This window comes from Reyranella sp., from assembly GCF_036558665.1.
Lineage (GTDB): Bacteria > Pseudomonadota > Alphaproteobacteria > Reyranellales > Reyranellaceae > Reyranella.
In genome coordinates, this window is record NZ_DATBFE010000124.1 from 1 (window position 1) to 57,671 (window position 57,671).

A 57,671-nucleotide genomic window follows, 5' to 3' on the forward strand; every position below is an offset into this window, starting at 1 on the left:
GGCGCAGGCTTATCTCGGCAAGGGCATGGGCGCTGCATCGGCGCTGGCCAAGACGTTTTTCCTGCTCTCGATGCTCGGTTTTTTGATCAAGGTGCCGGCCGTGCCGTTCCACACCTGGCTGCCGGACGCGCACGTCGAAGCGCCCACGCCGATCAGCATGATCCTGGCGGCCATCCTGCTGAAGATGGGCGGCTACGGCTTCATTCGCTTCTCGGTGCCGCTGATGCCCGAGGCGACGCAGTATTTTGCACCGCTGATTTTCGGATTGAGCATCGTGGCCATCATCTACACCTCGCTGGTCGCGCTGGTGCAGGAGGACATGAAGAAGCTGATCGCCTATTCATCGGTCGCCCATATGGGCTTCGTGACGATCGGCATCTATGTCATGAACATGCAGGCCGTGCAGGGTTCGATCTTCCAGATGCTGAGCCACGGCATCGTTTCGGCCGCGCTCTTCCTTTGCGTCGGCGTTGTCTACGACCGCATGCATACTCGCGAAATCGCTGCCTATGGCGGTCTGGTGCATCGCATGCCGCGCTATGCCTTCGTGTTCATGTTCTTCACTTTGGCGAGTGTCGGCCTGCCGGGGCTCTCGGGCTTCGTCGGCGAGTTTCTGGTCCTGGTCGGCACCTTCAAGGCCAATACCTGGGTCGCCTTTCTGGCGGCGACCGCCCTGATCACGGGCGCAGCCTATGCGCTTTGGCTGTATCGCAAGATCATCTTCGGCGAGCTTACCAAGGAGTCGCTGAAGGCCATCCTGGACATGAATCGCCGGGAGATCGTGGTGTTCCTGCCGCTGGTCCTGATCACCCTGTGGATGGGCGTCTATCCCGCCTCGTTCCTCGATCCCATGGCGCCCGCCGTCGACAAGCTGATCGGCGACTACAACGCGGCCATCAAGCTCGCGCACACGGCCTCGGCGAAGCCGTGAGCGGCGGGGAGTAGAGAATATGCCCATCGGTCTCGAATCCTGGACGCTGGCCCGGCCGGAGATTTTTTTGGCGGCCGTGACGTCGCTGCTGCTGCTCTATGGCGTGCTGCGCGGCGAAGGCTCGGTGCGGTTCATCGCGGCGGCCACCTCGGTCGCGCTGCTGGTGACAGCCATCCTGATCTTCGTGCCCTACCGCGAAGGCACGGCTTTTGCCTCCCTGTTCGTGGTCGATCGGCTGACCGGGACCATGAAGGTGCTGATGCTTGTGGGATCGGCGATAGCCATTCCCATGTCGCGCGCCTACTTCGAGCGCGTGAAGGTCTGGCGCTTCGAATATCCGCTGCTTGTGGCGCTGTCGGCGCTCGGCATGATGCTGATGATCTCCGCCAACGACTTGATGTCGCTCTATGTTGGCCTGGAACTGCAGTCCCTGGCGCTCTACGTGATCGCCGCCTTCCAGCGTGACAGCCTGCGCTCGACCGAGGCGGGCGTTAAGTACTTCGTCCTCGGTTCCGTCGCCTCGGGGATGCTGCTGTTTGGGGCGTCGCTGATCTACGGCTTCTGCGGCGGCACGGCATTCGTCCAGATCTCGCGCGCTCTGCTCGACGGCAAGGCGGGCGAGCTCGGGACGGTGATCGGCCTCGTTTTCGTGGTGGCGGGCCTTGCTTTCAAGATTGCTGCGGTGCCCTTCCATATGTGGACTCCGGACGTATACGAGGGATCGCCGACGCCGGTGACGGCGTTCTTCTCGGTCTCGCCCAAGATCGCCGCAATCTCGCTCACGGTCTCGGTGTTGATGGGGCCGTTCAAGCCACTGTTCGCCGAGTGGCAGCAGATCATCGTCGTCGTGTCCGTTCTGTCCATGGCGCTCGGGGCATTTGCGGCCATCCGCCAGCCCAATATCAAGCGCCTGATGGCCTATTCGTCGATCAGCAATGTCGGCTACATTTTGCTGGGTGTGGCCAGCGGCACGGAGAAGGGCATCCAGGCGATGGTCTTCTACCTCGCCATCTATCTCGTCATGACGCTCGGCGCATTCGCGGTCATCCTGCTGATGAAGCGTCGCGACGTCATGGTCGAGGACGTCTCCGATCTTGCCGGCCTCGGTCGCACCCAGCCGCTGCTGGCCTTCACGATGCTGCTCTTCATGTTTTCGCTGGCAGGCATCCCGCCGCTGGCGGGCTTCTGGGCCAAGCTCTACGTCTTCATGGCGGCGGTCGAGGCCCAACTCTTCTGGCCGGCCGTGCTGGGTGTGCTGGCCTCGGTCGTGGCGTCCTACTACTACCTGCGCATCGTCAAGGTGATGTATTTCGACGAGCCGGCCGAAGCGCTCGATCGGACGGCCTTTGGCATCAATCGCGCCGTGGCCCTCGCGGCAGCGTTTCTTGTCGCCGTCTTCTCGCTAGCCCCCCAGCCACTCAGTGTGGTCGCCGCGGCGGCGGCCAAGGGCCTGTTCCCGTGACCTCGGCGCCCGTCCTGCCGGACGGGTGGACGCTGGTCGCGCTGCAGAGCGTCGGCAGCACGAACGACGAGGCGGCGCGCCTCGCTGCCGACGGTGCGGCCGAAGGCACGGTGGTCTGGGCACGCGAGCAAACCGGGGGGCGGGGTCGCCGTGGACGACACTGGGCATCGCCGGCGGGAAATCTCTATAGCTCTACCGTGCTGAGGCCCGATTGCATGGCGCCGCGCGCCGCCGAACTCGGCTTCGTTGCCGCGCTCGCCGTGGCCGACATTGTCTCGCCCGCGCGCTTCGTGCGGGTCAAGTGGCCAAACGACGTCCTCGTCGACGGCGGCAAGATCGCCGGGATCCTGCCTGAAAGCGCCATTGGCCTGAACGGTAAGGTCGAGCACGTCGTCATGGGTATCGGCGTCAATGTGGGCTCCACGCCGCAGCTGCCCGAGATGCGCTATCGCGCCGCCATGCTGGGCGGTACGGTCGAGTCCGCGCTGGAGAAACTCGCCGCGGCGCTGGCGGCACGTCTCGGGCAATGGCGGTGCGACGGCTTTGGCGCGGTTCGGGCGGCCTGGCTCGCGAAGGCAGGTCCGATCGGCCTCGACGTGGATGTGAAGCTCGGCGAGGAGCTGGTACGCGGCCGCTTTGCCGGCATCGGCGAGGATGGGGCGCTGTTGCTGGATACTCCAGCCGGATTCCGCAGGATCGTCGCCGGCGAACTGTTGGGCCGTGCGACCTGAAGGGGACAATCGACATGCTGCTGGCCATCAATGCCAACAACACCAACGTCAAGTTCGGCATCGTCGACGGTGACAAGATCGTCGGCGAATGGCGTCAGCACACGTCGGCGATGCGCACCGCCGACGAGCACGCCGTGTGGCTGTTCCAGCTCCTGGCGATGGAAGGTATCGAACCGGACTCGATCACCGATGCCATCATCGCCAGCGTGGTGCCGCAGGCCACCTTCAACCTGCGCCGTCTGTGCACACGCTATTTCGAGTGCACGCCTCTGGTGCTCGGAGAACCCGGCATCGCGTACGGCGTGGAAATCAAGGGGCAGGGCGCGGGAGCGGATCGCATCTGCAATACGGTCGGAGCCGCCGTGCTGTTTCCCCGGACGCCGATGATCATCGTCGACTTCGGCACCGCCACGACCTTCGACGTCGTCGACGAGGAGGGCAGCTACTGCGGCGGCGTCATTGCGCCCGGGATCAATCTCAGCATCGAAGCGCTGGTCAATGCGACCGCGCTCTTGCCGCGCATCGTGGTGGAGAAGCCGGGGCACGTCATCGGCACCAATACGGTGGCGTGCATGCATTCCGGCGTGTTCTGGGGCTATGTCGGGCTGATCGAGGGTATCGTCGGACGTATCCGGGCCGAGTTCGGCAGGCCGATGCGGGTGATCTCCACCGGCGGTCTTGCCCCGGTGTTCGACGGTTCCACGGCCGTGATCGAACAGATCGTGCCCGACATCACAGTCCGAGGTCTGATCGAAATCCATCGGCGCAACAGCAAATGACCGTTCCGGCCGCCGACGAACTTCTTTTTCTTCCCTTGGGCGGAGCAGGCGAGATCGGCATGAACCTCAACCTCTACGGCCATGCCGGCAAGTGGTTGATGGTCGACCTCGGCATCGCCTTCGGCGACGACAGCACGCCCGGGATTGAGGTCGTGATGCCCGATCCCGCCTTCATCGAGGAGCGGCGCGACGATCTTGTCGGCATCGTCTTGACGCACGCGCATGAGGATCATCTTGGTGCCGTGCCCGATCTCTGGCCCCGCCTGCGCGCGCCGGTCTACGCCTCGCCCTTTGCCGCCTCGGTATTGCGCCGCAAGCTTGCCGAGGCCGGCCTGACGGACGCAGTGCCTATAACCGAGATCGCGCTCGGGGCCAGGTTCACGGTGGCGCCGTTCGAGCTCGAGATGATCACCATGACGCACTCGATCCCGGAGCCGAACGCACTCGCCATTCGTACCAAGTTCGGGACGGTGTTCCACACAGGCGACTGGAAGATCGATCCCGAGCCTCTCCTGGGCGAGGTCACGGACGAGGCGACGTTGAAGCGTATCGGCGAGGAAGGTGCTCTCGCCATGGTGTGCGACAGCACCAATGTCTTCGTCGAGGGCGAAGCGGGATCGGAGGCGATGGTGCGCGCCAACCTCGAGAAGCTGGTGAAGCCCCGCAAATGCCGCGTTGCCGTGACTTGCTTTGCATCGAACCTGGCGCGTGTCGAGAGTATCGCGAAGGCCGCCGTTGCCGCCGGGCGGCATCCGGTTCTGGCGGGACGTGCGGTGCAGCGCATGGTCGAGGCGGCTCAGGAATGCGGCTACCTGCTCGATTTTCCCGAATGTGTGGCGGAACGCGAGGCGGGCTATCTGCCGCGTGACAAGGTCCTCTACATCTGCACCGGAAGCCAGGGCGAGCCGCGTGCGGCGATGGCCAAGATCGCGAGCGGCGAGCATCGCGACGTCGTGCTGGAGTCGGGCGATACGGCCATTTTTTCCTCACGTGTCATCCCGGGCAATGAAAGGTCGGTCGGACGCCTGCAGAACGAGCTTCTGGCGCGCGGGATCGAGGTGATCACGGACCGCGACGTCGAGATCCATGTTTCGGGCCATCCTGCGCGCGACGAATTGGTGCGGGTATACCAATGGGTACGGCCGAAGATCGCCGTCCCCGTGCATGGCGAGATCCGCCACATGATGGAGCACGCGGCCCTGGCACGCGGCTGTCAGGTGCCGGAGACCGTCCTCGCGCCCAATGGCGTGCTGGTGCGTCTGGCGCCCGGCCCGGCCACGATCGTGGATCATGTTCATGCCGGCCGGCTGGCGCGGGATGGTGATATCGTGGCCCCGGTCCAGGGGGAGGCCTTGCGGGAGCGACGAAAGCTCCTGTGGAACGGCTCGGCCTCGGCGACGCTGGTTATCGACGACCAAGGCCAGCCGCTTGCACCGCCGCGGGTCTCGCTGCATGGCATCGCGGATACCGAGGGCGAGATCGTCCAGGCTGCGATGGCGGCACTCGACGAGATGCTGGCCGACTTGAGCGCAGCCGAGCGCCACGACAATAGCCGGATCGAGGAGGCGGCCCGTCAGGCGGTGCGCCGCGTCGTGCGCGCGCATCTCGGCAAGAAGCCGTTGACGGACGTCCACGTCGTCCGCATCTAGGCTTGGCGACGACCCGGAGAGCGAAATGATCGGACGCCTCAACCATATCGCCATTGCCGTGCCCGATCTCGACAAGGCGGCGGAAATCTACCGGACGGTGATGGGGGCGAAGGTGAGTGCGCCCAAACCTCAGCCGGCGCACGGCGTCACCGTCGTGTTCGTCGAGTTGCCCAACACGAAGATCGAGCTCTTGCATCCGCTCGGCGAAAAATCGCCGATCGCCAACTTTCTGGCGCGGAACGCCGATGGCGGCATCCACCATGTCTGCTACGAGGTCGAGGACATTTACGCCGCGCGCGACAGGCTCAAGGCCGGCGGCGCGAGGGTGCTGGGCGACGGCGAGCCCAGGATCGGCGCCCACGACAAGCCGGTTCTGTTCCTTCATCCAAAGGATTTCACGGGAACGCTGATCGAACTCGAGCAGGTTTGAAAAGCCGCCATGGACTGGGCCACCGGCATCATGGTCTACCTGGTCATCTGGTGGATCATGCTGTTCGCGGTCCTGCCGCTTGGCGTAAGCCGGGTCGAAAATCCGGGGCCCGGACAGGATCGCGGGGCGCCCGAGAAACCGCAGATCCTGCGCAAGGTTGTCATTACGTCTCTGGTCGCGGCGGTCGTGTGGATCGGCTTCTACATCTTGCATCAGGCGGACATCTTCAACTTCCGCCAGTGGGCCGGCAAATATTGAGCCGATCTCCTGGAAGCCGGCACCAAGTTGCTGAAAACGAAAAACGGCGGGCTCGTGCCCGCCGTTTCTCAACCCCGAAACTCGTAGTCCGGCGGCTTAAGCCGCTCTCCTCCCTAAACTCGGACCGTGCCAAGTGGCAGGCTCTTTAGCCTGTCATCTTTGCTTTGCCAAGACCTTTTCTTTCGAGTGCAGGGGCTTGACGGTTTGATTGTTATGAGACCGGCGGAGATGAAAACAAGCAAATGACCAAGGGCGTCATCTGACTAGCCAATGACCAGATACTTGATCACGAACAGCACAGCCAGGACGGCGACGGCGGGATGGACGTCCCTGAATTTGCCTGCGGCAATCTTGATGCCTGCGTAGGAGATGAAGCCGAATGCGATACCCTCTGCGATCGAGAACGTGAAGGGCATGGCAATCGCCGTGATAACCGCCGGCGCCGCTTCGGTGACGTCGGCCCATTCGATTTCCGTCAACCCGCGCGCCATGAGACAGGCGACATAGAGCAGCGCCGGCGCCGTGGCGTAAGGCGGGATCGAGCCCGCAAGCGGCGCGACGAAGAGCGCCAGCAGAAAGAGCACGCCCACGGTCATCGCGGTGAGCCCGGTGCGGCCGCCGGCATTGATGCCCGAGGCGCTCTCGATATAGCTGGTCGTGGTCGAGGTGCCGACCGCGGCGCCGATCATGGCGGCGGCGCTGTCGGACATCAGCGCGCGATTGAGCCGCGGGACGGTGCCGTCTGGCCGCATGAAGCCGCCGCGATGGGCGAGTGCGATCAGCGTCCCGGTATTGTCGAACAGGTCGACGAACAGGAAGGCGAAGACCACCGTCACCAGGCCGACCTTGAAGGCACCGGCGAGGTCCATCTGCAGCAGGACCGGCGCGATGGAAGGCGGGACATCGAAGAAGCCGCCGAACTTCTGCTGGCCCGCGAGCATCGATACCGCCGTCACCGCCAGGATACCGATGATCACGCCGCCCAGCACGCGACGATGCTCCAGGGCGACGATCAGTGCGAAGCCCAGCGTAGCCATCAGGACAGGCCAACTCGCGAGCTTGCCGTGGGTGACGAGGGTCGCCTCGTTGCCGACGACGATGCCGGCGTTCTTGAGCGCGATCAGCGCCAGGAACAGCCCGATGCCGGCCGCAATGGCCATTTTCAGCGACTTCGGGATGGCGTTGACGATCCATTCCCGGATCGGCAGCACACTGATGATGAAGAAGATGACGCCGGAGATGAACACGCAGCCAAGGGCCACCTGCCAGCTGTAGCCCATGCCGCCGACCACACCGAACGCGAAGTAGGCGTTGAGCCCCATGCCGGGCGCCAGCGCGATCGGGTAGTTGGCCACGAAGGCCATCAGAAAGCAGCCGATAGCGGCGGCGACACAGGTCGATACGAACACCGCATCGGCCGGCATCTTGGCCAGCCCAAGGATCTGCGGATTGACGAAAATGATATAGGCCATCGTCAAAAACGTCGTGATCCCGGCCACGATCTCGGTCCGCGTATTGGTATTGTTTTCGCGCAACCTGAAGAACTGTTCGAGCATGGATGCACCTCCCCCGGAGACGATGGCAGTGTGCGGGCATCAGCCTGTGCAAAACCAGTCGCGGGCGCGCGGTTTGCCTTTGGAAGGCGCGTTCCCTACAGTCCGCGGCCATTCCGGGCAGCACGAGCGAGGATCGACCAAGCATGCGCATGAGCCAGTATTTCCTGCCGACCCTGAAGGAGAATCCGGCGGAAGCGCAGGTCGTCTCGCACCGGTTGATGCTGCGCGCGGGACTGATCCGCCAGACCAGCGCCGGCATCTATGCCTGGCTGCCGCTCGGCTTTCGGGTGCTGAAGAACATCGAGCGCATCGTCCGCGAGGAGCAGGACGCTTCGGGGGCCCAGGAAGTGCTGATGCCGACCATCCAGTCGGCCGACCTGTGGCGCGAAAGCGGGCGCTATGATGCGTATGGCCCCGAGATGCTGCGCATCAAGGATCGTCACGATCGGGAGATGCTGTTCGGTCCAACCAACGAGGAGATGATCACGGTCCTGTTCCGCGACGGTGCGAAAAGCTACCGGGACCTGCCGAAAAACCTCTATCATATCCAGTGGAAGTTCCGTGACGAGGTGCGGCCGCGCTTCGGCGTCATGCGCGGACGCGAGTTCCTGATGAAGGACAACTACTCGTTCGACACCGACAAGGCGGGCGCGGTCCGCTCCTACAACAAGATGTTCGTCGCCTATCTTCGCACCTTCGCGCGGATGGGCCTGAAGGCGATCCCCATGCGGGCCGATACCGGGCCGATCGGCGGCGATCTCAGCCACGAATTCATCGTGCTGGCCGACACCGGCGAAAGCGCGGTGTTCTGCCACAAGGGCCTGGTCGACAAGGACATCCTAAGTCGAAAGGTCGACTATAGCGGGGACCTGCAGCCGATCGTGAACGAGTGGACGTCACTCTATGCCGCCACCGACGAGATGCATGACAAGACGGCTTTCGAGAAGATCCCGGAGGGCGACCGGTTGGCTGCCCGCGGAATCGAAGTCGGCCATATTTTCTACTTCGGCACCAAGTATTCCAAGCCGATGAACGCAGTCGTGGCCGGCCCGAACGGCGAGCAAATCACGGTCGAGATGGGATCCTACGGTATCGGTGTGTCACGTCTGGTCGGCGGCATCATCGAGGCGAGTCACGATGCGGCCGGCATCATCTGGCCGGAATCGGTGGCGCCGTTCAAGGTGGCTGTCGTCGATCTAAAGCCGGACGACGGTGCAGTCGCAGGGACCTGCAACAGGCTTTGCCAGTCGCTCCAGGCCAACGGGATCACCGTACTGCACGACGACCGCGAATTGCGACCGGGAGCCAAGTTCGCCGATATGGACCTGATCGGCACGCCGTGGCAGGTGATCGTGGGGCCGAAGGGCGTTGCCGCCGGCAAGGTCGAGTTGAAGAATCGCAAGACCAGCATCCGCGAGGAACTGGCCATCGACCACGTCGTGGCCGAACTGTCGATGCGGCTTCGCTGACGCCCATCCGATCTTCAACATGGCCTTCGCCGCCGTCGAGCGCCTGATCGCCTTCCGCTATCTGCGCGCGCAGCGCGAGGAAGGGTTCATCTCGGTGATTGCCGGCTTCTCGCTCGCCGGCATCGCCCTGGGCGTCGGCACGCTGATCGTCGTCATGGCGGTGATGAACGGCTTTCGCATCGAGATGCTGCGCCAGATGTCCGCCATCAGCGGTCAACTCGGCGTCCAGGGCAATCGCGAAGGGCTCGAGGCGACGCCCGATCTCCTGGCACGCCTGCGCGCGATCCCGGGCGTGGTGTCGGCCACGCCCTCGGCCGAGGGGCAGGTGATCGCGGTCGCGGGCGAAAAGGTGCGTGGCGTAATTTTGCGCGGCATGCGGCCCGAGGACTTCAAGGCGCGACTGCCGTTATCGGCCGCCATCGACGGCCCACCGGCGGTGCGCGAACGCTACCGCAACCTCTGCCGCGGCGACAGCAGCGAGAAGCCCATCGACTGGGGCTCGCTCAAGGGTTTCGGCGATCAGTTCACCGTGGTCATCGGCCGGCGCTTCGCCGACCTGATGGGGCTGAAGGTTGGCGACCGCCTGCAGCTCGTGTCACCGGTCTCGGTGGCGACGCCGCTCGGCGTCATGCCGCGCTCGGGCAGCGCGCGCGTGAGCGCGATCTTCTGCGCCGGCATGTACGACTACGACGCGAATTTCGTCTATGCGCCGCTGGTCGACGTCCAGCGGCTGCTCGATCTCGGCAACAAGGTGACGACGATCGAGATCTTTCTCGACGACACGGCCTCGCTTCCCAAGGCGCGTCGGCTGGCCACACAGGCCGTCGGCCTGCAGGGCTGGGCGTTCGACTGGTTCCAGGCCAATGCCGGATTCTTCTCGACTATCGAGGCTCAGACCAACGTGATGTTCCTGGTGCTCACCATGATCATGCTGGTGGCCGCCTTCAACATCGTGTCCAGCCTGGTCATGCTGGTGCGGACCAAGACCGCCGACATCGCGATCCTGCGCACCGTTGGGGCCACGCGCGGCGTCATCCTGCGCCTGTTCCTGATCGACGGGCTGATGATCGGTGGCACTGGTACGGCGGTCGGCGTGATCCTGGGCCTGGCCTTCGCCGACAACATCGAGGCGATCCGGCAATGGCTGCAGCATACTTTCGGCCTCGTGCTGTTCGACGAGACGCTCTATCTGCTGGCCGAGATGCCGTCGCACATCGACTGGCAGGAGGTCGTGGGGATTGCCTTCATGGCGATCTTCTTCGCATTGGTGGCGTCGCTCTATCCGGCGGCGCGGGCTGCGCGGCTCGATCCGGTGGAGGGCCTGCATCGTGAGTGAGCGGGCGCAAGCTGTCGAACGATGGCTCGCCTGGCGCTATCTAGCGACGCGCCAGCGCGAAGGCTTCCTGTCGTTCATCGCGATCTTTTCGCTGATCGGCGTGGCCCTCGGCGTGGCGACCTTGATCGTCGTGCTGTCGGTCATGGGTGGCTTCCGGCAGGAGCTGATCGGCCGCCTAATCGGCATGAACGGCGACGTCGTCGTCACTGCACGCAGCGGCATGCTGGACGCGACCGCCGAGCTGGTCACCACGCTCGGGCGCGTGCCGGGAGTGGAAGCCGTGCATCTCACGCTCGAGCGCCAGGCTCTCGTCACCGCGAACGGTCAGACCCGTGGCGCAGTGCTGCGGGGAGTGCGTACCGAGGACCTGCTGTCACGCGACATCGTCAGCAAGAACATCGTGCGTGGTGAACTTGGATCGTTCGGCACGCGGCCGGGCGTGGTGATGGGCGACAGGCTGCGGCAGGCACTCAATTTGCAGATCGGCGACAAAGTCACAGTGATAACCCAGCGACTCAACGACAACGGCACGATCGCACCGCGCTACACCGACTTCGAGGTCCTGGCGAGTTTCATCAGCAAGCGCTACGAATTCGACTCGACCTTTGTGTTCCTGCCGTTGTCCATGCTGCAGGACGATCTCGAATACAGCCGCGGTACCGTGAGTTCGATCGATATCGAGGTGCCCGACCCGGCAGAGGCGCCCAAGGTAGCAAACGCCATCCGCGGGGCATTGCGGCGGGACGATCTGAAGGTGGCGGACTGGCAGGGCCTCAACGCGCGCTTCGTCGGCGCCCTCCAGGTCGAGCGCGTGATGATGTTCATCATCCTGAGCTTGATCGTGTTGGTGGCGGCCATGAACGTGGTCGCGAGCTTCACCATGCTGGTGCGGGTGAAGCGCGGCAGCATCTCGATCCTGCGGACCATGGGGGCGGGGCCGGGCACGATCATCCGGGCCTTCTTCATGGCCGCGGCTGGCGTCGGTGTCATCGGCACCGTGGCCGGCACGGTGCTTGGACTGCTGGTCTGCGCCAACATGCCGGCAATCGGGCGGCTGCTGACGGCTTTGACCGGCGCTGCCGGCAGCGGCGGTGCGGAGGTCGATTTCATCACCTCAATGCCTGTACGCGTGCAGCCCGTCGAAGTTCTGTCTATTGTTCTGGTGGCGATCCTGCTGTCGCTCGCGGCTGCCGCCTATCCCGCGTGGCGCAGCACCCAAATCGAACCGGTCGAAGGGCTCCGTCATGAGTGAAGGCGATTGCCTGCTCTCCCTGCGCGGTATCGTGCGTACATTCACCCAGGGTGACCGCCGGCTAGAGGTCCTGCGCGGCGTCTCGCTCGACCTCCGTGCCGGCGAAATCGTCGCTCTGGTTGGGCAGTCCGGCAGCGGCAAGTCGACCCTGCTGCACATAGCCGGCCTGCTCGAACGGCCCGATGCAGGCGACGTGGTGGTCGATGGCCGCTCGGTCGAGACATTTCCCGACGGCCCGCGCACCGCGCTGCGACGAAAATTCCTGGGCTTCGTCTACCAATATCATCATCTGCTGCCGGAATTTTCGGCGCTGGAAAACGTGATGCTGCCGCAGATGCTGAACGGCCTGTCCCGCAGCCAGGCCAGGCTGAGGGCGGCGCAGCTACTGGCCATGGTGCAGCTGAAGGACCGGGCCGACCATCGCCCGGGCCGTCTTTCCGGCGGCGAGCAGCAGCGCGTGGCGATCGCTCGCGCCGTCGCGAACGCGCCGCGCGTGCTGCTCGCCGATGAGCCTACTGGAAACCTCGATTCGACAACGTCGGACGCGGTCTTCCGGCAGCTCCTGACGCTGGTGCGGGAGACCGCAATGGCGGCACTGATTGCCACCCACAATCCCGAGCTCGCGGCGCGCATGGACCGCACCGTACATTTGAAGGATGGGGTGCTGAGCTAGAGGCGTACGGGCGAAAGTCTGCCTCGCTTTCCACAAGGTTCGCGCGCAATAGTGGCGCGTGCCCATCGCCGACTTCGTCCACCTCAAGGTTCGCTCCGCCTATTCCCTCACCGAGGGCGCCAACAAGATCGACAAGATCGTGGCGCTCGCCAAGGAAGATGCGATGCCGGCGGTCGCCGTCACCGACCGCAACAATCTGTTTGGAGCGCTGGAGTTCGCACAATACGCCGCCGGCAGCGGCGTGCAGCCGATCATCGGCTGCGATCTGGCCATTCGGCGCGCGGAGGAGGGAGGCATCGCGGCCGCCAAGGTGCCCTCCGTCGACTGGCTGTCGCTGTTGGTGCAGAGCGAGGCGGGCTATGTCAATCTGATGCGGCTGGTAAGCCGCGCGCATCTCGAATTCAAGACAGGCTCGCTGTCGGCCTTGCCGCTGGAGGAGTTGGAAGGGCACACCGACGGCCTTCTGGCGCTGACCGGCAGTACGGGCAGCGCGCTCGGCCGCCTGTTGATCGCAGGTCAGGCCCCGGCGGCAGGGCATCAACTCGACCGGCTGCGAAAGATCTTCGATGGCCGGCTCTATATCGAGCTCCAGCGTCACGGCGAGGACGTCGAGAGGCGTATCGAGGAGCCGCTGCTCGCTCTTGCCTACGAGAAGGGTCTTCCACTCCTCGCCACCAACGACGTGCATTTTCCGACGGCGGGAATGCACGAGGCGCACGACGTGTTGCTCTGCATCGAGCAGGGTGCGCATATCGACGATCCCAATCGGCGCCGGCTAACTGCGGAGCATTACTTCAAGTCGGCGCCCGAAATGCGCAGACTGTTCGCCGATCTGCCGGAGGCCTGTGACAACACTTTGGTCGTGGCGCAGCGTTGCGCCTACATGCCGGCGCCGCGCAAGCCGATCCTGCCGAGCTACACCAAGCTCGAAGGCCGCTCGGAAGGCCAGGCGTTGCGCGCGCTCGCCCGCTCCGGCCTTGACGATCTGAAGCGCTTGGGGCGGCTCGCCGGCCACATCGACTTCAAGACGTACGAGGAACGGCTCGCCTACGAGCTCGACATGATCGAAAAGATGGGCTTTGCCGGTTACTTCCTGATCGTGGCCGACTTCATCCAGTGGGCAAAGGACAACGACGTCCCGGTCGGGCCGGGCCGCGGCTCGGGCGCGGGCTCGCTGGTGGCATGGTCGCTCAAGATCACCGACCTCGATCCGCTGCGCTGGGGGCTTCTGTTCGAGCGCTTCCTCAATCCCGAACGCGTATCGATGCCGGACTTCGACATCGACTTCTGTCAGGACAAGCGCGACCGGGTCATCCGCTATGTGCGCGATGAATATGGTCACGACCGCGTCGCCGCCATCATTACCTTCGGCAAGCTGCAAGCCCGCGCCGTGTTACGCGATGTCGGCCGAGTCCTTGGCATGCCCTACGGCCAGGTCGATCGCATCTGCAAGCTGGTGCCGAACAATCCGGCCAATCCCGTGACACTCGCCAGGGCGCTCGAGACCGAGCAGCTTCTCAAGGACCAATACGAGTCGGACGAGGAGATCAAGCGCCTGATTGATCTGGCGCTGCAGCTCGAAGGCCTTTACCGCAACGCCTCGACGCATGCGGCAGGCGTGGTGATCGGCGACCGGCCGCTTGCCGAGCTGGTGCCGCTTTATCGAGACACCGACAACAAGGAGTCCCTGCCGGCCACCCAGTTCAACATGAAGTGGGTGGAGACGGCGGGACTGGTGAAGTTCGATTTCCTAGGCCTCAAGACGCTCACCGTCATCGAGAAGGCCTGCGACCTGATCGGGCGCGACAAGATCGACGTTCCCAGACTTCCGCTCGACGACCGCAAGACTTTCGAGCTCCTGGCCCGCGGCGATGGCAGCGGGGTGTTCCAACTCGAAGGCAACGGCATGCGCGACGTGCTGCGCAAGATGAAGCCGGACCGCTTCGAGGACATCATCGCCGTCGTTGCCCTCTATCGACCTGGCCCGATGGAGAACATTCCGAGTTACATCAAGCGAAAGCATGGCGAGGAGACTCCCGATTATCTGCACCCGATGCTGGAAGGGATCCTCAAGGAAACCTACGGCATCATGATCTATCAGGAACAGGTGATGCAGATCGCGCAAGTGCTGAGCGGCTACACGCTTGGCGGCGCCGACCTGCTGCGCCGTGCCATGGGCAAGAAGATCAAGGCGGAGATGGACGCCCAGCGCGCCACCTTCATCGAGGGTGCCGAAAAGAACGGCGTCAAGAAGGACAAGGCCTCGTCGATCTTCGATCAGGTCGACAAGTTCGCCGGCTACGGCTTCAACAAGAGCCACGCCGCGGCCTATGCGCTGGTCTGCTACCAGACGGCCTATCTCAAGGCCAATCACCCGGTGGAGTTCTTCGCTGCGACGATGACCCTGGACATGGGCAACGTCGAGAAGCTGAACGGCTATCGGCGCGATCTCGACAAGCTCGGCATCGAGTTGCTGCCGCCCGACGTGACGAGGTCCTCCGCCGAGTTCACGGTCGAGCAAACGCCAGACGGCAAGAAGGCGATCCGCTATGCACTGGCGGCGATCAAAGGCGTCGGCCGCGACGCCATGGCGCGGCTGGTGGCCGAACGCGAGGGCAATGGTCCGTTCAAGGATCTGTTCGACGTCGCCGAGCGGCTGGATCAGCGCGTGCTGAACAAGCGGCTGGTCGAGAGCCTCGTCAAAGCGGGCGCCTTCGACACGCTGAACAAGAATCGCGCCCAGAGCTTCGGTGCCATCGAACCGCTGCTGCGCCATTCGCAGGCGACGCACGAGTCGCGCGGCAGCAACCAGAACAACCTGTTCGGCGACGACACCGCCCAGCGCCGGCCCCAGCTTCCCAGGGTGCCGGACTGGGCGCCGATGGAACGTCTGCAGCAGGAGTTCTCGGCGATCGGATTCTACCTCTCGTCGCACCCTCTGGCCGCCTACGAGCGCAGCCTGCAACGGCTGGGGGTCGTGCGCGCGGCCGACCTGCCCACCTTGCTGGCGCGCGGCGCGCCGGGGCGGATCAAGCTTGCCGGGACGGTAATAGACCGGACGGAGCGGGTCTCCGCCAAGGGCAACCGCTTCGCTTTCGTGCAATGCTCCGATCAGTCCGGTGCCTTCGAACTCACCTGCTTCAGCGAGGTCCTGAACAGCAAGCGTCAACTGCTCGAGGCAGGACAGGCGGTCCTGGTGTCCGCGGATGGGCGGCTCGATGGCGAACAGGTCAAGCTGATGGCGCAATCGGTCGAGAAACTCGATGAAGCCGTGGCAAACGCGGCGGCCGGCTTGCGCATCGCCATCTCCGATCCGGTGGCACTCGAGGCGTTGCGCAAGACACTCGACGGCAAGCGCGGCCGCGGGCGGGTGACCCTGGTCGTCTCCATACCGGAAGAGGCGGAAGCCGAGGTGACACTGCCCGGGACCTACTCGACTTCCGGCGGCCTGCGCGACATCATCGGCACGCTGCCGGGGGTCGTGCAGGTGGAGGAGATTTGAGCCGCCAGCCGAGCCTGTTCGACCAGTCGCCGCCCGGACGGTCGACATCCGCGCCCGACGAGGTGCAGCCCTCCTGGGACTCGCCGCTTCTGCAGGCGCCGGCCCTGCCGAGCGACATTCGCCTCGGGACCTCGTCGTGGTTCTTTCCCGGCTGGCGCGGGCTGATTTACGAGCGGATCCATCCGCAAACAACGCTCAGCAAGAAGGGGCTGGCAGCCTACGCCCAGGTTCCGCTCCTGCGCACCGTCAGTCTCGACCGCACGTTCTACGCGCCCATCACCACCATAGAATATGCGCGCTACGCGGCGCAGGTGCCGGACGATTTCAGCTTCGTAGTGAAGGCGCCCGCGCTGGTCTGCGATGCCGTGACGCGCGACGAGGAAGGTCGGGGCAGGGTCGCCAATTCCCACTTCCTCGATCCTGGCATCGCGGCCCGTGAATTCGTCGTGCCATGCCTGGAAGGGTTGGGCGCGAAGGCGGGGCCGCTGGTATTCCAGGTGTCGCCGCTGCCGCGCGGCCTGGTAGAGGAAGCGCCATTGCTGATCGAGCGCCTGGCCGCCTTCTTCGCCGCCTTGCCGAGGGGCCTCGGGAGTCTGCAGCCGCGCTATGCCCTCGAATTGCGTAATGCCGAGCTCCTGACGCCAAGGCTGATGCGTACGCTAGGCGAGACGGGGGTCCGTTACTGCGTGGGCCTGCACGACCGCATGCCCGAGGTAGAGCGGCAGGAAGCGGCCCTGCATGCGCTCGACGGCGACGTTCCAGGCGATCTGGTGGTGCGCTGGAACCTGCACCGGGGTTTCCTCTACCAAGCGGCCAGGCGGCGCTACGAGCCGTTCGACAAGCTGGTCGACGAGGATATCGAGACGCGCCGAAGCCTCGCCCGCATGGCCGCTGCGGCCTTCAGGGCAGGGCGCAAGACCTGGATCATCGCCAACAACAAGGCGGAGGGCAGTGCGCCCCTTTCACTTCTGAAGCTTGCCCAGGAAATCGACGCGACCTTGTAGATCAAAAACGGCTTCCAATACACTGTTACAGCAGTTTAAATTGCCGCCAGTAGGCTACCCGGCGGCCCAAAGCTGCGCTTGCTTTCCGGAAAAGAACGCCCTAGAACCGCGGCACTTCGCACGCGGGTTTGCGGTCGACGGGGAGATATCCCGACGCTCGCTCCGGTGTCCCGGCAGGGACGGCGCCCGCGGAGGCCCAACCGGAAAAGGAGAGAACGGCATGGCCATGCCGACATTCACGATGCGTCAGTTGCTGGAAGCGGGGGTCCATTTTGGCCACCACACCCGGCGTTGGAACCCGAAGATGAAGCCGTACCTGTTCGGGGTGCGCAACGGGGTCCACATCATCGATCTCACCAAGACCGTGCCGCTTCTGGAGCAGGCACTTCAGCAGGTGCGCCAGGTCGTCGCCAATGGCGGCCGTGTGCTGTTCGTCGGCACCAAGGCCGCTGCCGCGGACCGTGTCGCCGAGGCGGCACGGCGGTGCGGCCAGTACTATGTGAACCATCGCTGGCTCGGTGGCATGATCACCAACTGGCAAACGATTTCTGCCTCGATCAAGCGCCTGCGCGAGCTCGATGATCGGCTCAAGGGCGATGTCGTGGGCCTCACGAAGAAGGAGCAGCTCGACCTTACCCGCGAACGCGACAAGCTTGAACGGTCGCTGGGCGGTATCAAGGAGATGGGCGGCACGCCCGACATGTTGTTCATCATCGACACGAACAAGGAGGCGATCGCGGTGCAGGAGGCGCGCAAGCGCGGCATTCCGATCGCGGCCGTGCTCGACAGCAACTCCGATCCCGAGGGCATCGACTTTCCGATCCCGGGCAACGACGACGCGATTCGGGCCGTGTCGCTCTACTGCGACCTGATATCGAGCGCGGTATTGGATGGCATCCGGGCCGAGATCGCGGCCTCGGGGGGCGACGTGGGCGAGCTGTCTGAGCCGCCGGCCGAGGAAGTTCCGGCCGCCGACGGCGGGGCAGCGGCGTCGCCGGCCCAATAGCGGCCCCTCTGGCAGAAGAATCGCGGGGCCGGTCGCAAGACCGGCCCTTAATTGTACCGAATGGAGTTTGAAGATGGCTGAGATCACCGCATCGCTCGTCAAGGAACTGCGCGAGAAGACCGGTGCCGGCATGATGGATTGCAAGAAGGCCCTGAACGAGGTCCAGGGCGACCTCGAGAAAGCCGTCGACTGGCTGCGCACCAAGGGCCTGTCCGCCGCCTCCAAGAAGGCGGGCCGTGTCGCCGCCGAAGGCCTGGTCGGCGTCGCGGCGGCAGGAACCAGGGGCGCCGTGGTCGAGGTCAATGCCGAGACGGACTTCGTGGGCCGCAACGAGCAGTTCCAGAAGTTCGTGGGAGCAGTCACGAAGATCGCGCTGGAGCAGGGGGGCGACCTCGCCAGAGTGGCGGCGACCCCGTTTCCGGGAGCGCAGCGCGACGTGCAGGCCGAACTCACCAACCTGATCGCCACGATTGGCGAGAACATGTCGCTGCGCCGCGCGGCATCCCTCTCGGTGTCCGATGGCGTGGTCGTGGCCTATACGCACAATGCCGTGGCGCCCGATCTGGGCAAGATCGGTGTACTGGTGGCGCTCGAGTCGGCGGGTGACAAGGCAAAGCTTGCGCCGCTGGCCAAGCAGCTCGCCATGCATGTGGCGGCGACCAATCCGCAATCGCTGACAGTGACCGAGCTCGACGCGGCGGCCGTTGAGCGCGAGCGCGCGGTGCTGGCAGAGAAGGCGGGGCAGAGCGGCAAGGCGGCCGACATCGTCGCCAAGATGGTGGAAGGCGGCCTGCGCAAGTTCCATCAGGAGGTCGTATTGTTGGAGCAGGCCTTTGTGATCGACGGCAAGACCAAAGTGTCCAAGGTGGTCGAAGATGCGGCCAAGCAGGTTGGCGCGCCGGTCCGCATTGCAGGTTTCCTGCGCTTCGCCCTCGGTGAGGGAATCGAGAGGAAGTCGGAAGATTTTGCGGCTGAGGTGGCCGCTCAGCTCAAGAAGTAGTATTGATGAAATACCCCGGTGCACGGGGCGTTTGGCCCGTGTCGCCCAAGAACTCCTCTGGTCTGAGGCACTGAATGCCGTCGGCTCCTCGCTATCGTCGCGTCCTGTTGAAGCTCTCGGGCGAGGGGCTCATGGGGGATCGGGAATACGGCCTCGATCCCGTAATGGTTGGCATGGTGGCCCAGGAGATCAAGGCGGTGCACGACATGGGCGTGCAGGTGTGCCTGGTGATCGGCGGAGGCAATATCTTCCGCGGCGTTTCGGCAGCGGCGTCCGGCATGGACCGGGCGAGCGGCGATTACATGGGCATGCTCGCCACGGTCATCAATTCATTGGCCATGCAGAGCGCGTTGGAGCGCAAAGGGCTGCAGACACGTGTACAGTCGGCCATTCCGATGACGACCGTGTGCGAACCCTATATCCGCCGCCGTGCCGCCCGGCATATGGACAAGGGCCGGGTGGTGATCTTCGCCGCCGGCACGGGAAATCCATTCTTCACGACCGACACCGCAGCAGCCCTGCGCGCCGCGGAGATGGGGGTCGACGCGATGCTGAAGGGTACGCAGGTCGACGGTGTCTATTCGGCCGATCCGCGCAAGGACAAGAGCGCCAAGCGCTATGATGCCCTCAGCTACATGGACGTGCTGTCGCGCGACCTCCAGGTGATGGATGCGTCGGCCATCTCGCTCGCGCGCGAGAATCAGATTCCAATTATCGTATTCGACATCCACAAGCCCGGCGCCTTCGCCGAGACAATGGCCGGACAGGGCACCTTTACCGTGATCAAGGACGAGGGCTGAACATGAGCACAGACCTCAAGGAACTCGAGAAACGAATGCAGGGCGCCATGGACTCCCTGAAGAAGGAGTTCGCGGGCCTGCGTACCGGCCGTGCCTCGGTCAATCTGCTCGACCCGGTCATGGTCGAGGCCTACGGGCAGCGCATGCCGCTCAACCAGGTCGGCACGGTGAGCGCGCCCGAAGCGCGCCTGCTCACCGTCAACGTGTGGGACAAGGGCCTGGTCGTCTCCACCGCCAAGGCGATCCGCGAGGCCGGACTCGGTCTCAACCCGTCGCCGGATGGACAGCTGGTCCGCATCCCCGTCCCCGAACTGACCGCCGAGCGGCGCAACGAATTGGCGAAGCTTGCCCACAAATACGCCGAGCAGGGACGCGTTGCCGTGCGCAATGTGCGGCGCGACGGTATGGATGCCCTGAAGAAGGCGGAAAAGGATCACAAGATCTCACAGGACGAGCACCGCCAACGCGCCGACGAAGTCCAGAAGCTCACGGACCGCTACGTCAAGCTTGTCGACGACGCGCTCGCCCACAAGGAAAAGGAGATCAAGACCGTCTGATGTCGACTGCGCCGCTGCCCGCCAGTGCCGGTACCCCGCCAGGTCCACACCACGTCGCCATCATCATGGATGGTAACGGCCGGTGGGCGAAGGCGCGCGGCCTGCCTCGCGTCGCCGGCCACCGGCGCGGCGCCGATGCGGTGCGCCGCGTGATCCGGGGAGCGGGCGAGCTCGGCATTCCCGTCCTCACGCTATTCGCCTTCTCGACCGAGAACTGGACGCGGCCGGAGGCCGAGGTAAGCGACTTGATGGGTTTGCTGCGGCACTATCTGCGGCATGAGCTCGATGAGCTCGCGCGCAACGGGGCAAGGCTGCGCGTCATTGGCGATCGCGACCGGCTGGCACCCGACATCGTGCGCGATATCGCCGAGGCTGAGGCCAAGACCCGCGCCAACGCCCGCATCGACGTCAACATCTGCATCAACTATGGCGCACGCGACGAGATCCTGCGCGCAACCCGAAGCCTTGCACGGAAGGCGGCGGCAGGGGAGATCGATGCCGATGAGATCGATGATGCGCGCTTCGAGAAGGAGCTATTGACCGCGGGCGTGCCTGACCCCGATTTGCTGATCCGCACCAGCGGCGAGCAGCGCATCAGCAATTTCCTGCTCTGGCAGTGCGCCTATGCCGAGCTCGTATTCGTGGATACCCTCTGGCCCGATTTCGAGAAGGATCATCTCGAGGAGGCCGTTGCCGAGTTCCGGCGGCGGGAACGGCGCTATGGCGGCGTTGGCAGCTAGTACCCCTGCCGCGCGGCCGCGGCAGTTCCGCGGGCTGCTGCCGCGCATGGTCTCCGCCGTGATCCTCGGGCCACTATGCCTGGCGGCGATCTGGTTCGGTTTCCCCTGGATTGATCTGATGGCAGCCGTCGCTGCACCTATTGTGCTGAACGAATGGATCAGGCTCACGTCGGGACAACCTGTCGCGCGCTGCTTCGCCATCCTCTACGGCCTGGCCGCGGTGGTTGCCCTGCTCTGGCTGCGACACCAGCCGGATTTTGGCCGGGAGACGGTGCTTTGGATCATCGTCTCCGTCTGGGCGACCGACATCGGAGCCTACTTCCTCGGCAGTCTGGCCGGCGGGGCCAAGCTTGCGCCAACGATCAGTCCGGCCAAGACTTGGTCGGGTCTGATCGGCGGCATGTGCTTCTCGGCTGTCGCAAGCGCGGCATGTGGCTTGGCGTTCAGCCATGGCGACACGATTGCGCTGGCTTTGGTAGGGGTGGGCATCGCGGCCATTGCTCAGGCCGGCGATCTGCTGGAGTCTGCCGCCAAGCGCCGCGTCGGACTGAAGGACAGCGGCCATCTGATTCCCGGCCATGGCGGACTGCTTGACCGCATCGACGGACTGATCGCCGCGTTGGTCGTCATCGCACTGGCCCGCCTGATCGCTGGAGGAGCTTGGCCATGGGCATGATGCGCCGGACCGCACCTTCGCGCGACAAGCCGCGTAGCATCACCATTCTCGGATCGACCGGCTCCGTCGGGCAGAGCACTGCCGACCTTATCGATCACGATCCCGAAAGCTACAGTGTGGAGGCGTTGGTCGCGGGCAACTCGGTGGAGGCACTGGCGGATCAGGCACGGCGATTGCGCGCTCGACTTGCCGTCGTGGCCAACCCGTTGCGCTATCAGGCCCTGAAGGATGCGCTGGCAGGCACTTCGGTCGAGGTGGCGGCGGGACCGGAGGCCGTGGTTGAGGCCGCCTCGCGGCCGGCCGACTGGGTGATGGCGGCAGTGGTCGGATTCGCCGGCCTCGAATCGACGTTGGTTGCCGCGCGGCGCGGAGCCATGGTGGCGCTGGCCAACAAGGAAGCGCTGGTCTGTGCAGGCCGATTGCTGATGGACGCAATCGAGTTGTCAGGGGGCGTGCTGCTGCCCGTCGACTCCGAGCACAATGCGATCTTCCAGGTATTCGAGCCGGGCCAGCGCCAGGCGGTCGACCGGCTGGTGCTGACGGCATCAGGCGGCCCGTTCCGCGACTGGTCACTCGCGGAAATGGCGACCGCGACGCCGGAACAGGCTTTGGCCCATCCCAATTGGGACATGGGCGCCAAGATCTCGATCGATTCGGCGACCATGATGAACAAGGGCCTCGAGTTCATCGAGGCAAACCTGCTTTTCGGCCTGCCGGCGGAGCAGATCGAGATCGTGGTTCATCGCCAGTCGGTCATCCACTCGATGGTCGCCTACCGGGACGGATCGGTGCTGGCACAGCTCGGCACGCCCGACATGCGGGTACCGATCAGTCACGCTTTGGGTTGGCCGGCTCGAATCGACGGTCCAGCCGCGCGTCTCGATTTTACCAACCTGTCTCCACTCACCTTCGAGCGGCCCGATTCCAGCCGCTTTCCGTCTTTAAGACTGGCACGTGAGGCGTTGGTGTTGGGCGGATTTGCGCCGACCGTGTTGAATGCGGCCAACGAGGTGGCTGTCGCGGCCTTCCTGTCACGGCGGATCGGCTTTCTCGACATTGCGCGGATCGTTGAGGATGTCCTGGCGGCCACAACGGGACTGGCGGGCTCTGTCGAGTCGCTGCAGCAAGTCCATGCGGCGGACCGCGAGGCGCGACGCCGGGCAGAAGAGGCCGTCAGAGGTCACAGCCTAACTAATTGAAGAAGAAAGAGATTTATGGTCTAGTTAACCATGCACGCCATTGTCAGCCTGTTCACGACCTATCTGCCGTACTTCATTCTGGTGCTGACATTGCTCGTGTTCGTTCACGAGTTTGGCCACTACTGGGTGGGTCGGCGCTTTGGCATCCATGCCGAGGTCTTTTCGATCGGCTTCGGGCCTGAGCTTGTTGGCTGGACCGACAGGAACGGTACGCGCTGGAAGATCTCGCTGATCCCGCTGGGTGGGTTCGTGAAGTTCCTCGGCGACAGCGACGGCAGCAGCGCGCTTCCCTCCGACCAGCCGCTGTCGGCCGATCAGAAGCGACATGCGTTCTTCAACCAGCCGCTATATGCACGCGCTGCTGTCGTGCTGGGCGGTCCCCTCGCCAACCTCCTGTTTGCGATCGTACTGCTGACCGGCGTCTTCTACGTGGCCGGCGAGCCTTACTCGCCGCCGGTTGTTGCCGTGCAGCCCGGCGGTCCGGCCGCCAAAGCGGGCTTGCGCAGCGGCGACGAGATCGTGCGTCTTGATGGCCATGCGATCGATCGCTTCGAAGACATCCAGGACGCCCAATTCCTGTACCTTGCGCGGCCGATGTCGGTCGAATATCGCCGCGGCGATGCGCTGCTCCACGGCGAGATCATCCCTCAGTACTGCGAACGCACCGATCGCTATCACAACACCATCCGCTACGGCGATCTCGGCATCGACGAACTCGTTCGTCCCGTGGTCGGTGGCTTCACGCCCGACAGTCCCGCCCAGGCGGCCGGCCTCAAGGTCGGCGACCTGTTGCTCTCCATCGACGGCAAGCCGGTCGAGTACTTTTCCCGGATCCCGGATCTGATCGGCAATCGCGCAGGCCAGTCGCTCGTCGTCCAGTATGACCGCGACGGGCAGCGCCGGCAGACGACGATCGTGCCGCAGTCCGACCGGGTCACCGACTGCTCCGGCGCGACGCACACCGTTGGCCGCCTGCGCATTCGGGCCGCCAACGTGACCGAGTTCCGCAGTCACGACATGCTCGGCTCCGTGTGGGCCGGCGTCCGGCACGTGTGGGGAATGACCACGATGTTCTACACGTCGCTGGCCCAAATCGTGACGGCCGTGCGCCCGGTCGATGAGCTTGGTGGTCCGATTCGCATCGCCAAGGCAGCGGGCGAGGCATCCTACGCAGGCTGGATCGGCATCCTCAATCTCGTCATTGCCCTTTCGGTGGTGCTGGGCGTGTTCAATCTCCTGCCCGTGCCGATGCTCGATGGCGGCCACCTCGCGATGTATCTCTACGAAGCGATCCGCGGCAGGCCGCTTGGATTGAAGGCTCAGGAACTCGGGCTCAAGGTCGGCTTCGCGCTGGTCATCGGCATGGCGCTTGTTGCGACTTTCAACGACATCAAACTATTGCTGCGGTGATCCGAGACGATGGTGGGAGAGAAGGACTTGACGAGCGAACCTCGGGCTTGGGGAACAAAAGGGGTAGCTAACGTCCTGTCGGCGGTTTATGAAGCGGCGGTCCGCAACGTGGCCATCGGCAGGTCCTGAAGGTGCCAGGGGTGAGTTTGATCTTTCGTTGGGCCGCTCTGGCCGTTGCTGCGGTTCTCGCACTGAGCATGCCTGCCGAAGCGCAACGCACCAAGGGAACCGGAACGACGATCACGGCGGTACAGATCCAGGGCAACGTGCGCGCGGAGCCGGAGACGATCCGCTCCTATCTGCAGCTCAAGGAAGGCCAAGCCTACGACGCCGCCGCCGCCGACCGATCGCTGAAGGCGTTGTTCTCGACAGGGTTGTTCTCGGACGTGACAATGGACATGCAGGGCTCGACCCTCGTGGTAAAGGTCACGGAAAATCCCATCATCAACCGCGTCGCCTTCGAGGGAAACCACAAGATCGAGGACGACAAGCTGCGCGACGAGGTCCAGTCCAAGGCCCGTCAAGTATTCACGCAGGCACGGGTGCGCGCGGATGTCGAGCGGCTGCTCACGATCTATCGCCGAAGCGGCCGTTATAACGCTGTCGTCGAGCCCAAGATCATCAAGCTCGAGCAGGGGCGTGTCGATCTCGTGTTCGAGATCAACGAAGGCAACGTTACCGGCATCAAGCGCATCACCTTTATCGGTAACAAGCGGTTCAGCGACGGCACGTTGCGCGGCCAGATCCGGACGGTCGAGAGCGCCTGGTGGCGTTTCCTGTCCTCCGACGACCGGTTTGATCCCGATCGTCTCAATCTCGACCGCGAACTGCTGCGCAAATTCTATCTGTCGGAGGGTTATGCCGATTTCCGCGTTGAGTCGGCTGTCGCCGAGCTGTCGCCCACACGCGACGGCTTCTTTCTCACCTTCACCATCCACGAGGGCGAGCGCTACAAGTTCGGCAAGGTCGACATCAGCACGCGGTTCCAGGGCCTCGACGTCGATACCCTCAAATCGTACCTCACGATGGACGAGGGAGATTGGTACGACGCCAACGAGGTGGACAAGACGGTAACGGCGATGTCGGACGCCGTGGGCACGCTTGGCTACGCCTTCGTCGACGTCCGGCCCAACATCCGGCGCAACCGCGAAACCCACACGATCGACATCACGTTCAATATCCAGGAGGGGCCGCGAGTCTATGTCGAACGAATCGACATTTCGGGCAATACACGAACCCTCGACAAGGTGATCCGCCGCGAGTTCCGGCTGGCCGAAGGTGATGCCTTCTCTACCGCCAAGGTCCGACGCAGCGAGCAGCGTCTGAAGAACCTCGGCTTCTTCGAGAAGGTCGACATCTCGGCGACGCCCGGCTCGACGCCCGACAAGACGGACCTCCAGGTCCAGGTGGTCGAGCAAAGCACCGGCGAGATCTCTTTCGGTGCCGGCTACTCGTCGGTGGGTGGCATCCTGGGCGACATTTCGATCCGGGAACGCAACCTGCTCGGCAAAGGCCAGGACCTGCGGCTCGGCCTGTCGCTCGGCACACTGAGCACCTTGGTCGACCTCAGCTTTACTGAACCCTACTTCCTGGATCGGCCGGTGGCGGCCGGCTTCGACATATTCCGGACGACGAACGATCGGCAGGCCATCGCGTCTTACAGCGATTCGAGCATCGGCTTCGCGTTGCGTGCCGGCTGGTCGTTCACCGAGCACACGAGCCAGACGGTCCGTTACACGCTGCGCGACACGAACATCTACAATGTCCAGCCGTTTGCCTCGCCGCTCGTCCAGTCCCAGGCAGGCGAGTCCGTGACGTCGGAGATTTCCGAGACCGTGGCATGGGATACACGTGACCAGCGCCTCAATCCGACCAAGGGATTCCTGGTCCGCAATACCATCGCGGTCGCGGGTCTCCTGGGCGACAACTACTATTTCCGCACGACGGCCGATGCGACCTTCTACCAGCAGATCGTCGAGGACTTCGTCGCCTCGATCAGCGGATCGGTGGGTTATATCGCACCCTTCAACAACACCACGCTTCGTCTCACCAACCGCTTCTTCATCGGCGGCGATTCACTGCCGGGCTGGGCGGTGGGCGGCATCGGGCCGCGCGACGGCAATACCGCCGACGCGCTGGGCGGCCAGTATTACTACACCGGCATGGGCGAATTGAGCTTTCCGCTGGGCTTGCCCAAGGAAATCGGGATTGTCGGCAAGGCGTTCGTCGACGTCGGGTCACTATGGGGCGCGGTTTACCAGCCCGGGGTCGACAACAACATCCTCCAGGACCAGTTGATGCGGGTCGGCACCGGAATCGGCTTGCAATGGGTGTCGCCGTTCGGTCCGATCCGTATAGACTACACGATACCACTGGTTTATGCGCCCTACGACAGACTCCAGGCGATCCGCTTCAGCTTCGGGACCCGCTTCTGATGGGAACTGCGCTGCCATGAACATGCAGACCGACAAGACCAGCATCGCGGCCACGGCCGCAACGTCGGTCGACATCAAACGCATCCTGCGGATGATCCCGCATCGTTACCCGATGCTGATGGTGGACCGCGTCATCGAGATGCGCCTCGATGCGAGCGCCATCGGGATCAAGAACGTGAGCTTCAACGAGCCGTTCTTCCAGGGCCATTTCCCGTCCGAGCCCGTGATGCCCGGCGTATTGATCGTCGAGGCGATGGCGCAGACGGCGGCCGTCCTGGTGGTCTCGACCTTCGGTGCCGACTCCGAGGGCAAGCTGGTCTATTTCATGTCGATCGACGGGGCGCGCTTCCGCCGGCCGGTGGTGCCGGGGGACCGGCTCGAGCTCCATGTCGAGAAGGTGCAGAGCCGCGCCAACGTCTGGAAATTTGCCGGCAAGGCGATCGTCGAAGGCAAGGTGGCGGCCGAAGCCACGTTCGCCGCGATGATTCGCGACAGATAAGAGGGAACCGCCATGCCCGACACAGCCGCCAACTACCGCATGCTGCACACGATGATCCGCGTGAAGGATCTCGACAAGTCGCTGGCTTTCTATACGGGGCCGATGGGAATGAAGGTGCTTCGCAAGCGGGAGGTGCCGGAAGGCAAGTATACGCTCGCCTTCGTCGGATACGGCGACGAGAAGGACCACTGCGTGGTCGAGCTCACCTACAACTGGGACCAGGAGAAGCCGTACGAGATCGGCACCGGTTTCGGGCATCTCGCCGTCGGCGTGCCGGATGTCCACGGCATGTGTCAGCAGGTCACCAGGACCGGCGGCAAGGTCACGCGCGCGCCCGGACCGGTGAAGTTCGGCACAACGGTCATCGCCTTCGTCGAAGATCCCGACGGCTACAAGATCGAGCTGATCGAGCGGAAATAAGGGCAGCCGAGCCTCGTCGGTCGGCCGGCGATACCGGTCGTCAGGCGATCGTCAGATCAGTCGCCAGTCGTATAGGGCGATCGCTGCCAATGCTGTGACAATCGCCGCGACCAGGAGGCATGCCCTGAAGCCGGCCCGGTGGACGTTGTCGTTGGCCGCGCGACCGAGCCGCACCAGCCGCGGCATCGGTCTTGGCTTCTGCGTGACCGCCCAGGTCGTGGCCGGGCGCGATCCATGGAACGATCTCGCCATCATCACTCCCTTTTTCCGCCGGGACAGGCGGCTCAGCCCCGCATGTGCAGAGGCTTGTAGGGCCGCTCGGTCTGCCCGTTGTAGAGCTGGCGCGGACGGCCGATCTTCTGGTCCGGATCCTCGATCATCTCGTTCCACTGCGAGATCCAGCCGACCGTGCGGGCCACCGCGAACAGCACGGTGAACATCGAGGTCGGGATGCCGATCGCCCGGAAGATGATGCCCGAGTAGAAGTCGACATTCGGGTAGAGCTTCTTCGAGATGAAGTAATCGTCCTTCAGCGCGATTTGCTCCATCTCCATGGCCAGTTCGAGCAACGGATCGTGCTCGATGCCGAGCGAGGTCAACACCTCGTGGCAGGTCTGGCGCATGACCTTGGCGCGCGGATCGTAGTTCTTGTAGACGCGATGCCCGAAACCCATCAGCCGGGTGTGATCCTGCTTGTCCTTCACGCGCGACAGGAAGCCCGGAATGTTCTGTTTGCCGCCAATCTCGTTCAGCATGTTGATCACGGCCTCGTTCGCGCCACCGTGGCTCGGGCCCCAAAGCGAGGCAATGCCGGCGGCGATGCAGGCGAACGGATTGGCACCCGAGGAACCGGCGAGGCGGACCGTCGACGTCGAGGCGTTCTGCTCGTGATCGGCGTGGAGCATGAGGATGCGGTCCATAGCGCGCTCGAGCACGGGATTGACCTCGTACTCCTCGGCCGGCACCGAGAACAGCATGCGCAGGAAATTGGCGGAGTAGGAGAGGTCGTTGCGCGGATAAACGAAGGGCTGCCCGACTGAGTACTTGTAGGCCATCGCCGCAATGGTCGGCATCTTGGCGACCAGACGATAGGACGCGATCATGCGCTGGCGCGGATCGTTGATGTCGAGCGAGTCGTGATAGAAGGCGGCCATCGCGCCCACGACGCCACAGCACACCGCCATCGGATGAGCATCGCGCCGGAAGCCACGGTAAAAGGTGCTGAGTTGTTCATGCACCATCGTGTGGTGCGTGATGTCTTTGACGAACTTCTCCTTCTGGACCTTGGTCGGCAGGTCGCCCTTCATCAGCAGATAGCAGACCTCCATGAAGTCGCTCTGCTCTGCGAGTTCGGCGATGTTGTAACCGCGATAGAGCAGGATGCCCTCGTCGCCGTCGATATAGGTGATCTTGGAGCCACAGGATCCGGTCGAGGTGAAGCCCGGGTCGTAGGTGAACATGCCGGTCTGGCCGTAGAGCTTGCGGATATCGACCAGGCGCGGCCCGATCGTGCCGTGAATGATCGGGAATTCGAAGGACTTGCCGGTTTCGTTGTCGGTCAGCGTCGCGGTCGATTTGGCCATTTGACTACTCTTTCGGGCTCGATTTGCGGGTTGGGCGGCACCCTAACAAGCCGCCCCGGGAGGCGCAATTGTGCCGCCCCGCCGCCATTTCGCGGGATGCAGCAGATAGGCGATGCGCCCGCCCCAGGATGGCTCGGCGACTGGCATGATCGGAAGAATCAACAGACTGCTCGCCGCGACCTTGCCGGGCACCTGCGTCAGCCGGTCCGCTGCGGAACGCCTTGGAGCGTCGCCCAAACGCCCCGGCGAAGGCATATGAAAAGTCGGCAGTGTGGTCGCTGTTCGATCTATCCGGCGGCGAGCAATCTCAGCCGGGTTTCGTCGGGACCTAGCACGGAAAGCACCTCGAAGATGCCGGGTGACACGGTAGAACCCGTGAGCGCCACGCGCAGCGGCTGGGCGACTTGCCCGAGCTTCACACCCTGGCTGTCGGCGAAGCGGCGAATGGCTTCCTCCATCGGCTTCTCGCGCCAGTCGTTCTCCCTGTCCAGGGTTGCCGCGAGCTTGCCGAGCAATGTTCTCGCCTCGGTCGTCAGAAGCGCGCGAGCCTTGTCGTCGACGATCACGGGCGCGCCGCTCCGGGCATAGAAGACAAGGTTGTCGGCAAGCTCCACCAGCGTACGCGACCGCTGCTTCACGCCATCGAGGCCGCGCTCGATGCGTTGACGGCCGGCCGCGTCGATGGCGCCGACCCTGGCCTCGACGCTGGGCAGGACCAGAGGCAACAGCTCCGCATCAGGCGCAGCGCGCAAATAGTGGGCGTTGAGGTTGGTGAGCTTCACCGTGTCAAAACGCGAGGCCGATCGGCCGACGCCGGCGAGATCGAACCATTCGATCGCCTGCTCGGTCGAGATGATCTCGTCGTCGCCGTGTCCCCAGCCGAGCCGCAGGAGGTAGTTGCGCAATGCCGCCGGCAAGAAGCCCATGTCGCGATAGGCGTCGACACCGAGCGCTCCATGGCGCTTGCTGAGCTTGGCGCCGTCGGCGCCGTGGATCAGAGGAATGTGCGCATAGACCGGCTCCGGCCAGCTCATCGCCTTGATGATCTGGAGCTGGCGAAACGCATTGTTCAGGTGGTCGTCGCCGCGGATCACGTGGGTCACGCCCATGTCCTGATCGTCGACCACTACCGCGAGCATGTAGGTCGGCGTCCCGTCGGCGCGCAGCAGGACCATGTCGTCGAGCTGCGCATTTTCGACCGTAACCTCGCCCTGCACCGCATCCTGAATGATGGTCTTGCCATTCTGCGGCGCCTTCAGGCGAACCACCGGCGCCACGCCCGGAGGAGCGTCCTTCGGGTCGCGGTCGCGCCAGCGCCCATCGTACCGCATGGGTAGCCCTGCCTGGCGTTGTGCGGTGCGCATCTCCGCCAGTTCCTCGGGCGAGGCATAGCAGTAGTAAGCCTTGCCCTCGGCCAGCATCTGACGCGCGATGTCGGCATGGCGCGCCGCGCGCGCAAACTGGAAGGTCACCTCGCCGTCCCAGTGCAGGCCGAGCCAGGAGAGACCGTCGAGAATTGCCTCGATGGCCGGCTGGGTGGAGCGGGCGCGGTCGGTATCCTCGATGCGCAGCAGATACTTGCCGTCATGATGGCGGGCGAACAGCCAGTTGAAGAGCGCAGTGCGCGCGCCACCGATATGCAGATAGCCGGTCGGCGAGGGGGCGAAGCGGGTAACGACGGTCATGGATGCATGAGAAGGTGCGGCTTCTGCCGCAATTAGGCCGAAAAAGCGCGCCGTTGGTAGGCGAGCGTAGTATGTCTGTCAAACCACGACGGCAGCCGAGGCAAAAGGGGGAGCGCGTGTCGGGGGCACGCACTTGGTTTGTGCAACAGCTCGATGCCGAGCGCGGCCGCTGGATGCTTTGGCTGCCGGTGGCGATGGGGTTCGGCATCGCGATCTATTTCGCCTTGCCCAGCGAGCCGCCGATGTGGCTTGGTCCCGTGCTGGCCGCAGCCGGGGTCGCTGCGACATTCCTTGCTTCGGCGGGAACCGCGGTCCGGGCGCTGTGCATCGGTCTCGTTGCCGCTTCTATGGGGTTTGGCCTCGCCACCGGGCGTACCGCCGATCTTGCCGCGCCGGTGCTCGGCCGCCCGTTGTTCAGCATCAATGTCGAGGGGCGCATTGCCGATGTGCAGCGTCTGCCCGACGGTGTGCGCGTGGTGCTCGAGGCCGTGCGCCTGAAGGGCCGGGGCGTGCCGCTGCCGGAAATGACGCCGGTCCGCGTCCGGGTGTCCCTGAGCCGCGGCGCCCCGGTGATCGGGGTGGGAGATCGATTGCTGATCCTCGCGAACCTGTCGCCGCCGGCGGGTCCGGCGGCGCCGGGGGCTTTCGATTTCCAGCGCGTCGCCTGGTATCAGCAGATCGGCGCCGTCGGCTATGCCTTGGCGCCCGCGGTCGTGATCGAGCACGGCCAGCCGGGTGGGCTCGTGCGCACCATCGACGGCCTGCGGGCCAAGATCACGGTCCGCATTCTCGAGGCCTTGCCGGGCCCGCAAGGCGGGGTCGCCGCTGCGTTGCTCACGGGCGAGCAGACCGCTGTGACGCGCGAGATCAACCAGTCGATGCGCGATTCAGGTCTGGCCCACATCCTGTCCATCTCCGGTCTGCACATCGTATTCGTGGTGGCGTTGGTGATGGGCTGTCTGCGCTACGGCATCGCGCTCGTCCCACCGCTCGCGCTGCGCGTCGATGCCAAGAAGTTCGCCGCCGTGGTGGCCCTTCTCGTCGCACTATTCTACACCGCGCTCGCCGGTGCGCCTGTGCCTGCTCAGCGCGCCTGCGCCATGGCGGCTTTTGCCCTGCTGGCGATCCTGCTCGATCGGACGGCGTTGTCGCTGCGGCTGGTCGCCTGGTCGGCAATCGTCGTTCTGGCGGCTGCCCCCGATGCCCTGACCGGCGCCTCGTTCCAGATGTCGTTCGCGGCCGTCATCGCCTTGATCGCAGCCTGGGAAGCGGCCGGCAGGTGGCGCCGACGATGGCACGAACGCATCGAAACGACGAAGCATCGTTGGCTCTGGCGCGCGGTAGCCGGATTAGGCGCCAGCCTTGCCACGACCCTGATCGCCTCGGTCGCGACCGGTGCCTTCGCGGCCTACCACTTCAACCGGCTCTCGTTCTTGGGCATTGTTGCCAACCTGCTGGGCGTTCCCCTGACCGGCTTCTGGATCATGCCTTGGGGACTTCTCGGCATGCTGTTGATGCCCTTCGGCCTGGAGCGATTCGCACTGATGCCGATGGGCTGGGGAATCACAGGGCTGGATGCGATTGCCGCCCACGTGGCGGCTTGGCCGCAGGCAGCGATGTTGGTCCCGTCTTTGCCGGGCGCCAGCCTCTGGTTGCTGACGCTGGGTGGCTTGTGGCTCTGCCTGTGGCGCCGTCGCTGGCGGCTGGCTGGGGTGCCCGTGATCGCGGCAGGGCTGCTTTTGAGCCCGGGGCCTGCGGCCGATCTCCTGATGAGCGAGGACGGGCGCGTGCTCGGTGTACGCGACGGCCATGGCGTGCTTCAGGTCGCGTCGCGGCGTACCGACCGCTTTGTTGTCGAGGCCTGGGCGCGTCGTACTGGCCAGAGCGGGGCGCGCAAATGGACCGCGAGCGCCGAGGAACAGGCGCTTGGCCTCGGTTGCGCTTCCGGCCTCTGCCGCTGGCAAAAGGGCCCATGGCACGTCGCCCTGGTGAGCGACGAACAGCGGGTAGCCGAGGCTTGTGCCGGTGCCGACATCGTGCTTGCAACAGTGGATGCGCTCGGCCGCTGCCGAGGCCCGCGACTGGTGATCGATCGGCGGACTGCCTGGCACGAAGGCGCCCAGGCGTTGTGGCTGGAGGAGACCGGCGTCCGGCGTCTCACTGCCAATGCCGCGCGTGGTGATCGACCCTGGGTCCCGAACAGTTCCAGCCGGCGCATGGCGCTGATGAAGGCGCCGGGCGCCTGAGCGGGGAGAAAGTTCGCGTTGCGGATCAATCCAAAAGACAGATTGGTTTGAACGTGCCATTGAATTGGAACGGATCGCGCCCACGGGCGATCTTGAGGCGCAAATTTTGCTCGAGAGCATGATGGTGACACGCGTCGTTTCTCCCAACGCCTCTGCCGTCCCGCAGGAACGCCCGGTCGGACTGGCTGCCCGGCTGGCTCCCGGCCTCGTGCTCTGCGTCGCGGTGACCCTGGTGGCCGTCGTGCTGGAGGAGGCAGAGGCACGTCTCTTCGGCCGCGCCTGGCTGGAAGCGTTGGTATTGGCCATCCTGGTCGGCACGATAGTCCGGACGATCTGGACGCCCAGCCAGCGGGCGTTCGCGGGCATTTCCTTTTGCGCCAAGACGTTGCTCGAGGTGGCGGTGGTGCTGCTCGGCGCGTCGCTCAGCGTGGCCACGATCATGGCGACGGGACCGGCCTTGCTGGCCGGCATCGCGGCGATCGTCGTGGTGGCCATCGTCGCCAGCTATGCCATTGGCCGCCTCCTCGGTCTGCGCCATCGGCTGGCGGTGTTGGTCGCCTGTGGCAATTCGATCTGCGGGAACTCCGCGATCGCCGCCGTGGCGCCGGTGATCGGTGCCAGCGGCGAGGATGTCGCCGCGTCGATTGCCTTCACCGCCGTCCTCGGCGTCGCGGTCGTGCTCGGTCTCCCGTTCCTGCCGGCCTTTGCCGACATGAGCCACCTCCAATACGGTGTTCTGGCGGGATTGACCGTCTATGCCGTACCGCAGGTACTTGCGGCAACGGCGCCCGTCGGGGCGGTCGCCATCCAGATTGGCACCCTGGTCAAGCTGGTGCGGGTTCTGATGCTGGGACCGGTCGTTTTGGTGCTGACGCTGCTGACGCGCCGTCTGCGCGATCAGAGAGACGGGCAGCCTGCGCACACCACGGCAGGAGATCGTCCGAGGAAAGGCGGTCCGGGCCTGCACAAACTCGTGCCCTGGTTCATCGTCGGCTTCCTTTTGCTGGCTCTCCTGCGTTCCCTGGGACTGTTACCCCAGGTGGTCCTGGCACCGACGGCGGCTCTCGCCAACTGGCTGACCATCATTGCCATGGCCGCACTCGGTCTCTCGACCGACCTTCGCAGTGTTGCACAAGCCGGTGGACGCGTGACGGCTGCGGTTACGCTGTCGCTGATCGTGCTCGGCGCGATGAGCTTCGGGCTGATCCGCCTGATCGGGATCGCCTGAGCCCGGGTGTCGGGCGCTCCGCCTGGGAGCGAACGCCCATGACGGCGAGCAAGCGTTCGGCCGCGACGCTTCCAGGACGCTCGACGTGCCGGAGCGCATGGAATGCCCTTTCCGGCAATGCGACCTTGACCTGATGCAGCAGGCCCGCTTCCAGTCCCGGCGCTGCGACCGAGGCGGAAATCGCCGTCGCGCCAAGGCCTGCTTCCACGGCCGCGCGGATGGCCTCGTTGGTCGGCAGCTCCAGGGCGACCTTGATGTCTTTCAGGGAGATGCCGGCTGACTCCAGCGCCGCCTCGAACTCGGAACGCGTCCCCGATCCGGGCTCTCGCAGCACCCATTCGGTATCGACAAGTTGCGCCATCTCGACTCGATTGGCCCGGCACCAGGAATGGTCGGCGCCGACGACCACGACAAGCTGATCGCGCGCCACTTCCGTGGCAACGAGCATCGGATCGTCGATAGCGCCCTCGACGAAACCGAGCTCGGCAAGGCCCTCATGAACAGCGGCGGCCACCTGCGCGGTATTGCCCACACTCAGCCGGATATCGATGGCGGGGTGGGCGCGCCGGAAGGAAACGATATGCCGCGGCAGCCAGTAGCTGGCGATCGTCTTGCTCGCATGTATCGAAAGCGTCCCACGTTGCAGGCCGCCCAGCTCTGAAAGGACCAATTCGGCGGCCTCGGCCCGGGCGAGCACGGCCCGCGCCTCGTTCAGGAAGAGAACCCCTGCGCCGGTAAGCTCGATGCCTCGCCCGACGCGATGGAACAGCCTCGCGCCGTGCCGTGCCTCGAGTGCCGCGATCGCAGCGCTCACCGCCGATTGCGCCAGATGCAAGGCCTCGGCAGCACGCGTCATGTGCTGGCGTTCGGCCACGGCCACGAAAACACGAAGCTGCTCCAGCGTCATGCGCAGCACGATAGCCTCCGACGGCATTCGTGGCGATTGGTCACCCGCAAGGGTGGATGGATGTCGCCGATCAGTGATAGCGGCGATAGAGACCCGCCAGCCGGCCCTGGATCTTGACCCTGTCCGGCCCGAAGATGCGGGTCTCGTAGGCGGCATTGGCGGGTTCGAGCGCGATCGAGGCGCCTTTCTTGCGCAAGCGCTTCAGGGTCGCCTCGGCATCATCGATCAATGCGACCACGATCTCGCCGGTCTCGGCAGTATCGGCGCTCCTGATGATGACGATATCGCCGTCCTGGATACCGGCTTCGATCATCGAATCGCCCTGTACTTCGAGACAGTAGTGCGCGCCGGATCCGAGCAGGGACACAGGTACGTCGACAGTGCTGGAATTGTCGCGCAGCGCCTCGATGGGGGTGCCGGCGGCGATGCGGCCGTAGAGCGGCAGGCTGAGGGCCTGGGCCTCGTTCGCAGCCTGGAAAACGCCGGAGAGGGGAACGCGATCGCCGCGCACGACCTGGGGCACGAAAGCCTCGCGCGGCTCCGCAATTCCGGGCCGGCGCGCTTCGGCGACAAAGGGGGTGACGTTCGGGGCGGGCAGGGCAGCCGCCTCGGGAAGCTTCAGAACTTGCAGCGCGCGCGCCCGGTGCGGAAGGCGACGCAGGAAACCGCGCTCCTCGAGGCCGGTGATTAGCCGATGGATGCCGGACTTGGACTTCAGGCGTAGCGCCTCCTTCATTTCATCGAACGAGGGCGACACGCCAGCGTCGTTCAGGCGCTTGTTGATGAACAGCAGCAGTTCGTTTTGCTTGCGGGTCAGCACCAATTTCTCCCCAGACCAACTACCAGATTTCGGAACAAATCCTGAAACCCGCTACATGTTCTAGTTTAGTTCTGGGTCCGGGTCAAGTTTTCCAGAGGATATTGGGGATCAATAGCCGCCAGCAAGGTTCGCCAAGGCGATGATCTGGACGACGTCACCGGCCTTGCGCGCGGGATCATGGGCGGGCCGAACAAGGAGTGCAGTCGCCTCCGCGAGGACCGAAAGCATGGAACTGTCCTGCACCTTGTAAGGTTCGACGCGGAGCGAGCCATCCGACGCATGGCTCAAATGCGCACGCACGTAATCCTCGCGCGTATCGTTGGCCCTGACGTCGACCGCGAGCCGCGCCGGCTGTGTCGCCACGAGACTGCCTGCCTGGCCAAGCAGGCGCTCCAGCGCCGGCTTAAGGAACAGCAGTGCACAGACCATCGTCGAGACGGGATTGCCGGGCAGGCCAAGGACGCGGGCGCGATCCCTCGCGGCGAACATCAGCGGTTTCCCCGGGCGCATGGCAATGCGCCAGAAATCCATCGTGAAGCCTTGCGCCTTCAGCGCATCCTGGACGAGATCGCGGTCACCTACCGAGGCGCCGCCCAGCGTGATCAGCAGGTCGTGCTGCGTGCCGGCGGCAATACGATCCTGGATGAGGCCCGCGTCGTCGCGCGCAATGTCGAACAAAGTGGGCTCGCCGCCCCATCCGCGTACCAGGGCGGCGATGGCGATACCGGAGGAAGAGACGATCTGGTTGCGGCCCACCGGTTCGCCGGGCATCACGAGTTCATCGCCAGTCGACAGGATCGCCACCCTTGGTTTTCGGTGGACGCCGATCCAGGGAAGATTCATCGCGGCCAGCAGTGCCACGTCCCGCGCGCTCAGTGTACGACCAGCAATGAAAGGGGCATCGCCTGCAGCGAAATCGAGACCGGCCTTGCGGATATGCCTTCCCGGCGTCGGCATCTCGAGAACGGTGATCCTGCCGCCCTCGGCTCTGGTATCTTCCTGGATGACGATCGAATCCGCGCCCATCGGCACCGGGGCGCCAGTGAAGATGCGCACGGCTTCGCCGGGCTTCAACGCCTGATCATAGGATCCGCCGGCGGGCGCCTGGCCAACCAGCGTCAACGTCGTCGGAGCGGCGGGTACGTCGGCAGCACGGACGGCGTAGCCGTCCATTGCCGACAGATCTGCCGGAGGCTGGGTAAGGCGAGCCGCAGGCGATGTCGCCAGCACGCGACCTGTGGCGTCCGCCACCGAGACGAGCTCGGCCGGCAGGGGAGAGAAGGCCGCAATCACCCGCGCATGGGCTTCGCGAACAGTCAGCATGTCATCGGCCTCTGTCGAACGTCCCCGACTTGCCGCCCGACTTGTGGAGGAGCTTCACCTCCGAGATCACCATGCCGCGGTCGACTGCCTTGCACATGTCGTAGACGGTGAGCGCGGCAACCGATGCCGCGGTCAACGCCTCCATCTCGACGCCTGTACGGCCCCTGAGCTTGCAGGTAGCTTCGATATCGACCGCATGGCGGGCGGCATCGAGCGAGAGTGTCACTTGAACGGATGAGAGCGACAACGGATGGCAGAGCGGGATGAGGTCGGCGGTGCGCTTGGCGGCCATGATACCGGCGAGCTGCGCCACCGCCAGCACGTCGCCCTTAGCGGCCTTCTTGTCCCTGATCAGGGTCAGGGTCGAAGGCTGCATGACGACACTTGCGGTCGCAACGGCCATGCGCTGGGTTTCGTCCTTGGCGCCGACATCGACCATGCGGGCGTTGCCGCGCGCATCGAAGTGGCTGAGCGCCTTGCTCATGCCGCCTTCGCCAAAAGTTCGCGCACGGCGCTCTCGACGTCGGCTACGCGCATCAGACTTTCGCCGATCAAGAAGGCCGAGGCACCCGCCTTGGCCATGCGCGCGAGATCGGCCGGCGTGCCGAGCCCGCTCTCGGCTACCAGCACGCGATCGTTCGGCACCCTGGAGGCGAGTTGCTCGGTGACGGCGAGATCGACAGCCAGCGTCTTGAGATTGCGGTTATTCACACCGATCAGATCGCCGTCGATGCCGAGTGCGCGGTCAAGCTCGTCGCCGTCATGGACCTCGACAAGGACATCCATGCCACAAACGTGAGCCAGGCGGGCAAGCTCGGCCGCGAGCTGGTCGTCGAGGCAGGCCATGATCAACAGGATACAATCGGCACCCAACGCTCTCGCCTCGAACACCTGGTAGGGATCGATCATGAAATCCTTGCGCAACACCGGCAGGCGGGTGGCATTGCGCGCCAGCCCCAGGAATTCGTCCTTGCCCTGGAAGTGGGGCTCGTCCGTCAACACCGAGAGGCAGGTCGCGCCGCCGCGCTCATAAGCACGGGCGAGTGAGGGTGGATCGAAGTCCAGCCGGATCAGCCCCTTGCTGGGCGAGGCTTTTTTGATCTCAGCGATCAGGCCATAGCGATCGGCGGCGATCGCCGCCTTCAGCGCCGCGGCGAAGCCGCGTGGCGCATCCATGGCCCGCGCGGCTCGTTCGACATCGCCCTGCGGCCGGCGTTTGCGCGTCGCGGCGACATGCCGGCGCTTGTCGTCGACGATCCTGGCGAGCGCGTCGCTCATGTGCAGATCCTTTGCAGCGCGGCAAGGGCATGCGCCGCCTTTCCCGTATCGATCGAGCGGGCAGCAAGTGCCGCACCTTCCTTCAGGTCCCTGGCCTTGCTCGCGACCATGAGGGCCGCGGCGCTATTCAGTAACACGATATCGCGGAAGGCGTTGCGTTCGCCCGCCAGCACCTTCTTGATCTCCTCGGCGTTGTGTATGGCATCGGCGCCCTTGAGCTGCTCGATGGAAGCGCGCTTCACGCCGGCCTCCTCCGGCGCGATCTCGAATTCGCGCACCCGGCCGTTCTCCAGCGAAGCAGCCCAGCTCGTGGTCGTCGTCGTGAGTTCGTCCATCCCGTCCTGCCCGTGCACCACCAAGGCGCGCTCCAGGCCCAGTTGCCCAAGTGCCTCGGCGACTGGCCGCAGCCAGCGCCGGTCGAACACGCCGACGAGCTGGCGCTTGACCAGGGCGGGGTTAGACATCGGCCCGAGAAGATTGAAAATCGTGCGGGACGGCGCCAGTTCGGCCCTTGTGCCGGCAACGTTGCGCATGGCGCTGTGATGCCGCGGCGCCATCAGGAAGCAGATATTGGCTTCGACCAGGGCCTTTTCGAGCGTTTCGATAGGCAAATCGAGATTGATGCCAAGGGCATTGAGCACGTCGGCCGCCCCAGACTTGGAGGTGAAGGCCCGATTGCCGTGCTTGGCGACCGGAATGCCGGCGCCGGCCACGACCAGCGCCGAGCAGGACGAGACATTGTAGGTGCCGTGATGGTCGCCGCCGGTACCGACGATGTCGATCGCCCCCGCGGGCGCCCGCACGCGCTGGACCTTGGCGCGCAGCACGCGGGCGCCTCCGGCCAGTTCCTCCGCCGTCTCGCCCCGCACCTTCAAGGCCATCAGGAAGCCGCCCATCTGTGCAGGCGTGGCGTCACCGCTGGTCATGATGTCGAAGGCGCGCTCGGCCTCGTCCACGCTCAAAGGCTGTCCGTCTCCCGCCTTCGCCAGAAGGCCGCGAAAATCGTCGATATCGCCGCTCACCAAGACCCCTTGTTGTTTTGCCCTTGCCCGCTCTGCCGGAGGGCGGGTAGCTATATCACATGGCTGAAGAACTGATCCTCAAGGTCACCGGTATGGATTGCGACGGCTGCATCAAGGCGGTCACGCGGGCCGCGACCGGTGCCGGGACTGCGCCCATTTCCGTTGACCTCGAGAGCGGCGAGATGCGCCTGCCCGCTGGAGCCGACGTACCCGCCATCAGCCGCGCGATCCGCCGCGCCGGGTTTGGGATCGCCGGGTCCTAACCGTTTGATTTCAGGGTTCTAAGCGGCCTTTTGCTTCTGTTGCGTCGGATGCTCTCCGGCGATCTTGAGGAAGTTTTCCAGGATCTTGTGGCCGTGCTCCGAGGCGATGCTCTCGGGGTGGAACTGTACGCCGTGGATGGGCAGGGTCTTGTGCCGCAGCCCCATCACGATCTCGCCGGTCCGGGCGGTGATCTCCAGTTCTTGCGGCAGGCTCGCCCGGTCCACGGTCAACGAGTGATAGCGGGTGGCGGAAAAAGGCGAGGGCACGTCCTCGAAGACCCCCTGGCCGTGATGCTCGATGCGCGAAAGCTTGCCGTGCATCGGCACCGGGGCACGCACGACCTTGCCTCCGAACTCCTGGCCGATCGCCTGATGGCCAAGGCACACGCCCAATAGCGGCACCTGGGCCCGAGCGGCCGCCCTGACCAGCCCCATGCAGATGCCGGCCTCGTTAGGCGTACACGGGCCGGGTGAAAGCACGATGCCATCGGCCTTGAGTGCCATGGCGTCCTCGACCGAGATCTGGTCGTTACGGTGGACCACGCAGCGCGCCCCAAGATCGCCCAGAAAGTGGACGAGGTTGTAGGTGAAACTGTCGTAGTTATCGATCAAAAGCAGCACGTGGCACCTGTTGCCTTGTTCGGGTTATTTTCCCGGAAACGGCGCCTGAAGGAAAGAAGACTGTGAGCGTATTGACTTCCGCGCGCGACGCGGCCGGCACCTTCTCCGACTGGGTCAGCTCCGTCTTCGTGGGGCAGGCGCGCCGGTTCTTTCGCATGCAGAGCCGTCTTCGCTCCAATGAGCCCGTCCAGATCTTCGTGTGCGGGGTCATCGGGGCCGCGATCGGGGCGCTGGTGGCGGGCCTGCGCTGGCTGGTCGATCTGCTACACCATGTCAGCTTCAACCTGCCCGAGGATCGCACTCTCAGCACCGGCATCGGAGTCGATCCGCTGCGAATCTTGATCGTGCCGGTGATCGGTGGCCTCGTGATCGGCCTTTCGGCGATCATCATGCGTCGGCTTCGCCCCCGCGAGATCGTCGACCCGATCGAGGCCAACGCTCTGCACGGCGGCATCATGTCGTTGTTCGACAGCCTTCGGCTGCTGGTCGCAACGCTGACCTCGAACGCCGCGGGCGCAGCGGTCGGGATGGAGGCGGGCTATACCCAGATGGGTTCGGGCATCCTCGCTAAAGTGGGGCAATACTTCCGTCTTCGCCGCACCGACCAGCGCATCTTCGTCGGTGCAGGCGCCGCGGCGGCGATTGCCGCGGCCTTCAATGCACCGTTCGCGGGCGCCTTCTATGGCTACGAACTCATTCTCGGAAACTACTCGGTCAGGGCACTGGCGCCGGTGGCGGCCGCGGCGCTCGCCGGGACCTTCACCGAACGCGCGCTGATCGATCCCGAGCCGATCTTCAGCGTCGAGCAGTTCTTCCATTTCAACCTCAAGGTCTATTTCGTGTTCGGCGCGCTCGGCGTGTTCGCCGCCGGCTTCAGCGTGCTGGCCATGCAATCGGTGACCTGGGCCGAGCGGGGGCTGCGCCGGCTGCCCTTGCCGCAATGGCTGCGGCCCGCCATCGGCGGGCTGTTGCTGTCGGCGATCGCGATCGTCGTGCCGCAGGTGCTGGGCAGCGGCCATGGCGCGATCCAGCTCATGTTCGATCGCAACGTGGCGCTGCGGACCTTCCTCATCCTGCTGTTCGCCAAGCTCATCGCCACCGCCATCTCGCTCGGCTCCGGCTTCCGCGGCGGCATGTTCAGCGCCTCGCTCTTCCTTGGCTGCCTGTTCGGCGGTGCCTTCGCCGGCATCGCCGCTCTCGTGGTGCCGTCACTGAGCGACATGCAATCGGCCTTGATGATGGTGGGCATGGGAGCGGTCGCCGCGGCGGTCATCGGTGCGCCGCTCACCATGGTCTTCCTGGTGCTTGAGGGAACCGGCAGTTTCGCGATGATGGTGGCGGTGATGGTCGGCGTGGTGATCTCCTCGACGATCGTGCGCCTCACCTTCGGCTACTCGTTCTCCACCTGGCGCTTCCACCAGCGCGGCATCGGCATTCGCAGCCCGCACGACATCGGCTGGCTGGCCGATCTGTCGGTCGGCCGGCTGATGCGCACCGACGCGCAGGTCGTCCCGGAGAACACACCGCTCAAGGAGCTGCGCGAAAAATTTCCTCCGGGCACGGCCTGGCATGTGTTCGTGGTGTCGGACAAGGGGATCTACGCCGGTGCCCTCGACAGCGCCAACGTCCACGACGCCCAGCAGAACGACAAGCTCGAGACCCGTTTTGCCCGAGACCTGGCGGCTGATCCGGACGTGTTCCTGCTACCCTATGAGAACGTTCGAACGGCCCTGGCGCGCTTCGAGGACAAGGAGATCGAAACCCTTCCGGTGCTTGCCTCGTCGACCGACCGCTCGATCGTCGGCTATCTCTCCGAGCAGTATGCGCTGCGGCGCTACAATCAGGAGCTCGAACGTCGTCGCAGTGCCGACCTCGGCGAACGCGACCTGTTCTCGCTCGCCGACAAGCAGGGCTGATCAGACGGCTTCGCGACGATGCGGTGACTTGGCCGCCATTGTGACGCTAAGGTGGGCCCATGATCCACGTGGCCGCAATCCTGTCCGTCCTGTTGCTGGCGCTGCCGGCCTTCGCCCAGGTCGATTGCAACGAAGGCATGGAGTCGATCGACCGGGATGCCCCGTCGCGGATGGGGGCGCTTGAATTCACCCGTACCGTGGCGGCGAAGGAAGCGATGCTCGCCAAGGCCTTTGCGACGTTCGGATACAAGGTCGGAGTGAGCGTCCAGACGGTGAGGGGTGACACGGTCGATGGCGAATTCCATCAGGCCTTCGATGTCGGTTTCGATGACACCGGGACTCGCGTGACAAAACCCGCAGAGCCCGAAGTCAACACGCTGAGCCGGCTTGCGCTTTCAACCAAGGACGTCGACACCTACGTCAGGACACCGTGGTTTGCCCTGACCTCGGACGTGCTGGCCGAGAAGGATGCGGTATATTCGGGGCGTCAGAGACTCGATGGCCACAATGCGAGCGTCTTCGACATGCTGCCCCGCAACGACCAGGCACCGCTGCGTGGCTTCATCGGCCGCGTCTGGGTATGGGCCAGCCGGAGCGCCGTGCTCCGAAGTTGCGGCCGTTTCGCCGGCTCTCCGATTGGACCGATGCGATACGAGATTCGCCGCGCGCAGGTGGGCGAGGACAACTGGTTTCCTGCTCTGATACGTGCTGACGAGACCCTGCATCCGGACGACAATCCGGTCCACGTGCGAGTGAGCGTCCGGTACTCGAACTACAAGGCGCGGTGATCGCGCGCCCATGGTCGTCTCTCCGCTGATTGTCGGGCTGCTGCTGGCGGCAGCCCTCATGCATGCGAGCTGGAATGCACTGCTGAAATCGGACCGGTCCGACCGGCTGGCGACCTTCGGGGTCATCATGACGACCGGAACGGCGATGGGCATCTGCGCCGTCCCGTTCCTGCCCATGATCGAACCGGCGGCATGGAAGTTCATCGCGCTCTCCGTGCTGATCCACCTCGCCTATTACACCTTCCTGCTCAAGGCCTACTCCTACGGCGATCTCAGCCATACCTATCCGATCGCCCGCGGGCTCGGACCATTGCTGGTCGCAATCCTGTCGGGCCAGCTCGTCGGCGAGCACCTGCGCACGCAGGACGCGCTCGGCGTCCTGCTGCTGAGCTGCGGACTCGTGGCCCTCGCCCTGCCGGTGCGGATGGCCGCGCCGAAGCCGGGGGGACGATACGGGCTGGCAACCACCTTCGCGGTGCTCACGGGCATCTCCATTGCCGGCTACATCATCGCCGACGGCCTCGGCGTGCGTGCTGCGGGTCCGACGCTCGGGCAGAAGGTCGGCTATATCGCCTGGCTCTGCGTGCTCGAGGGACCGTGGCTGCTGGTGCTGGCGATCGCGCTCAGGCCGGCGAAGGTGTGGACGCACCTGCGCGGCAACTGGTGGCGCGGCGTTCTGGGCGGCGCCATTGCCAGCACCGGCTATGGCATCGCGATCTACGGGCTCGCCGCGGGACCGATGGCCCATGTCGCGGCGCTGCGCGAGACCTCCGTCTTGTTCGGTACGCTGATCGGCACGATGCTGCTCGGCGAGCCGTTCGGCGGGCGGCGCGTCGCCGCAGCCCTTGTCATCGTTTCGGGCCTTGTGCTGATGAACGGTCCCGCGCTCTTCTAGCATCGTGTCGACACGCAATCTCGAGCAGCTCATCGCTCCGCGTTCGCTCGTCGCCATCGGCGCGAGTGCGCGGCCCGGCAGCGTCGGCGCGGCGGTGACGCGCAACCTGCTGGCGGGCGGATTCAAGGGCGACCTGCATCTCGTGAACATCAAGGGCGGCGAGATCGAGGGACACCCTCTGTTGCACAGCCTCGCGGAGCTGCCCGCACCCGCCGACCTCGCCATCATCATGACACCGGCGGGTACGGTACCCGATCTCATCCATGAGCTCGGTCGGCGCGGCACCAAGGTCGCAGTCGTCATCAGCGCCGGCCCTGGCCAGGGACCGAGCGCTGCCGAGACGAACGCACACTGGCGGCAGCATCTGCTCGAGACTGCCAGGCCGTTCCTGCTGCGCGTCGTCGGGCCCAACTGCATCGGCTACGCCGCGCCGAAGATCGGACTCAATGGCAGTTTCGGCCCCGCCAAGCTGAAGAGCGGCCGCCTGGCGGCTATCGCCCAGTCAGGTGCGGTGCTGGCGGGCCTGGTCGACTGGGGCATGGCGCAGGGCATCGGCTTCTCGCATCTCTTCTCGATGGGCGACATGGCCGACGTCGATTTCGGCGACGTGCTCGACATGCTGGCACGCGACTACGACACGCGCGCCGTGCTGATGTATGTCGAAGGCATCACACATGCCCGCAAGTTCATGTCGGCGGCGCGCGGCGTGGCACGGCTGAAGCCGGTGATCGTACTGAAGGCCGGCCGGCACGCGGCGGCAGCGCAGGCGGCGGCCTCGCACACAGGATCGATGGCGGGATCGACGGCAGTCTACGAGGCTGCCTTCGCGCGCGCCGGCCTGGTCGGCGTGACCGATCTCGGTGAGCTGTTCGATGCGGCCGAGACTCTGGGGCACGGGCTGCTGCCACGTAGCGAGCGGCTTGCGATCCTGACCAACGGCGGAGGGGCGGGAATCATCGCCACTGATCTCCTCATCGACGAGGGTGGCGAGCTTGCGGCGTTGCAGGCCGGCACGCTCGAGCAGCTCGACAAGCGGTTGCCACGCATCTGGTCGCACGGAAATCCCGTCGATATCGTCGGCGACGCCGATGGCGTCCGCTACGCCGCGGCGCTCGATATCCTCGCCGCCGATCGCGGCGTGGGCGCCGTGCTCGCCATGAACGTGCCGACGGCGTTGGCGTCGTCGGAAGAGGTGGCGCGCGCAGTCGCTGGTTCGGGCGGGCGTCGCATGGTGCCGGTGGTCGGTTGCTGGATCGGCGGACCCGATGCAGATGCCGGCCGGCGTGCGTTGCATGAGGCGGGCATTCCGGCATTCGATACGCCGCTGCGCGCGGTACACGGCTTCATGCATATCATCCAGTATCGCCGTGGCCAGCGTGCCCTGCAGCGCACACCGCCGTCGGTCGCCGAGGTGCGCTCCGATACGGCGCTGGTGCGGACCATCGTCGAAACCGCGCTTGCCGACGATCGTCAGCTTCTGACCGAACCCGAATCAAAGCGCGTCCTGGCCGCCTACGGCATTCCAGTCGTGCCCACCGAGATTGTGCGCGATGCCGCCGAGGCGGTGGCGGCGGCGGTGCGCACCGGCTTTCCAGTAGCAGTGAAGATCCTGTCGCGCGACATCCCGCACAAATCCGATGTCGGCGGCGTGGCACTCGACCTCGTCTCCGAGCAAGCCGTGCTTGACGCCGTACGAGAGATGACGGGCAAGGCTCTGGTGATGGCCAACCGCGCGCGCATCGACGGCTTCGTCGTGCAGCCCATGATCAGGCGGCCGAACGCGATCGAGCTCATCCTTGGTGCGGCTGAGGACAAGGTGTTCGGACCCATTTTGATGGTAGGGCATGGCGGCGTCGCGGCCGAGGTGATCGACGACAAGGCGCTCGCCTTGCCGCCGCTCGATCCGGTACTGGCCGAAAGCGCACTGGCGCGCACGCGTGTCGACCGGCTGCTGCGCGGCTATCGCGATCGGCCGCCGGCGGCAAGGAGTGCGGTCGCGGAGGCGATGGTGCGGCTGTCGCAACTCATTGCCGACGTCGACGATATCGCCGAGCTCGACGTCAATCCCTTGTTGGTTGACGCCGAGGGTGTGATCGCCCTCGATGCTCGCATCGTCGTGCGCAAGCAGGAGGGACAGGAGCGGGCCGCGCGCTTCGCCATCCGGCCCTATCCGGTCGAGCTCGAGAGCGACGTCGAGCATCGCGGCCAGCGCCTGCATATCCGGCCGATCCGGCCCGAGGACGAGGAACTGCTCAACACCTTCACACGGCACCTTACGGCCGAGGACATCAGGATGAGATTCTTCGGGCCGTTGCGTGAACTCAGCCACGAGATGGCCGCGCGCCTGACCCAAATCGACTACGATCGCGAAATGGCTTTTCTGTTGCTCGACGGCCGAGAATTGCTCGGGGTCGGCCGGCTGGCCGCCGACCCCGACTTCGAGCAGGCGGAATTCGCTCTGATCGTCGCGTCCGACCGGCAGCGCCGCGGATACGGCGCACTGTTGCTCGGACATGTGCTCGACTACGCGCGTGGCCGCCGCATCAAGCGCGTCGTCGGCTACGTTCTTCGCGAGAACCACCGCATGCTCGACCTGACCGAACGACTGGGCTTCAGGCGCGAGCCGGGCCGAGCCGGCAATGCCGACATCTGCGTGGTGAAGGCATTGGATGATTTGTAACCTTTGTTTTGTCGGCCGCGCTGAACTAAGGCCGAATTATGGCAGAATGCCAAAGGCTTAACTTCGAATTTTCAGATGGCATCAAAGAAGAACAGAAGCAGGAAGGCGAACAGAAAGAGTCCGAAGTCTGCCGCGAGCCGGCGCGATCGGCTGGTTCGCGGCTACCGCAGTCTTGTGAGCTGGATCGAAGGCCATCGCTGGCCGTCGCTTGCAGCCGGCATCCTTGTCCTCCTCGTCGGCAGTTTCCTCGGCAGCTACTGGCTCGCCAACAAGCTCGACTCGTTCGACCGCGAACGCGTCGTGCGCGATGCCCTGAGGGAGATGAAGCGTGAGAACCCGCAGCAGCCGACGCTCAAGTATGACCGCATCGATGATATTCCCGGGCTGCCGCGCTACACGGAGACCGAACCGGGGCAGGTGCGCACGACCATCGAGGAACCAGTCCGCAAGCTTCCCAAACCTACCCAGGTCGCGGCGCTTGCAGCCAGCGAACAGCCGGCCTGGCGGCGCTACGCCGTGCCGTTCGGCGATCTCAACAGCAGGCCGTTGATCGCCATTGTGATCGACGATGTGGGCATCGATCGTCCGCGCTCCAGGCGGGCGTGGGAATTGCCGGGACCGATCACACTCTCGTTCCTGCCTTATGCCAGGGACCTTGATGAGCAGGCGAAGGCCGCCCGGGCGCATGGCGACGAGTTGATGCTGCATATGCCAATGGAGCCGCTGGGCCACGCCGATCCCGGCCCGAACGCAATTCTCACCTCGCTGAGCGAGAGCGAAATTCGACAACGCGTGACGGCCGATCTCGACAGTTTCGACGGCTATGTCGGCGTCAACAATCACATGGGCAGCCGTTTCACTGCCTTCAGACCGGGCATGGAGACGGTCTTGCGCCTCCTCAAGGCGCGCGGACTGCTGTTTCTCGATTCGCGCACGACGGCGCAGACAGTCGGCGAGAGCTTGGCGCAAGAGCTCGGCGTCCCGACAGTGTCACGCAACATCTTCCTCGACGACGACCAGTCCCTGGCCACCGTGAAGCACCAGCTTGCCGAGACCGAAGAGGTAGCGCGCCGCCAGGGCTTCGTCGTGGCGATCGGCCATCCGCACGAGCACACCTTGCAGGCGCTCGCAGAATGGCTGCCAGGCCTCGCTGGCAAGGGTTTCGCAGCCGCGCCGCTTACCGCCGCGTTGCGCAAGCGCAACGGTTGGGATTGAGTCGGCCTTGTCAGTTTGGAGGACATGACAGTGCGCTATCACAAGCCGGCGATGATCGTCGCACCGCAACCCGAAGGCGCGGAGGCAGGAGCCGATGCGCTGCGTGAAGGCGGCAATGCCGTCGATGCCGGCATTGCCTGCGCCCTGGTCCAAGGCGTCGTCGACCCGCTGATGTGTGGCATCGCCGGTTTCGGCAGTTGCGCTATCTACATGCCGGGCAAGAAGTTCCACGGCTACATCGATGCCCACGCGCCGGCTCCGCTCGCAGCAAAGCCCGACATGTGGGCCAACCTGATCGAGAGCGAGGCGCGCGACGGCTACGGCTTCATCCTGAAGGGCCGCGTGAACGACATCGGATACAAGTCGATCTGCGCTCCGGCCAACCTCAGGATGTATTACGAGGCGCATCAGGAGCACGGCCGGCTTCCCTGGTCGCGCATCGTCGAGCCCGCCATCCATTGGGCCGAGAACGGCTGGACGGTGCGGCCGCATGTCCATTTCTGGTGGGCCGACGAGGGGGCCTTCGGCCGCGCGCCCAACCATGAGCGCATCACGTCCTTTCCCGCTCCCCGCACGCTCTATTGCCGGCCGGACGGAACGCCCAAGCGCGTGGGCGATGTGGTGGTGAACCGGGACTACGGCCAGACCTTGCGCGCCATCGCCAAAGGCGGTGCCGACGTCTTCTATTCCGGCGAGCTCGCGCGCGCGATCGACGAGGACATGAAGAAGAACGATGCGCTTCTGTCGATCAGCGACCTCGAAGCGTGGAAGACCGTAAGCAATGCCCCGCTCTGGGGCGACTACCGCGGCTACAGGGTCTCGACCAACCAGCCACCCGGCGGCGGCGTGATGCTGGTCGAGATGCTGAACATCCTCGAGAACTTCGTCCTGGGCGAACTGGAGCACAATTCACCGGAATATGTGCGCGTCGTCGCCGAGGCGATGAAGCGCGCCACGATCGACAAGGACGCGCATGTCGGCGATCCGAAGTTCGTCAAGGTGCCGGTCGAGCGGCTCACCTCCAAGGACTACGCCAGGCAGATGGCCGACGAGATTCGGCGCGGCGTGAAGGCGCATGTGCCCCGCTTCAACTCGGGCGCGGTCAGCAAGGACACGACGCACATCTCCGTCCTCGACAAGGAGGGCAATTGCTTCGCCATGACCCATTCGCTCGGCATGCCCTCCGGGGTGATCACGCCTGGTCTGGGCTTCATGTACAACGGATGCATGGGTGTGTTCGATCCGCGGCCGGGTCATGCCGGGTCGATCGCACCCGGCAAGGCGCGGTTCAGCTCGGTCGTGCCCTCCATCCTGTTCAGGGGCAACAAGCCGCATCTCATCATCGGCGCACCGGGCGCCACCCAGATCGCTATGGGCGTGCTGCACGTGATCCTGAACGCGCTCGACTTCGATATGACCATGGTGGAGGCGGTGAGCGCACCGCGCTTCTCCGCCACCTCGGACGCGATCGACATCTCCAACCGCATCCAGTGGAAGGTCGAGCGCGAACTGCAGACGATGGGCTACCCCGTCGTGCGCAGCCCCTATGGCTTCGGCTTTGCCGCCGTGCACGGCATCAGGCTCCACGACGACGGGCTCGATGGCGGCGCCGATCCTGGGCACGACGGCGTCGTCATCGCGGTCTGAGGCCAAAGTCAGACGGGCAGCTTCCGCTTCTGATGCGCCCGCCCGACCTTGGCGGTTTCGGGATCGTGGCCGGAAATGACGCGCACGCCTTCATCGAGGCGCTGGGCGATGTTGTCCGGCGTCGCCCCTTCGAGGAAGGCGAGATTGTTGGCCCGGCAGGCGGCGAACACCTTGGCGCGGGCAGCTTCCATCACGGGCGGGTAGGGCCGCCGCTGAAGGCTGGTATAGCCCAGCGCCAATCCCAGATCGCCCGGCCCCAGTTCGGCAAACCCCAATCCAGGCACCGCCAAAATCTCCTCGCAATGCTCGACACCGGGAGGGCTTTCAATCTTTACACCGAGCAAAAGTTCGCCGCGTGGGCTGAGTGGCCAAGGTTCGCAGCAGGCAAAATATTCTTGTTGATCAAGGTCCCAGACCGGCGCGGCTGTCGGCTCCGAACCGCGGCCACGGCTCCCGATTCCCAGCTTGTCGATGCCAATTTTATGGTGAGGAAAGCGGCAAGCCCGCACGAATTCGCGCACGGCGTCGGCTGACTCCGCCTGGCAGAGCAGGATGCCGTGCACGCCGCGGCCCAGGATTTGCCGGAACTGCCAGGCATTGAAGGCGACGTTCGATCCATCCGTGCCGTTCACGGGTGCCTCGACGATGATCGCGGGCGTGCGATGGCCGGAGGCCGTCGGGCCGCCGTCGACCAGGCCGCGCATGTACTCGGCAAGGCCGGCCATGTCGAAGGCGCCGTGCTCCATGCCGACGTTGATGTAGTCCGCCCAGGTTCGCGCATCCCTGCGCCCCTGTTCGTAGGTCAGCACGTGCCCGGTATGCGGCCCGTCGTAATAGATCGCCTGACCGGCTTCCAGAAGCTCGATGGCGCGATTGATGCGCTTGGCCATGCCCGTCTCCTCGGTTCTTTGTGGCCAGAATAGCCGCTAAACTTCAAGCGTGGCGATCCTGACGGAAAACATGAAGCGGCTGATCGCGGAACAGAAGCTCGGCTTCGGCGCGACCGCCGGCGAACTGCGGCGGAAATGGCGAGCCTATTTCGACTCGATCCTGCCAAGGGACTGAGGGCGCAGAGCTCGCCGGCCTCTCTCGATCAGGAACCGCACCGTCGTCCGGCCTGCCACCCCGGGGGAAGCCGCCGACGTTGATGGGCCGCAAATGATAGCGTTATCATTGAGGCCATGGTTCGAATGTTTTGAGAGGAAACACCATGATTTCCGAGCGCGACGTCGCCTTCTATAGAGAGCAGGGCTACATCGTCGTGCCCGACCTGCTCGACAGCCCGACGTTGAGCGCCCTGCACCAGGTCATTGCCGAGTTGATAGAGGGCGCGCGCGGTCTCACGGGCCACACCGATATCTACGATCTTGAACCCACCCACCGCCCCGACGTCCCGCGCGTGCGCCGCCTCAAGACGCCGCATCTGCATCACGAGATCTTCCGCCGCGTCGCGCGCACGCCGCGCATGGTCGAGGTTCTGAAACAGCTCCTGGGGCGTTCCGGCGTCCGCTTGCACGGCTCGAAGCTCAACCTGAAGGCGCCGCAGTATGGCTCGCCGGTGGAATGGCATCAGGACTGGGCCTTCTATCCACATACCAATGACGATCTGCTGGCGGTCGGCGTCATGCTCGACGACTGTGCGCTGGAGAACGGGCCGCTCATGGTCGTGCCAGGCTCGCACAGGGGACCGGTTTATGACCACCATTGCGACGGCTACTTCTGCGGTGCCATCGATCCTTCCTGCGACATCGATCATGCGAGGGCGGTGCCGCTGATCGGCCGCGCAGGCTCCATGAGCTTCCATCACGTGCGCCTGGTGCATGGCTCGGCGCAGAACGTGTCGGACAAGCCGCGCCAGCTTCTGCTCTACGAATTCGCCGCCGCCGATGCCTTCCCGCTGGTGAAGCCCGTCACCGATCTCGCGGCATTCGATGCCAACCTGATCGCGGGCGAGTCGGTCGTCACGCCGCGGCTTGCCGATGTGCCAGTGCGCATGCCGCTGCCGCCCGCGCCGCACCAGGGTTCGATCTACGAGAACCAGACCTCGATGCGGTCGCGCTACTTCGCCATCACCGGCGAGGCGAGGCAAACGGCGCTGGCAAATTGACGAAGCGCTGGATACGCCGTTGCTCACGGACCGGTGTTTGGCAACTGCGGTAGGCCACCACGCCGCGGGGCGAGCTGGTTTAAGGCGCGGGCCACGGCCAATCATTTGCTGGCGAATCCACGAAGACCGCTTCCGCAGCCGCCGGGAGAGTCGCTGGACCGCTTTGCGTGCTGCAACGCGGCGCGGTACCTTCGCGGTCTCGAAGGAGCCTAAGATGGATTTGACATTCGGCAAGGAAGAATTGGCCTTCCAGCATGAAGTGCGCGACTGGCTGAAGGAGAACCTGACGCCCGAGATCGTGGGCGAGATCAAGGTCGCGCGGAATGCCTACATGCCGAAGGAGCGGCTGGTCGACTGGCAAAAGCGGCTGGCCAGCAAGGGCTGGCTCTGCACCGGCTGGCCCAAGGAATTCGGCGGACCGGGCTTCACCACGACGCAGAAATACATCTTCGAGATGGAACTCGCTCGCGCGGGCGCGCCGGGCACGTCGCCGTTCGGACCGAAGATGTGTGCGCCCGTGATCATGAAATACGGCTCACCGGAACAGAAGGCGCGGCATTTGCCGCCGATGCTCAATTCCGATCTGATCTGGTGCCAGGGCTATTCCGAGCCCGGCTCTGGCTCGGACCTCGCGAGCTTGCGGACCCGGGCGGTGCGCGAGGGCGACTATTACATCGTGAATGGCCAGAAGACCTGGACGACGCTCGCCCAGACGGCCGACTGGATCTTCTGCCTGGTGCGCACCTCGACGGCAGGCAAGCCGCAGGAAGGCATTTCCTTTCTGCTGATCGACATGAAGACGCCGGGCATCTCCGTCGAGCCCATCATCACCGCCGACGGCAACAGAGCTGGCACGCAGGAGGTGAACTCGGTCTTCTTCACGGACGTGAAGGTCCCGGTGGAGAATCGCGTCGGCGAGGAGAACAAGGGCTGGACCTACGCCAAGTACCTGCTCGAGTTCGAGCGTGGGGGCAATCCCTACAGTCCGCGGCTGCGCTCGGCCTTCGAACGGCTGGTTCGCATCGCCAGGTCGATGCCGGATGGCAACGACTCGATCCTCGCTGACACCGGCTGGCGTGAGAAGCTTGCGCGCATGGACATCGAAATTTCGGGTCTCGAGATGTTCGAACAGGAGTTCTACTCGCGGCTCGCGTCCGGGCAGAATCCCGGTCCGATGTCCTCGATGATCAAGCTGCGCGGCACCGAGGTGATGCAGCAGGTCCAGGAGTTCGCCGTCGAGGCGGCCGGTTGGTACTCGATGCCGTTCCCCGAGCAGCGTGCCTGGAACGCCAATGTGGAGCCGATCGGACCCGAGGGCGTCGATGTGCTCGCGCCACGCTACTTCAACGGCCGCAAGATGACGATCTACGGCGGCTCGTCGGAAGTGCAGCGGGGAATTATGTCGAAGGTCATGCTGGGCCTGTAAAAATGGATCTCGCCTTCAACGCCGAGGAACTCGCGTTTCAGAAGGAGGTCCGCGACTGGATCGCGGCCAACATGCCGCCGGAGGTGGCGGAGGAGAGTCGGCGCAGCCGGTCGAGCCACGTTTCCAAGGAGCGACTGCTGCAATGGCAGAAGAAACTCGCCAGCAAGGGTTGGCTCTGCCCGAACTGGCCAAAAGAGTATGGCGGCCCGGGTTGGAGTTCGACACAGAAATTCATCCTGGAGATGGAACTCGCGCGCGCCGACTCGCCCTATCTTTCGTCATTCAGCATCAAGATGGTGGCACCCGTCCTGATGAAGTTCGGCAGCGAGGCGCAGAAGAATCGCTTCCTGCCCAGGATCGCGGCGGCCGACGAGCTATGGTGTCAGGGCTACTCGGAACCGGGCTCAGGCTCCGACCTTGCGAGTTTGCGGACGCGGGCGGTGCGCAAAGGCGACCACTACATCGTCAACGGCCAGAAAATCTGGACGACCAATGCGCACTGGGCCGACTGGATATTCTGTCTCGTGCGCACCTCGAACGCGGGCAAGCAGCAGGAGGGCATCTCCTTCCTGCTGATCGACATGAAGTCGCCGGGCATCCGTATCGACCCCATCTTCCTGGTCGACGGTACGCGCACGCCCATGCGGCACGAGGTGAACCAGGTCTTCTTCACCGACGTCAAGGTGCCGGCTGAGAATCTGGTGGGTGAGGAGAACAAGGGCTGGACCTACGCCAAGTACCTGCTCGAGTTCGAGCGCGGCGGACAGGCTTTCGGGCCGCGCCTGCGCAAGGCCTTCCGCCATCTGCAGACTCTGTCCAGGACACAGCTCGATTCCGGCGAGCCGCTGACCGCCAATTTGGAATGGCGCGAGAAGATGGCGGCGCTCGAGATCGAGATCGATGCGATCGAGATGAACGAGCTCATGTTCTACTCGGGCCTCAAGACCGGCGATGCCCCAGGCAACATGGGCTCGGTCGTGAAGATGCGCGGGACCGAAGTCGGCCAGAAGGTGACCGAGCTCGCGGTCGAGGCGGTGGGCTGGTACGGCGCACCGTTCACCGAATTGCGCAACTACGACAGCAACGTCGTGCCGGTGGGCGGCGATCATGTCGACGACGTGGCGCCGCGCTATTTCAACAACCGCAAGACCACGATCTACGGCGGCTCGTCGGAAGTGCAGCGCAACGTGCTCGCCAAGGCTATGCTGGGGCTCTGATCGTCGAGCCGAGGAGGAAAGGGAAGAAATGGAATACCGCAACCTCGGCCGCTCCGGCGTAAAAGTCTCGGAGATCTGCCTTGGCACCATGACCTTCGGCAACGGGGCCGATCAGGGCGGGGCCACACGCATGGTGCATGCCGCGCTCGACGCCGGCGTCAATTTCTTCGACACCGCCAACGCCTATGTCTGGGGCAAATCGGAGGCCATGCTGGGCGTGGCGCTCAAGGGTAAGCGGCACCAGGCGGTGGTTGCGTCCAAGGTATTCAACCCGATGGGGCCGGGCCCGAATGATTCAGGCGGCTCGCGGCTGCACATCAGGCAGGAGATCGAGGCCAGCCTGAAGCGGCTGCAGACCGACTATATCGACATCCATTACGTCCATCACGTCGACCATGAAACGCCGATCGAGGAAACCCTGCGCGCCTTCGAGGACCTCGTGCGCGAGGGAAAAATCCTCTACACCGCCTGCTCCAACTTCGAGGCCTGGCGCCTGATCGATGCGCTCTGGATCGCCCAGTCGCGCGGCTGGGACAGGTTCATCGCCTACCAGCCGCAATACAATCTCGTCGTGCGCGACATCGACGAGGAGATCGTGCCGGCCTGCCAGGCCAAGGGGCTGGGGGTCGTCGCCTGGTCGCCGCTCGCCTCGGGCTACCTCGCCGGCAAGTACACCCCCGGCAGTCTCAAGGTGCAGGGCACGCGCTCGGCCGAGGGCTGGGGCTTCCAAGGCCGCTTCTTCACGCCGAGTCACGCCGAGATCCTGCAGACGCTGCTCGATACCGCCAAGGAAATCGGCCGCACGCCCGCGCAGACGGCACTGCGTTGGGTGATGGATCAGCCGTTCATGACCAGCGCCATCGTGGGCGCGCGCAACGCCGAGCAGCTCGCCGATACGCTGAAGGCGGGCGGCTGGCGCCTGCCTGCCGAGGCACTGGAGAAATTGAACAAGATATCGGGTCGCCCCAACCGCTATCCGCGCGCGTTCGAGGATCCGATGCCTGAAAGACGTAAGGCCGCCGTCAAGATGCCGGGGACGGCATAGTCCGGCGCACCATCGCGACCGCGAGCTTGAGCGTCTTCCGGGCGGCGGTGATGGACGCGACGGAACGCGGCTAACCCGCCAGCACCGGCTCGCCGACGATCTGAGTCCTGTGCATCAGCCGCCGCAGGCTTTCGTCGAACGCATCGCGGCGATGCATGACGCATCGATTGTCCCACATCACGAGGTCGCCGACGCGCCATTTCTGGTACCAGGCGAATCGCTCCTGAGTCGTGTGCGCCCAAAGCGCGTCGAGCAGCGCCTCGCTCTCCTCGACCGGCAGGCCGTGGATGTAGGCGCCGGGCCGGCGGCCGAGGAACAGCGCCTTGCGCCTGCTCAGCGGATGCAGGCGGACGAGGGGATGCACGGCGCCCGGCGTCTGGCGCACATCGAGGGTACGCTGGAAGCCCTGACGCAATTCGCCGGCGGAGTTCTTGCTGGCGTCGTGGATGCAGCTCCTGCCTTCGATTGCGCGCTTGAGATCTCCGGGCAGCGTTTCGTACGCCGTGTACATGTTGAGGAAGCCGGTGTTGCCGCCCTCCGGGGGCACCTCGAGCGCATAGAGCAGGCTCGCGCGCGGCGGCAGCGGATTGTAGGACATGTCGGTATGCCAGACGAGCTCGTAGCTGCCGAGCCCGCCGACGGCCTTGCCTTCCTTCTTGATGCTCGAAATCACATTGACCCAGGCGACGGCTTCCGGCGCCACGTCGGAGTGGGCGCTGTCGACATCGGCACTGGCGATCGGCACGCGGTCGAGTTCGCCGAAGCGGGCGCTGAACTTCATCAAGGTCGTGTCATCGATCCGCTGTCCGCCGAAGCGCAGCACGAGATGCTCGCTCCAGGCGGCCACGATCTTGTGGAAGACGGCATCGTCGACCGGCTGACAGAGATCGACTCCATGGACGTCGGCTCCCAGGGGACCGCCGGTCGGCTGGATCCACATCTCGCTCATCGAATGCTCCCTCTCACGAGAAGTAATGAGGCACGAAGCGGCTGTTGTTGTGGGTGATGGGCCGTTCGTCCTCGCGCATGCCCACACCCGACGCCTTGTCGTCGACGATCCATGAACCGACAACCGCATGGTTGCCGTCGAAGAGCGGCAACGGCCGATAGGCTTGCCAGACATAGCCTTCCGAACCGTAGCTTCCCGAAGAGGTGTCGAACAGGCCCGGTGCGGTCAAGGTAATGTTGTGGCCTTCGCGGCCGAAGATCGGTTTCTTGACGAAGGCGCTGCCGAGGTCGGGGTGCTCGCTCTCGAACGCCGGCAGAAGATTTGCATGCCCGGGAAAGCCTTCCCACAGAAGTGGCAGCAGCATCTTGTTGCTGAGAATCATCTTCCAGGCCGGCTCGATGAAGGCCGTCGTATCGGTCAGGACATGGGGGCCGAACTGCTCACGTGCCATCCACTCCCACGGATAGAGCTTGGATATTGCCTGAATCGGCGTCTCGTCCGGGCCGGTGAAGCGGCGGCCGTTCCAGCCGATCTGGGAGACGGGGAGCGGCTTGCCGGTGAGACCGGCCTGCAGCGCCGTGTCGCGAAGATATTCCGACGTCGCGAGATCCTCGGGATGGTCTTCGAAACGCGCGAAGTGAACCACGGACTGCGGGGACAGGCGTTGCGCGATGCCACGCCAAGCCTCGATGAGCTTGTCGTGGATCGAATTGAACTGGTCGGCCTCGGGCCTCACGTCCTTGAGCCAATACCACTGCACGACGGCCGCCTCGTAGAGCGCGGTCGGCGTGTCGGCGTTGTATTCGAGGAGCTTCGGCGGCGTCGCCCCGTCATAGGCGAGATCGAACCGGCCGACGAGCGCCGGGTCGGAGCGCCGCCAGACGCGCTCGATATAGTCGCCCCAGGCAGGCGGGATGCGCATGCGCTCCCAGAGCTTGTTGGCGACGACATGATCGACGGCCTTGAGGCACAGGCCATGCAGGGCTTCGGTTGCTGCCTCGAGCTCGTCGACTTCGTCCGCGGTGAAGGCGTAGCA

At 64.8% G+C, this 57,671-nt stretch carries 52 protein-coding genes (1 of these 52 running past the window's edge); 38 read left to right on the forward strand and 14 right to left on the reverse strand.

What is annotated here, in order from left to right; translation table 11 throughout:
- From VH499_RS17965 to VH499_RS17995, 7 genes are all read left to right on the forward strand, one after another.
- Positions 1-931, forward strand: a 931-nt coding sequence (locus VH499_RS17965) for an NADH-quinone oxidoreductase subunit M (protein WP_332054119.1), incomplete at its 5' end; no start/stop codon positions are given.
- A gap of 19 nt (positions 932-950) precedes the next feature.
- A complete protein-coding gene (nuoN, locus tag VH499_RS17970; protein ID WP_332054120.1) occupies positions 951-2,393 on the forward strand; it encodes an NADH-quinone oxidoreductase subunit NuoN in 1,443 nt (480 codons plus the stop codon).
- Complete coding sequence (locus VH499_RS17975; RefSeq protein ID WP_332054121.1) at positions 2,390-3,124, forward strand: biotin--[acetyl-CoA-carboxylase] ligase; 735 nt, start codon at positions 2,390-2,392, stop codon at positions 3,122-3,124. The genes nuoN and VH499_RS17975 overlap by 4 nt, the downstream gene beginning before the upstream one ends.
- Before the next feature lie 14 nt (positions 3,125-3,138).
- Positions 3,139-3,903, forward strand: coding sequence for a type III pantothenate kinase (locus VH499_RS17980; RefSeq protein ID WP_332054122.1), 765 nt, complete (start codon positions 3,139-3,141; stop codon positions 3,901-3,903).
- A complete protein-coding gene (locus VH499_RS17985) occupies positions 3,900-5,552 on the forward strand; it encodes a ribonuclease J (protein WP_332054123.1) in 1,653 nt (550 codons plus the stop codon). Before VH499_RS17980 ends, VH499_RS17985 begins: the two co-directional genes overlap by 4 nt.
- A 25-nt stretch (positions 5,553-5,577) precedes the next feature.
- Entirely contained in the window at positions 5,578-5,982 is a 405-nt protein-coding gene (gene mce, locus VH499_RS17990) for a methylmalonyl-CoA epimerase (RefSeq protein ID WP_332054124.1), read from the forward strand.
- A 9-nt stretch (positions 5,983-5,991) separates the two neighbouring features.
- Positions 5,992-6,240: a DUF1467 family protein gene (locus VH499_RS17995; RefSeq protein WP_332054125.1), complete on the forward strand. Its 249-nt coding sequence runs from the start codon at positions 5,992-5,994 to the stop codon at positions 6,238-6,240.
- 263 nt (positions 6,241-6,503) lie between these two features.
- Here the strand turns inward: VH499_RS17995 and VH499_RS18000 are convergent, their stop codons facing one another.
- Positions 6,504-7,796 (reverse strand): NCS2 family permease, encoded by a 1,293-nt coding sequence (locus VH499_RS18000; RefSeq protein WP_332054126.1) that lies wholly within the window; start codon positions 7,794-7,796, stop codon positions 6,504-6,506.
- A gap of 143 nt (positions 7,797-7,939) precedes the next feature.
- Here VH499_RS18000 and proS point away from each other — a divergent pair, with 143 nt between their 5' ends.
- The 17 genes from proS to gloA all read left to right on the forward strand — a co-directional run bounded on the left by proS (position 7,940) and on the right by gloA (position 27,774).
- Entirely contained in the window at positions 7,940-9,265 is a 1,326-nt protein-coding gene (proS, locus tag VH499_RS18005; protein WP_332054127.1) for a proline--tRNA ligase, read from the forward strand.
- A gap of 19 nt (positions 9,266-9,284) precedes the next feature.
- Positions 9,285-10,601, forward strand: coding sequence for an ABC transporter permease (locus VH499_RS18010; protein ID WP_332054128.1), 1,317 nt, complete (start codon positions 9,285-9,287; stop codon positions 10,599-10,601).
- Entirely contained in the window at positions 10,594-11,853 is a 1,260-nt protein-coding gene (locus VH499_RS18015) for an ABC transporter permease (RefSeq protein WP_332054129.1), read from the forward strand. The genes VH499_RS18010 and VH499_RS18015 overlap by 8 nt, the downstream gene beginning before the upstream one ends.
- The gene (locus VH499_RS18020) at positions 11,846-12,526 is read left to right on the forward strand and encodes an ABC transporter ATP-binding protein (RefSeq protein WP_332054130.1); all 681 of its coding nucleotides are present in this window, start codon (positions 11,846-11,848) and stop codon (positions 12,524-12,526) included. The genes VH499_RS18015 and VH499_RS18020 overlap by 8 nt, the downstream gene beginning before the upstream one ends.
- Before the next feature lie 58 nt (positions 12,527-12,584).
- Positions 12,585-16,028 carry a DNA polymerase III subunit alpha gene (gene dnaE, locus VH499_RS18025; RefSeq protein WP_332054131.1) on the forward strand — a complete coding sequence of 1,148 codons (3,444 nt, stop codon included), beginning with the start codon at positions 12,585-12,587 and terminating at the stop codon, positions 16,026-16,028.
- The gene (locus tag VH499_RS18030; protein ID WP_332054132.1) at positions 16,025-17,032 is read left to right on the forward strand and encodes a DUF72 domain-containing protein; all 1,008 of its coding nucleotides are present in this window, start codon (positions 16,025-16,027) and stop codon (positions 17,030-17,032) included. Before dnaE ends, VH499_RS18030 begins: the two co-directional genes overlap by 4 nt.
- Before the next feature lie 220 nt (positions 17,033-17,252).
- The gene (gene rpsB / locus VH499_RS18035; protein WP_332054133.1) at positions 17,253-18,038 is read left to right on the forward strand and encodes a 30S ribosomal protein S2; all 786 of its coding nucleotides are present in this window, start codon (positions 17,253-17,255) and stop codon (positions 18,036-18,038) included.
- Between the two features lie 73 nt (positions 18,039-18,111).
- On the forward strand, positions 18,112-19,038 hold the full coding sequence (gene tsf, locus VH499_RS18040; protein WP_332054134.1) for a translation elongation factor Ts: 927 nt from the start codon (positions 18,112-18,114) through the stop codon (positions 19,036-19,038).
- A gap of 74 nt (positions 19,039-19,112) precedes the next feature.
- Positions 19,113-19,838, forward strand: a complete 726-nt coding sequence (pyrH, locus tag VH499_RS18045) for a UMP kinase (RefSeq protein WP_332054135.1) — start codon at positions 19,113-19,115, stop codon at positions 19,836-19,838.
- Complete coding sequence (frr, locus tag VH499_RS18050; RefSeq protein ID WP_332054210.1) at positions 19,835-20,395, forward strand: ribosome recycling factor; 561 nt, start codon at positions 19,835-19,837, stop codon at positions 20,393-20,395. The genes pyrH and frr overlap by 4 nt, the downstream gene beginning before the upstream one ends.
- On the forward strand, positions 20,395-21,135 hold the full coding sequence (locus tag VH499_RS18055; protein ID WP_332054136.1) for an isoprenyl transferase: 741 nt from the start codon (positions 20,395-20,397) through the stop codon (positions 21,133-21,135). The genes frr and VH499_RS18055 overlap by 1 nt, the downstream gene beginning before the upstream one ends.
- A complete protein-coding gene (locus tag VH499_RS18060) occupies positions 21,116-21,811 on the forward strand; it encodes a phosphatidate cytidylyltransferase (protein ID WP_332054137.1) in 696 nt (231 codons plus the stop codon). Before VH499_RS18055 ends, VH499_RS18060 begins: the two co-directional genes overlap by 20 nt.
- Complete coding sequence (gene dxr, locus VH499_RS18065) at positions 21,802-23,010, forward strand: 1-deoxy-D-xylulose-5-phosphate reductoisomerase (RefSeq protein WP_332054138.1); 1,209 nt, start codon at positions 21,802-21,804, stop codon at positions 23,008-23,010. Before VH499_RS18060 ends, dxr begins: the two co-directional genes overlap by 10 nt.
- Before the next feature lie 30 nt (positions 23,011-23,040).
- Positions 23,041-24,420 carry an RIP metalloprotease RseP gene (rseP, locus tag VH499_RS18070; RefSeq protein WP_332054139.1) on the forward strand — a complete coding sequence of 460 codons (1,380 nt, stop codon included), beginning with the start codon at positions 23,041-23,043 and terminating at the stop codon, positions 24,418-24,420.
- Positions 24,421-24,560: 140 nt separating this feature from the next.
- Positions 24,561-26,855 (forward strand): outer membrane protein assembly factor BamA, encoded by a 2,295-nt coding sequence (bamA, locus tag VH499_RS18075; protein ID WP_332054140.1) that lies wholly within the window; start codon positions 24,561-24,563, stop codon positions 26,853-26,855.
- 16 nt (positions 26,856-26,871) lie between these two features.
- Positions 26,872-27,354: a 3-hydroxyacyl-ACP dehydratase FabZ gene (fabZ, locus tag VH499_RS18080; protein ID WP_332054141.1), complete on the forward strand. Its 483-nt coding sequence runs from the start codon at positions 26,872-26,874 to the stop codon at positions 27,352-27,354.
- A gap of 12 nt (positions 27,355-27,366) precedes the next feature.
- A complete protein-coding gene (gene gloA / locus VH499_RS18085) occupies positions 27,367-27,774 on the forward strand; it encodes a lactoylglutathione lyase (RefSeq protein ID WP_332054142.1) in 408 nt (135 codons plus the stop codon).
- A 51-nt stretch (positions 27,775-27,825) separates the two neighbouring features.
- On the opposite strand, the gene VH499_RS18090 is transcribed toward gloA, so the two are convergent.
- The 3 genes from VH499_RS18090 to gltX all read right to left on the reverse strand — a co-directional run bounded on the left by VH499_RS18090 (position 27,826) and on the right by gltX (position 31,042).
- A complete protein-coding gene (locus VH499_RS18090; RefSeq protein WP_332054143.1) occupies positions 27,826-28,026 on the reverse strand; it encodes a hypothetical protein in 201 nt (66 codons plus the stop codon).
- A 32-nt stretch (positions 28,027-28,058) separates the two neighbouring features.
- Positions 28,059-29,357, reverse strand: coding sequence for a citrate synthase (gene gltA / locus VH499_RS18095; protein ID WP_332054144.1), 1,299 nt, complete (start codon positions 29,355-29,357; stop codon positions 28,059-28,061).
- Positions 29,358-29,644: 287 nt separating this feature from the next.
- Positions 29,645-31,042: a glutamate--tRNA ligase gene (gene gltX, locus VH499_RS18100; protein ID WP_332054145.1), complete on the reverse strand. Its 1,398-nt coding sequence runs from the start codon at positions 31,040-31,042 to the stop codon at positions 29,645-29,647.
- 116 nt (positions 31,043-31,158) lie between these two features.
- Here gltX and VH499_RS18105 point away from each other — a divergent pair, with 116 nt between their 5' ends.
- Together VH499_RS18105 and VH499_RS18110 are read left to right on the forward strand one after the other, a co-directional pair.
- Positions 31,159-33,288: a ComEC/Rec2 family competence protein gene (locus VH499_RS18105; RefSeq protein WP_332054146.1), complete on the forward strand. Its 2,130-nt coding sequence runs from the start codon at positions 31,159-31,161 to the stop codon at positions 33,286-33,288.
- Between the two features lie 118 nt (positions 33,289-33,406).
- Entirely contained in the window at positions 33,407-34,516 is a 1,110-nt protein-coding gene (locus tag VH499_RS18110; RefSeq protein WP_332054147.1) for a YeiH family protein, read from the forward strand.
- Here the strand turns inward: VH499_RS18110 and VH499_RS18115 are convergent.
- From VH499_RS18115 to trpD, 6 genes are all read right to left on the reverse strand, one after another.
- The gene (locus tag VH499_RS18115; RefSeq protein ID WP_332054211.1) at positions 34,449-35,423 is read right to left on the reverse strand and encodes a LysR family transcriptional regulator; all 975 of its coding nucleotides are present in this window, start codon (positions 35,421-35,423) and stop codon (positions 34,449-34,451) included. The two genes, VH499_RS18110 and VH499_RS18115, sit on opposite strands and share 68 nt — an antisense overlap.
- A 70-nt stretch (positions 35,424-35,493) precedes the next feature.
- Entirely contained in the window at positions 35,494-36,243 is a 750-nt protein-coding gene (lexA, locus tag VH499_RS18120) for a transcriptional repressor LexA (RefSeq protein WP_332054148.1), read from the reverse strand.
- A gap of 108 nt (positions 36,244-36,351) precedes the next feature.
- Positions 36,352-37,566 (reverse strand): gephyrin-like molybdotransferase Glp, encoded by a 1,215-nt coding sequence (gene glp / locus VH499_RS18125; protein WP_332054149.1) that lies wholly within the window; start codon positions 37,564-37,566, stop codon positions 36,352-36,354.
- Between the two features lies 1 nt (position 37,567).
- Positions 37,568-38,050 carry a cyclic pyranopterin monophosphate synthase MoaC gene (gene moaC, locus VH499_RS18130; protein ID WP_332054150.1) on the reverse strand — a complete coding sequence of 161 codons (483 nt, stop codon included), beginning with the start codon at positions 38,048-38,050 and terminating at the stop codon, positions 37,568-37,570.
- Positions 38,047-38,844 (reverse strand): indole-3-glycerol phosphate synthase TrpC, encoded by a 798-nt coding sequence (trpC, locus tag VH499_RS18135; RefSeq protein WP_332054151.1) that lies wholly within the window; start codon positions 38,842-38,844, stop codon positions 38,047-38,049. The genes moaC and trpC overlap by 4 nt, the downstream gene beginning before the upstream one ends.
- The gene (trpD, locus tag VH499_RS18140) at positions 38,841-39,854 is read right to left on the reverse strand and encodes an anthranilate phosphoribosyltransferase (protein ID WP_332054212.1); all 1,014 of its coding nucleotides are present in this window, start codon (positions 39,852-39,854) and stop codon (positions 38,841-38,843) included. Before trpD ends, trpC begins: the two co-directional genes overlap by 4 nt.
- Positions 39,855-39,925: 71 nt before the next feature.
- Between trpD and VH499_RS18145 the strand changes: the two genes are divergently transcribed.
- Complete coding sequence (locus tag VH499_RS18145; protein WP_332054152.1) at positions 39,926-40,129, forward strand: heavy metal-associated domain-containing protein; 204 nt, start codon at positions 39,926-39,928, stop codon at positions 40,127-40,129.
- A gap of 18 nt (positions 40,130-40,147) precedes the next feature.
- Here the strand turns inward: VH499_RS18145 and VH499_RS18150 are convergent, their stop codons facing one another.
- Positions 40,148-40,750, reverse strand: a complete 603-nt coding sequence (locus VH499_RS18150; RefSeq protein WP_332054153.1) for an aminodeoxychorismate/anthranilate synthase component II — start codon at positions 40,748-40,750, stop codon at positions 40,148-40,150.
- 62 nt (positions 40,751-40,812) lie between these two features.
- On the opposite strand from VH499_RS18150, the gene VH499_RS18155 reads away from it, so the two are divergent.
- From VH499_RS18155 to VH499_RS18180, 6 genes are all read left to right on the forward strand, one after another.
- Positions 40,813-42,666, forward strand: a complete 1,854-nt coding sequence (locus VH499_RS18155) for a chloride channel protein (protein WP_332054154.1) — start codon at positions 40,813-40,815, stop codon at positions 42,664-42,666.
- Positions 42,667-42,725: 59 nt separating this feature from the next.
- Complete coding sequence (locus VH499_RS18160; RefSeq protein WP_332054155.1) at positions 42,726-43,454, forward strand: hypothetical protein; 729 nt, start codon at positions 42,726-42,728, stop codon at positions 43,452-43,454.
- A gap of 10 nt (positions 43,455-43,464) precedes the next feature.
- Positions 43,465-44,349, forward strand: coding sequence for an EamA family transporter (locus VH499_RS18165; RefSeq protein WP_332054156.1), 885 nt, complete (start codon positions 43,465-43,467; stop codon positions 44,347-44,349).
- A gap of 4 nt (positions 44,350-44,353) precedes the next feature.
- The gene (locus VH499_RS18170; RefSeq protein ID WP_332054157.1) at positions 44,354-47,029 is read left to right on the forward strand and encodes a bifunctional acetate--CoA ligase family protein/GNAT family N-acetyltransferase; all 2,676 of its coding nucleotides are present in this window, start codon (positions 44,354-44,356) and stop codon (positions 47,027-47,029) included.
- 75 nt (positions 47,030-47,104) lie between these two features.
- Positions 47,105-48,244 carry a divergent polysaccharide deacetylase family protein gene (locus VH499_RS18175; protein WP_332054158.1) on the forward strand — a complete coding sequence of 380 codons (1,140 nt, stop codon included), beginning with the start codon at positions 47,105-47,107 and terminating at the stop codon, positions 48,242-48,244.
- A 24-nt stretch (positions 48,245-48,268) separates the two neighbouring features.
- A complete protein-coding gene (locus VH499_RS18180; protein WP_332054159.1) occupies positions 48,269-49,891 on the forward strand; it encodes a gamma-glutamyltransferase family protein in 1,623 nt (540 codons plus the stop codon).
- An 8-nt stretch (positions 49,892-49,899) separates the two neighbouring features.
- On the opposite strand, the gene VH499_RS18185 is transcribed toward VH499_RS18180, so the two are convergent.
- Positions 49,900-50,781 (reverse strand): aldolase/citrate lyase family protein, encoded by an 882-nt coding sequence (locus tag VH499_RS18185; protein ID WP_332054160.1) that lies wholly within the window; start codon positions 50,779-50,781, stop codon positions 49,900-49,902.
- A 49-nt stretch (positions 50,782-50,830) separates the two neighbouring features.
- On the opposite strand from VH499_RS18185, the gene VH499_RS18190 reads away from it, so the two are divergent.
- The 5 genes from VH499_RS18190 to VH499_RS18210 all read left to right on the forward strand — a co-directional run bounded on the left by VH499_RS18190 (position 50,831) and on the right by VH499_RS18210 (position 55,686).
- A complete protein-coding gene (locus tag VH499_RS18190) occupies positions 50,831-50,956 on the forward strand; it encodes a hypothetical protein (RefSeq protein WP_332054161.1) in 126 nt (41 codons plus the stop codon).
- A 145-nt stretch (positions 50,957-51,101) separates the two neighbouring features.
- A complete protein-coding gene (locus VH499_RS18195) occupies positions 51,102-51,998 on the forward strand; it encodes a phytanoyl-CoA dioxygenase family protein (RefSeq protein WP_332054162.1) in 897 nt (298 codons plus the stop codon).
- A gap of 214 nt (positions 51,999-52,212) precedes the next feature.
- Positions 52,213-53,424 (forward strand): acyl-CoA dehydrogenase family protein, encoded by a 1,212-nt coding sequence (locus VH499_RS18200; protein ID WP_332054163.1) that lies wholly within the window; start codon positions 52,213-52,215, stop codon positions 53,422-53,424.
- A 2-nt stretch (positions 53,425-53,426) separates the two neighbouring features.
- Entirely contained in the window at positions 53,427-54,641 is a 1,215-nt protein-coding gene (locus VH499_RS18205; RefSeq protein ID WP_332054164.1) for an acyl-CoA dehydrogenase family protein, read from the forward strand.
- A gap of 28 nt (positions 54,642-54,669) precedes the next feature.
- A complete protein-coding gene (locus tag VH499_RS18210; protein WP_332054165.1) occupies positions 54,670-55,686 on the forward strand; it encodes an aldo/keto reductase in 1,017 nt (338 codons plus the stop codon).
- Between the two features lie 70 nt (positions 55,687-55,756).
- Here VH499_RS18210 and VH499_RS18215 read toward each other — a convergent pair whose 3' ends face one another.
- The gene (locus VH499_RS18215) at positions 55,757-56,635 is read right to left on the reverse strand and encodes a TauD/TfdA family dioxygenase (protein WP_332054166.1); all 879 of its coding nucleotides are present in this window, start codon (positions 56,633-56,635) and stop codon (positions 55,757-55,759) included.
- 13 nt (positions 56,636-56,648) lie between these two features.
- Positions 56,649-57,671: the 3' portion of a glutathionylspermidine synthase family protein gene (locus VH499_RS18220; RefSeq protein WP_332054167.1), read on the reverse strand. The gene runs 108 nt beyond the window's last position; 1,023 of the gene's 1,131 nt are visible here — the last part of the coding sequence; its start codon lies off the right edge, out of view; its stop codon occupies positions 56,649-56,651.

Coding starts and splice junctions, on each gene's coding strand:
- nuoN (WP_332054120.1), top strand. CDS start 951: ATGCCCATCGGTCTCGAATCCTGGACGCTGGCCCGGCCGGAGATTTTT.
- VH499_RS17980 (WP_332054122.1), top strand. CDS start 3,139: ATGCTGCTGGCCATCAATGCCAACAACACCAACGTCAAGTTCGGCATC.
- VH499_RS17985 (WP_332054123.1), top strand. CDS start 3,900: ATGACCGTTCCGGCCGCCGACGAACTTCTTTTTCTTCCCTTGGGCGGA.
- mce (WP_332054124.1), top strand. CDS start 5,578: ATGATCGGACGCCTCAACCATATCGCCATTGCCGTGCCCGATCTCGAC.
- VH499_RS17995 (WP_332054125.1), top strand. CDS start 5,992: ATGGACTGGGCCACCGGCATCATGGTCTACCTGGTCATCTGGTGGATC.
- VH499_RS18000 (WP_332054126.1), bottom strand. CDS start 7,796: ATGCTCGAACAGTTCTTCAGGTTGCGCGAAAACAATACCAATACGCGG.
- proS (WP_332054127.1), top strand. CDS start 7,940: ATGCGCATGAGCCAGTATTTCCTGCCGACCCTGAAGGAGAATCCGGCG.
- VH499_RS18010 (WP_332054128.1), top strand. CDS start 9,285: ATGGCCTTCGCCGCCGTCGAGCGCCTGATCGCCTTCCGCTATCTGCGC.
- VH499_RS18020 (WP_332054130.1), top strand. CDS start 11,846: ATGAGTGAAGGCGATTGCCTGCTCTCCCTGCGCGGTATCGTGCGTACA.
- rpsB (WP_332054133.1), top strand. CDS start 17,253: ATGGCCATGCCGACATTCACGATGCGTCAGTTGCTGGAAGCGGGGGTC.
- tsf (WP_332054134.1), top strand. CDS start 18,112: ATGGCTGAGATCACCGCATCGCTCGTCAAGGAACTGCGCGAGAAGACC.
- pyrH (WP_332054135.1), top strand. CDS start 19,113: ATGCCGTCGGCTCCTCGCTATCGTCGCGTCCTGTTGAAGCTCTCGGGC.
- VH499_RS18055 (WP_332054136.1), top strand. CDS start 20,395: ATGTCGACTGCGCCGCTGCCCGCCAGTGCCGGTACCCCGCCAGGTCCA.
- VH499_RS18060 (WP_332054137.1), top strand. CDS start 21,116: ATGGCGGCGTTGGCAGCTAGTACCCCTGCCGCGCGGCCGCGGCAGTTC.
- dxr (WP_332054138.1), top strand. CDS start 21,802: ATGGGCATGATGCGCCGGACCGCACCTTCGCGCGACAAGCCGCGTAGC.
- rseP (WP_332054139.1), top strand. CDS start 23,041: ATGCACGCCATTGTCAGCCTGTTCACGACCTATCTGCCGTACTTCATT.
- fabZ (WP_332054141.1), top strand. CDS start 26,872: ATGAACATGCAGACCGACAAGACCAGCATCGCGGCCACGGCCGCAACG.
- gloA (WP_332054142.1), top strand. CDS start 27,367: ATGCCCGACACAGCCGCCAACTACCGCATGCTGCACACGATGATCCGC.
- VH499_RS18090 (WP_332054143.1), bottom strand. CDS start 28,026: ATGGCGAGATCGTTCCATGGATCGCGCCCGGCCACGACCTGGGCGGTC.
- gltA (WP_332054144.1), bottom strand. CDS start 29,357: ATGGCCAAATCGACCGCGACGCTGACCGACAACGAAACCGGCAAGTCC.
- gltX (WP_332054145.1), bottom strand. CDS start 31,042: ATGACCGTCGTTACCCGCTTCGCCCCCTCGCCGACCGGCTATCTGCAT.
- VH499_RS18110 (WP_332054147.1), top strand. CDS start 33,407: ATGATGGTGACACGCGTCGTTTCTCCCAACGCCTCTGCCGTCCCGCAG.
- VH499_RS18115 (WP_332054211.1), bottom strand. CDS start 35,423: ATGACGCTGGAGCAGCTTCGTGTTTTCGTGGCCGTGGCCGAACGCCAG.
- glp (WP_332054149.1), bottom strand. CDS start 37,566: ATGCTGACTGTTCGCGAAGCCCATGCGCGGGTGATTGCGGCCTTCTCT.
- moaC (WP_332054150.1), bottom strand. CDS start 38,050: ATGAGCAAGGCGCTCAGCCACTTCGATGCGCGCGGCAACGCCCGCATG.
- trpC (WP_332054151.1), bottom strand. CDS start 38,844: ATGAGCGACGCGCTCGCCAGGATCGTCGACGACAAGCGCCGGCATGTC.
- VH499_RS18145 (WP_332054152.1), top strand. CDS start 39,926: ATGGCTGAAGAACTGATCCTCAAGGTCACCGGTATGGATTGCGACGGC.
- VH499_RS18160 (WP_332054155.1), top strand. CDS start 42,726: ATGATCCACGTGGCCGCAATCCTGTCCGTCCTGTTGCTGGCGCTGCCG.
- VH499_RS18165 (WP_332054156.1), top strand. CDS start 43,465: ATGGTCGTCTCTCCGCTGATTGTCGGGCTGCTGCTGGCGGCAGCCCTC.
- VH499_RS18175 (WP_332054158.1), top strand. CDS start 47,105: ATGGCATCAAAGAAGAACAGAAGCAGGAAGGCGAACAGAAAGAGTCCG.
- VH499_RS18180 (WP_332054159.1), top strand. CDS start 48,269: ATGACAGTGCGCTATCACAAGCCGGCGATGATCGTCGCACCGCAACCC.
- VH499_RS18185 (WP_332054160.1), bottom strand. CDS start 50,781: ATGGCCAAGCGCATCAATCGCGCCATCGAGCTTCTGGAAGCCGGTCAG.
- VH499_RS18195 (WP_332054162.1), top strand. CDS start 51,102: ATGATTTCCGAGCGCGACGTCGCCTTCTATAGAGAGCAGGGCTACATC.
- VH499_RS18200 (WP_332054163.1), top strand. CDS start 52,213: ATGGATTTGACATTCGGCAAGGAAGAATTGGCCTTCCAGCATGAAGTG.
- VH499_RS18205 (WP_332054164.1), top strand. CDS start 53,427: ATGGATCTCGCCTTCAACGCCGAGGAACTCGCGTTTCAGAAGGAGGTC.
- VH499_RS18210 (WP_332054165.1), top strand. CDS start 54,670: ATGGAATACCGCAACCTCGGCCGCTCCGGCGTAAAAGTCTCGGAGATC.
- VH499_RS18215 (WP_332054166.1), bottom strand. CDS start 56,635: ATGAGCGAGATGTGGATCCAGCCGACCGGCGGTCCCCTGGGAGCCGAC.